The organism is Bradyrhizobium tunisiense (genome assembly GCF_042263385.1).
GTDB lineage: Bacteria > Pseudomonadota > Alphaproteobacteria > Rhizobiales > Xanthobacteraceae > Bradyrhizobium > Bradyrhizobium tunisiense.
Genome location: NZ_JBHLEV010000001.1, coordinates 625,188 through 678,875 on the forward strand (window position 1 = coordinate 625,188; position 53,688 = coordinate 678,875).

Here is a 53,688-nt window from a genome sequence, read left to right on the forward strand (position 1 = left end):
CCCCGGTGTTGCTGTGATGCGCGCCGGTCGCTGCTTCCGGCTGTGTGCTGCTCTTGGGAGAGTTCATTCCGGGTGCGCGCCTTGTCGCCAAGGATACGGCGAGCGCGCGGCACTGCGTAACCTCGACTGCGATTTCGGTGAGCCGAAGTATAGGCAGGGCCGGACCGAAACACAACGGATCCGCACGAATCGGCTTCCGGCTTTGAGCTGCCGATCTTGAGTTCAATCAGCGCCTAAGGCGACGCTCAAGGCCGACACGTGTCGGCGCTCGACCGAACGGCGCCCACCAGCCCATGCGACAGCCCGTCGAAATCAAGGAAGGCATTGCCGCACATGGTAAGGCCAGCTGCCTTCGATCGATCGGAATTCAACCACGTTCCGAGAACTTCGCTTCAGCCACCGCTTGGCCGAGCCTCATCTCGGTTTCGGATCGACGCTGTAGTCCGCGCTCGAGGAGGAATGCCGCCCGCTCCCGGGTGCCAGGGTGAGCCACCGACGTAAAGAAGGCCGATAACGAAGGGGGAAAGACCGCATCCGCCGGCAACGTGACCTCGTCCATCAGGGCCTTCGCACCTACGATGGCGTGCTTCTCGAACGAGGCGAGACGGCGCGCGAAGGATTCAACAAAGGTCGAAAGCTCCTCGTCCGGCAAGGCTCTGTTGACATAACCATAGCGTTCGGCGAGCTCCGCCGAGAAGTCGTCCGCGCCCAAGATCACCTCCAATCCACGCCCCCGGCCCATCAGACCGGCCAACCTCGCCATGGGATTGCCGCCCGGCACCGCACCGAGGCCCACCTCGAATTGTCCGAGAATTGCACGCTCGCGGCTGGCGAAGCGCATGTCGCAGGCCAGCACGAACTCGCTCCCGGCCCCGCGGGCGCGCCCGCGAATCTCCGCGATGGAGGCAACCGGCGCACGTGACAGCCGAACGAGCAGGTCGATCCAGGGATGCATGCCCGTCGGACCCGACGGCATGGCGGCGACTTTCCGCTTGTCCGCGAGCACATCCCAATGCGCCAGGAAGAACTCCGGGTCCGCGCTCCGGAACACCACGACCTTGATCTCTGCATCGCTTTCGAGCTCGGCAAGCAGGTCCTGCAGTTCGCCGATCGTGTCGGGATCAATCAGATTGATGGGCGGGTTATTGAACGTCGCCGTCCAAAGACCGGAAGACAGCTTGTCGATGGTAATCTGTCGAGCCATTGAGTTTCTCCATTCCGGTCAGGAAAGACGATTCAGGACGGGGGGACGTGCGACGAGAAGGTCACGCGGCTGACGCTTCGGAACTCCTTGCCGACAACGCCCCGACGATCTCCTGCGTGGTTACGATCGCGCTGGCGTAGTTCGGCATATTGATCTCCAGCGCGGCCCGCATCATGTCGTCGGAATAATCGGCAACTGCGTCCTTGACGACCGTCACGTCGTAACCAAGCTCGGCAGCAAAGCGCACGGTCGCCTCTATACAGGTGTGAGCGACCAACCCTATGACGATCAGCCGTTGGATGCCGTGCCGCTTGAGTTGTAGATCGAGGTCGGTATTCGCGAAGCCGCTAGAACACCAATGTTCGTCTGCTACGATCTCTCCGGGCGCCGGCACGAATTCTGCGCGAAACTCTCCACCCCAGGTGCCGAATTCGAAGCTCTTGTTGTTCCAGGCTCTCCTTTGAATTGGAGCGATGTATTTCCAGGAGGCATAATCACCGGGCCGGTAGCGGTGATGCATGGCATAAAACACACGAATGCCGGCATCCCGAGCGGTCTGTAGCACCTGGATCATGTGCGGAACGCAGTCGTTTCTTTCGGCCACGGCCTTGATCCGGGGCCAGATCTTGCCTCCCTCCGAGATGAAGTCGTTGTAGGGATCGACCACCAGCAGGGCGGTGATTCCCTTCTCATAGGACAGTTGCGTCATCGAACTCTCCTTTCAGGCTATCAGTTGTTCTGCAGCGCCGCGCGCTCGATGCTGGCGGCAAACAGCGGCGTTTCGCTCTGGTTGTGAGCGATCGAGAAGGGCTGGCGCTGCGCTCGGAACAGCTCGAACGGAATGCCCTGCTTGCCGATGAACGTCATGAACTCGTCCGTGGCATGCGTTTTGACCCTGTTGGTGAACTCGCATTTTCCAGGTTCGATTTCCTTGACGCTCAGCTCCCAGGTCACGTGAATGGTGGTCCGCCCGTTCGGCGTGAAGACGTCGGATGTGGAGTCGAGGATCAGGTGATCTTTGCGGCCAAGCGTTTCCACGTAATGCTGAACCATGAGGCTGCCGCCGATGATCTCGACATTGATCGACATGCGCTTGCCATCGGGCGTGGTCGTGAAGCCCGCAGCGATATGCGCAGGCGAACAGCCCTGATACTCGCGCTCGGACAGATTGAAGCACCAATTGGGGATATCGATCCGATCGATCGGCGCGTTGATGATGGCTGTGAAGCTGGAATCGACGATTTGGTTGTTGTTCATCGCTTGATCTCCCAATGTGTTGCGTCTCATCGACATGTTCGAGCAGAAACCTTCGCGGATCCGCACCGGGCAGACCCTGGCTGTACATTCGGCACTAGATCGCCGTTTGTCCTGCGACCACATTGCTACGGGTGGCCGCGGTTTGCTCGTTATGCGTTGTTATGGTTCGTTAGCTTCTGCGAGCGGCTCGATGTGCCGAGGATTGCCACGGCAAACCCGACGCACGGGTCTCGTCTCGGGAGACACCATGAAGCTCGGCATTTCCTTATGCCGGGCCGAGTTCCGGTGCCTACCGTTCGCGGGTCGCAAGCGAGACGCCAACATCGATCGCCAGCGCGAGCATCAGAGCGGCGCCGCCGAGTCCAAAGAGGACCGAATAGTCGCTTCCGGCCTGTGCGAAGATCCACGAAAAACCGTAAGCAGCAGCCGCCTGGAACAGGGCAAAGCTGGTCGTGGCGTGGCCCCACATCGCTCGCTGTTGCTCAAGCGAGTGCGGCACCAGTTCATGCACCCGTCCAAGGACCAGGGGCACGATACCGGGCGTGAAGGCGCCGACCACCACGCTTGAGACGATCAATGACACCGGCGCCGTGCTGACAGTGGGCAGCAGCACAGCGGCGGTCTCGATCAGGAACGCCGCGCGCAAAGCCGGACCGAATCCAGACCGGTCGCCCAGTTGGCCGGTGACGAGTGGCCCGACGACTGCGCCGAGGCCGTAGAGCACCCAGTAGCGGGACCCCGCGGCGATGCCCTGGCCAAGGCCACGCGCTACGAAATCGACGATGAAGACCATGTGCGGCACCAGGGCTACCGCATTGAGGCCGTATTGGAGCAGGAGCGCGCGGGCAACGAGCGAGCCACGATGGTGCTTCGCTTCATGCAAAGGCGTGGCAACAGGTTTCGCCTCCACAGGCCAATTCCACCAGCTCGCGAGCGTGAGGAGCGCCGAAAGAAGACCGAGACCGTACCAGCTCTGCGACAAGCCCTGCTGCAGCAGCAACGGCACCAGCGTGCCCGATGCGGCCACTCCCAGGCCTACGCCAGCGAAAATCACGCCGCCGACGATGCCGCGCCGGCCGGCCGAAGTGTGCGGCAGGATGACCGAAGCCGTCAGCACCATGATGATGCCGCCGGTCAGGCCGGACAGGAAGCGCCAAGCAAAGAACCACGTAAACGACAGCGGCGTTGCGCTTGCAAAAAACGAGAGCGTTGCAAGCAACATCATCGCCCGCAGCGCGCGGACCGCACCGATTCGGGTCGCGAGAGCCCGCGCCGCGAGCGCGCCGGCAAGATAGCCGCCCAAGTTCGCCGCTCCGAGATAGACGACATCTGACGCGCCGAACCATTTCGCTGCAATGAGCGCCGGAATTAGAGGCGTGTAGGAAAACCGTGCGAGCCCGAGGCCAACCAGCGATGCAGACAGGCCCGCCACGGCGTATCGCCAAGTCGATGGCGAGTCGGATCCCGGCCGCGGGCGCAGCCGGGACTTGATGTGCTGCTTCGTATCTGCGTCGGTCATGTCACACTCCTGCGCGCGAAACGCGAGCGCATCAGTCCGTCGAAGCGGCGCGGCGGCGGCGGAATTCGGGCACGGGCAGGCCGCCCCAGCCCCAATTATCGGTGTCGACCTCCTCGATCACCACGAAAGTGGAGTCGAGCGGCTTGCCGAGCACGTCGCGCAGGAGTTCGCTCGATCCCTTGATCAACGCGGCTTTCTCCTCCGCTGTGAGGGACGCCGCTCCGGGCGTCGTTCCCTCGCGGGTCACTTGAATATTGACGATTGGCATGGTCCCGCTCCGCGTTAGTGGCCTGCGCTCTGGCCGCCGTCGACATGCAGTATCTCGCCGGTGACAAAGGAGGCTCCCTCGAGATAGAGAACCGCATCGACGATATCGGACATCTCGCCCATGTGGCCGACCGGGTGCAGGACCTCTAGCTGCGCATGCGTCGCGACCGGATGCATCGGCGACTTGATGATCCCGGGCGAAACCGCATTCACACGGATGCCGCGCTTGGCATACTCGATCGCAAGCGACCTGGTCGCGGCATTCAGCCCACCCTTGCTCAGCGAAGCCAGCACCGACGGCACGTTCGAATTGGCCTGATCGACCAGTGTCGTGGTGATCTGGACAATGTGACCCGACCCCTGCTTCTCCATCTCCGCGACCGCAAGTTGCGTGACGTTGAAGAAGCCCGCGACGTTCGTTCCCATCACCGCCGCATAATCCTCGGCGGTGTATTGCGTGAACGGCTTTGCCACGAAGATGCCGGCGTTGTTGACCAGCGTGTCGACCCGGCCGAAGCGGGCGATCGCCTGCGAGACGACGCGTTCGGCGGTGGAACGATCGGCGATGTCGCCAGGAACGGCGAGGACGTCATCGTCGCCGGATGGCTTGATGGAGCGCGCCGTCGCGACGACGCGGTAGTTGCGATTGCGAAAACCCTGGACCAGGGCGGCGCCGATGCCCTGCGATGCACCGGTGATGATAGCGACTTTCTGCTCAAGACCCATGAGAGGCTCCTGTTGCTGGTTTAAAGCTCCGCCCGAACCGGCTGGCTTGCCTCCCCAGCTACGCTGCGGCGGCCTGCTTGCGAATATTCGCAGGCCGGCAGACACTCTTTCGCCCGGCGAACGAATGCGGGCCGACGCCTCGCCGTGGTTGTCGCGGCGGCGGCGAACGCCTAGCCTGCCGCCGCAATCTCATGAGTGCGGCAGGAAGGCATGGATCGACTGGACGCGATGAAGGTGTTCGTCCTTGCGGTGGACGAGGGAAGCTTGGCTGCGGCAGGGCGCAAACTCGGCCGCTCTCCGGCCGCGGTGAGCCGCGCAATTGCTTTCCTGGAAGAGCGTGTCGGCGCCGAGCTGCTGCACCGGACCACGCGATCGATCAAGCTGAGCGAGGATGGCGAGCGCTATGTTGAAGTCTGCCGCCGCGTCCTCACCGAGCTTGAGGAGGCCGAGGACATCGCAACCGGAGCGCGCGCGGCGCCGCGCGGCCTCCTCACGATCACGGCTCCCGTCGTGTCGGGCGAGATGGTCTTGCGCCCCATCCTCGATGCGTTTCTGGACGCCTATCCGACCGTGTCGGCAAAGCTCCTGCTGTTCGACCGCGCGGTCAATCTGATCGAGGAGGGCGTCGACGTCGCGCTTCGCATCGGCCCTTTGGCGGATTCGGCGATGATCGCCATGCGGGTCGGCGAGATCAGCCGTGTCGTCGTGGCGGCGCCGCGCTATCTAAAGCAGCATCCGCGCATTGCAGAGCCGGGCGACCTCGCCAAGCACCAGATCGTTGCCATGGCGCATCTGCCCAATTCCTGGACGTTCGCAGCGCAGGCCGGCTCGTCAGCGCCGCGCACCGTCCAATTCACTCCGCGCCTCATCGTCAACAGCACCTATGCGGCAGTCGCCTCCGCGGTCGCCGGGCGCGGCGTGGCGCGGATGTACTCGTACCAGGTGGCGGAACCCCTCGCCCGCGGCGACCTCGAGATCGTGCTGGCTGACCAAGAGGATCCGCAGATGCCAGCGCATCTGATCTGCCCACAGGGTCGACTTTCGGTGCCAAAGGTGCGCGCCTTCGCCGACTTTGCAGTGCCGCGCCTGAAAAAGCAGTTTGCATCGCTGAAGAGGAGCATCAGGGGACACTGATCATTGCAGCAGTTGCTTGGCTAGGCCCATAGATCCGCCCCTTAACATGCCTGAATCGTCAGAATGGGAAAGCTCGGCTAAGATGCGACTTTACCTTATTGGGGCATCTCATGTTCGACATGGCAACCACCGCGCTTTTGCGCGCGGTCTTCGAAGAAGTATGCGAGGGTCTTCCGCACCGCGAGATCGGGGCGCCTACGCATGTGGCATCGACGGTCCTAGAGGCCGCCACCAGTGGCGAGCTCTCTCCCGAGGGCCTCAGGCAGGTCGGCCGCAAGGCCCTGTCACACGCGCCCACCATGTGGCGCTAGTGATGGCCAGGGCGCGGACGTGAACTTCCAGGTCACCGTTTTGAAGATCTTGGCGGCATATCCGGACGGATTTGCCGTGATGGAAGACCTCAAGCGTGACATGGCTATCCTGGCGACGAGTGGCCGCGATTGGGCGGACCGGACCAGGCGGCTCGCGGCCAGGGTGCCCGACCTCGACATCTGGTCCCAAGGACTGGTCGAGCGCCTAAGCGGGGGATGGAAGATCACGGCCAAAGGACGGGCAGTGCTCGACCTGATGGAGGCCCGCCCAGCGGCGTCGGAGGCTGTCCAGGTGCCCGCGGTTGAAGATTCCATTGCGACGTCCACGTCGCCCGTCCTGCCGCTGCAGCAGCCCGCCGATCGTGCCAAGCGGCGGCGCGAGCGCCGAGAACGCCGCCGCGAAGCCCGCGAACGAGCAAGGGCGAACGCGTCCTAGGTTGGTCAAAGAAAAAGCCGCCAGCGGAACTGGGCGGCTTGATAGTCGCGGACCGTCGATTGCCTCCCCAGCCCCAAGCGTACCGCCGTTACCTTGTTTGCGGCCATGCTGCTCCGAACTACCTAACGCGCTTCGATTCGGCTATTGGGCCTCCGATTTATGCACGGGGCATTTTACAGAGCCGGCAAGGGGCTAAATGAGGACGGGAGCCGAACCGAGCGTTATGGCCAATCGCGACCGTCCCCGCCGGGACAAAGCCCAGCACGCCGACTTGAACGGGAGCCCGTTTCCGCCGACGAGAGCACGTGCCGTGTAAGGCCACCTCAGCACCATCGCGGAGGGGCGCAGGTCGTCCAAAAACTGGTCGCGGGACTAGGCGGAGGCCTTCAGAGAATCGAGCCGCTTGCGCAGAAATGCCAGAACAATGATCTCGTCCGACGTGAGCTTGGCGTACTGGCGTTTGAACTTCTGCGCTATCTTGGCTTCGATCATCTTCACGAGATCACCGGACATGTAGGCGTTTAGAACTTCCGGGTGCACGTAGCACTTGCGGCAGATGGCGGGCGTGTTGCCGAGCTGCTTCGCGACGCTCTCGATCGCGGCGACCACGTTGCGCTTCGCCTCGGCCTGGCTATCGTATTTCTTGAATTCGGCGAGAGCCAACGCCCCCAAAACCGTCCCTGCCCAAGTCCGAAAGTCCTTCGCGCTAAAGTCCTCGCCCGTGATCTCCTTGATGTAGGCGTTGACGTCCCCTGAATCGACCGTGCGGGGTTGTCCGTCGTCGTCCAAGTACTTGAAGAGCTCGTGTCCCGGAATTTCCGCGCAACGCTTCACGATCGCGGCTATCCGCTTGTCTTCGACGCGCAGCTTCCACTGTTTGCCCGACTTGCCTGTGAAGTCGAACCGAAGGACGCCGCGGCCCACCGCAACGTGCTTGCGGCGCATCGTGGTGAGCCCGTAGGACTTGTTTTTTTCGGCATACTCGGCGTTGCCGACCCGGATCAGCGTCTTCTCCAGAAGACTGACGATCGTGGCCAGCACCTTCTCGCGAGGTAGTCCGTCCAGCTTCATGTCGGCTTCGACCCGGGCGCGGAGCGCCGGCAGCGCGGCCGCAAACTGGATTATGTGCTCGTACTTGTTCTGGTCACGAAATTCCCGCCACTTCGGGTGATAGCGATACTGCTTGCGGCCCCTCGCATCGAGCCCGGTCGCCTGGATGTGGCCGTTCGCCGAGGGGCAGATCCACACGGATTCGTAAGCCGGCGGGATGCCGATCGACTTGATGCGCCGGATGACGGCCGCATCGGTGATCCGCTTCCCGTCCTTGTCGTAGTAGCTGAAGGTAGTCCCTGTCCGCTTGCGGGTGTAACCGGGCGCGGAATCACTGACGTACCGGAGCCCTTCTTCCGCGATGCTGGCCGCCACTTCGGCAGTGCGGTCCAGAACCTGTTCTTCGTTGCGAGTCTCTCGGAGCATGAGCCTGTCCTTGGGAAGCACCCTGGGAACGAGGCTCCGCTCCTCGTAAAGGGATTAAGATACCGGTTGGTTCCGTTCTGAGATCGGTGGATGCGAGGTGGAGGCCGGACCGGTTCCTTCGACAAGGCGCAGCTCGTCGTTGAGCGGCGTAGATTAGCTTCAGACAATCGCCACAAAGTTCACCGACACGCTCCCCAACAGCCAGTCTCCGCGAAGGCTTCCATGTCCCGATATTCACTCGATGTGCTGCGTCAGCGCTATGTCGTCGAGAAAAGACCGCTCGAGGCCAGCGTCGAGCAGATTCTGCGGGCCGACACCCGCGCTGGAGCCCGTGCCATCCTGGCTTCGATCGATAAGCGGCGTTTCGAAAACAGGTCCGAAGGGCAGCGCCTCCGCAAGATGCTCAGCTTCGAAACCTCTCTCTGGGAGAGCGGCCTTCGTGTCGTAGCGGGCGTGGACGAGGCCGGAATGAGCCCGCTTGCCGGGCCAGTCTCCGCCGGCGCCGTGATCCTGAAGCCCGGCACGCGGATAGTCGGAATCGACGACTCGAAGAAACTGGACGCTGCGGCTCGCGAGGAACTCGCGGTGGAGATCAAGGCGAAGGCAGAGAGTTGGTGTGTGGCGTTCGTCGAAGTCGAGGAGATCGACACGATCAACATCTACTGGGCAGGCATCCAGGCCATGCAACGAGCAGTCCGGGGGCTCGGGTTGACGCCGCAGCACTTGCTCATCGATGCGAAGCGGTTGAAGGAAGTCGACATCCCTCAGCAGGCCATCATCAAGGGCGACGCCAAGTCCGCCAGCATCGCTGCGGCGTCGATCTTGGCGAAAGTCGAGCGCGACACTGTCATGCGGACTCTCGATATTCGTCACCCCGGCTACGGCTTCGCGGATCACAAGGGCTACCCCGTGCCGGCTCACTACGAAGCTCTTGCCAGGCTCGGTGCATGCGCAGCTCACCGTCGGTCGTTCGGCCCTGTACGCAAGGCTCTCGGGTTGCCGCCCCTGCCGCCGTGGCCTTCGGCAGCCGAGCGCGAAGCCGGCTGACCGGGTCGGACGCTCTTCTCGGGTCGGTTATTTTCGCGACCAACTCCTTTCGCGAACGACGTCCTTGGCCTTTTTGTCGGACCGCAGTCCTAGATAGACCGGCTGGCGCAGCTCTCCCTTGCTGGTCCACTCCGCAAACTTCACTTCCGCGACCAACGAAGGCCGCACCCAGGTGGTGATCCCCTCGCCCTTCACCTTGGCAGGAAAGGGCGACTTGGCTGTCTTGAGCCTCATCAGCTTGCCGTGAAGCTCTTCCAGGACCTGGTGGCTGAAGCCGGTGCCGACATGGCCGATGTACCGCCACGTATCGTCCTCCCGTACCGCCAGCACGAGGGTGCCGAAGAACGGCCGGGTTCTCCTCGGCGCCGTGAACCCGGCGATCACGACCTCCTGCCGCTGCGCCGTCTTCACCTTCAGCCAATCGGCGGTCCGGCGTCCGGAGGCGTACGGGCTGTCGGCGCGCTTGGCCATGATGCCTTCGAGATGCCTCCGCTCGGCTTCTGCGAAGAACTTCGTTCCGTTGCCTTTGCGGTGGTTGCTGAACGCGATCAGCTTGTGGCGCGGCAGGATGGACTTGAGCCGCTTCTTGCGCTTGAGGAGCGGCAGGGCGCGCAGGTCCTCGCCGTCCGCGAACATGAGGTCGAACACGCAGTACAAGAGCTTGGCTTCATGGCGCAGGGCGTTCTGTAGCAGCTGAAAATGGGACACGCCGTCCTTGCCGATGGCGACGAGCTCGCCATCGATCACAGCGTCCGACTTCACGCCCTCGAGCGCCTTCGCGACCTCCACATAGGAGTGGCTGATGATCTTCCCGTTGCGGCTATAGAGCGCGACCCGGCCACGCCGGATTTCCGCGACCATGCGGAAACCATCGAATTTGTCCTCGAAGACCCAATCGGGATCGTCAAACGGCGCATCCGTCAGCGTGGCCAGCATGGGCTGCAAGCGATAAGGCAGGGTCGATTTTCGGGCCATGGCAGGGCTCTCTATAAGGCCGGCAGAGGCCGAAACGAGCAAGACGGAAGGCGAACCCACGCGCTATCGCCGGCCGCCACCGGTCCCCCGGCCCGGACCACGCCAAGCACCCCGGATTTGAACGCAGGGCCCGTTTCCGCCGACGAGAGCACCTGCCGCTTGAGGCCGGCCCGGAAGCGGTCGATGAGGACACAGGGCGTCCGGAGACCGGTCAGCTCGACGATTGCCGAGGGACCCAACTCGATGAAGGTGCCGAGCGGCATCCGCTCCAAGTCGAGGCCAGTCGTTGTGATGTTCTCACCCATGTCCCCGGCTGCGACCTCGAAGCCGGTTTCCGAGAGGGACGCAAAGAGCTCGGCCGGGATCAGGTGGACCTGCCGGAGATTGGGTAGGCGCGGCCGGCGGCGGGCGAGATAGCGGTGCCGAACGAAGGGGCCGGCATGGGCGTCGCCTTCGACGCCGTGGCCCTCCACCAGAACGATGCGGTCCTGGACCGGCTTGCTGAAGTGGTGCCCAGGGTCGGCGGCGACCGCCGCCACCTTTCCCTCGAGCGCCAGATCGTGCGCCTGCGACATCAGGCGGCCCGGGCAAGCGAGCGCCGCTTCTGACGGAGATAGCGCGCAATCTCGGCAAGCGTCATCGCATTCAGGACTCGGCCGGCAGGGACGCCGCCCTTGCGGGCCATCAGGACGCCCCAGTGCATGTGGTCGAGTTCGGGAATCGAGTGCGCGTCCGGATTGATGCTGAGCATGCAGCCGAACTCGAGCGCGGCCTGGTGCCAGCGCCAGTCCAGGTCGAGCCGCCATGGATGGGCATTGATCTCGACGACGACGTCATGCTTGGCGCAAGCGCGCAGCACCTTCTCGACGTCGATCTCATAGCCGGGCCGCCGCTGCAGCTGCCGCCCGGTCATGTGACCGATGATGGTGGTGTGAGGATCGGAGATGGCCCGAAGCAGTCTCTGCGTCTGCGCCTTGCGATCCAGCTTGAAACGACCGTGAATGCTCGCGACCACGAAATCGAAACGCTCCAGCACGTCGTCGGGATAGTCCAGCGAGCCGTCCGCCAGGATGTCCGACTCGATGCCTTTGAGAATTCGGAAATCCTTCCCGAAGCGCTTGTTCAGGCGGTCGGCCTCACGGTGCTGCTGCGCGATCTCCTCGACGAAGAGGCCGCCGGCGTAGTGGGCGGACTTGGAATGATCAGCGACGCCGAAATACTCGAAGCCTCGCTGGCGCGTGGCCTTGGCCATGGCCTCCAGAGGCTCGGTGCCGTCGGAGGCATCGGTGTGGCAGTGAAGGATGCCGCGCAGGTCCTGGTCGGTGACGAGCTTCGTGAGCTTGCCTTTGAGAGCCGCCTCGATCTCGCCGCGCCCCTCCCGGAGCTCAGGGTCGATAAAGGGCAGACCGAGGGCGCGGTAGATCTCGGCCTCATCGCCGGCAATCAGGGTGCGCCCCTTGTGCAAGCCGTCGGCTTCCAACCGCATTTCCTTTTCGGCGGCCAGGGTCCCGAGCTGCTCGATGTGGGCGGCGGAGCCGGTCGCGAACAAAAGCGCGGCGCCAAAGTGCTTGCGGTCCGACAGGTGGATCTGCAATCCGTCAGTCGGCGACGGCTTCGCCGCCTTGCCGGCCTTGGCGACCTCAGCAACGATCGAGAGATCGCCGACGAGTTCGCAGCCCCGGCGGAAGTCGCCGGCGATGGTGACGCGCTTCAGCTCGGGCTGGGACTTTCGGATCGAATCCTTGGCATTCGCCAGCAGGGCGGCGGCACGGTGCAGATGGAGGCGGCCTTCTCCACTTTTCGCGATGGCCAGATTTTGCAGGATCTTGGTCTGCAGCGCGGCACCGAAGCCCTTGGCCTTCTTGATGCGGTCATCCTTGGCGGCGGCCTCCAACTCCGAGAGCGAGCCGATGCCTAGGTCCTTGTACAGGCGCAGCACCTTCTCCGGACGAAGGCCAGGCACAGCGAGCATCTCGAGCACGCCCTCAGGGATCTCCTTGCGCAGCTTCTCGAGGCTGGGATGCGTGCCGGTCTTGTGCAACTTGGTGATGATGTCGGCGATCGCCTCACCGACTCCCGGGATGTCCGTAAGCCGGTCCTCGGCGATGAGCACATCGAGCGGATCGGCAAGAGCGGCCAGGGAATCTGCGGCCCGAAGGTAGGCTTTTGCGCGATACGGGTTGCCGCCGCGCAAGGCGCTGCGCTGCGCATATTCTCGAAGGAGGCCTGCTACGGCGCGGGTGTCGAGGGCTGGCACTCAACGAGCCTCCCGCCCCATGTCCTGCGATCCCGGTGAAGCGACACGGCGTCGAGCGGTCGCAGCGACGTCAAGCTCCCGATCGAGAGACCTCTCGAGCTTCTGCGCTGCGCGGAAGTCCTCCAGGTGCTGCATATTCGGAGCGTAAGCAGCCTCCTTTTTGAGGAGGTTATAAATTCGTCCAGCCACAAGCTGCAGGTGCTTCATCTTGCCTTGCGGCATCGAGCGGGCCTTGCAAAGAGCTCGGACGGCATAAGCGCGGAAGTAGTCAAAAGCGTCTGACATGATCTTGGTCAACGCTGGGGCACGCCCATAGTTCGGTAAGGGCCTCGTTTGCCGTCAAATAGGAAAAGTGGAGCGGGCCTCCGCTCACTCTCGGGGCGGCGCGGCGGCCGAGCGGGGCTCCGGAACACATAACAGCCTCCGAAGTTTGAAGAGTCGTTGAGTAAGGTAGGTAGACTGCCCGCCGCCGGCCCCAACCCGGCGGTGGGTTTTTTGTGAGTGGCGTAGCGTGGCGAAGCGTACCAAGGCACCGGCGGCGAAGCGGGGAGCCCCCGAGATGCCGGGGTTCATCGGACCCCAGCTTGCGACTCTGAAGGCGAAGGCGCCTTCGGGCGCGCAGTGGATTCACGAAATCAAATACGACGGCTACCGCGTCCAGCTCCGGATCGACGGGGACGATCGCCGCGCCTTCACGCGCAACGGTTACGACTGGGTCAGCAGGTTCTCAAGGATTGCGGGCGCCTTCGATGTCGAAGGACAGGCCATTGTCGACGGTGAGGTGGTCGTCATCCATGAGGAGCGCACGAACTTCTCCGAGCTGCAGGCGGACCTGGGCAGAGGCGATCAGGATCGCTTGCTCTACTTCGCATTCGATCTGCTGTGGCTCGACGGCAGAGATCTGCGCAAGGAGCCGCAGATCGAGCGGAAGAGGCTGCTCAAGGAGCTGATGGAGGAGCGCGGGCTCAAGGAGCCCGTCCTCTACAGCGAGCACCACGAAGGAGACGGTCAGGCGCTGTTCGCCGCGGCCAGCAGGCTGAATTACGAAGGCATCGTCTCCAAGCGGGTGGATGCACCTTATCGATCGGATCGGGTGGAGGCCTGGCAGAAGATCAAGGTCGTACAGAAGGGCAAATTCCCCGTGGTCGGCTTCATCAAGGACCCGTCCGGCGTGGCCGCTCTCTATCTGGGCAGGAAGGAGGGCAAGGACCTCGTCTACATGGGCAAAGTGGGCACGGGATGGAGCCGGACCACGTCAGCGCAGATCCGCAAGGCGCTCGAAACCGTCGTAAGCCCGAAGCAGAAGCTGACGAAGACCATCCGGAAGCCGAAGGCCACCTGGGTCGAGCCCAAGTTCTTCGCCGACATCGAGTACCGCGACATCACCTCCGAAGGCCTTCTGCGGGCCAGCTCGTTCAAGGGCCTGAGCAAAGGAACGCGCCGTTCATAGGGACGTTTGCTTTGGAGTATCTGGAGTACCGGTCATGGATCCGGACAAGCGAGTGCTGCAGGCCGTGCAAGAGGCTCAGGGTATCTTGGCCCGCCATGTCGAGCCCGGCCCCAGAGATTGCGAGCAAACCATCAACCAGCTGCTGGACGTGCTCGATGACGAAGCCGTTGTGCAGGCGATCGAGGACTCGAGAATGGAAAAGCCTACCCCGGAACAGCTCGCCGAGCTCAAGAGGCTCAGCGCGATCGCGCGCGTGCCCGATGAATCTGAGATCGTGACCTCCAAGGAGGAGGCCGAGATCCGGATACGAGATCTGCAGGAAAAGGCGAGGATGGAATGATGCCTGACAGGCCGATCAACGGTGTCGAGCCCGAACGCTCCCAAGACGATATCCAGCGTGAACAGCTTGGTCCCCGCGGGGTCCCCGGACGGGAAAGTCCAGCGAAGATGACGCCCCAGCGGGAGAATAAGACGCCGAAGGATGTCGACCCCGGACACCCCGCGTGAATCCTATGGAAACGTTCGATCGGGATCGTGCCTGCCAAGTACATGGTGGGCTCAACGACCAGATGATCGAATGGAGACCTCAATGGGCCGCGATGTACCGCGAACACGGCACCAGGTGGGATGAAGGGGTCGTATCCTGGGACGGGCTGCTGCTGGACGGTTGGGCTGCCATCATGCACGGGCATCCCTGCGGCCATTGAGCCAGCCTCTGTCCTTCCGCCTAAATGCGGCCCCGCGACAGCAAGGAACTTCGCGAATCCTTGCAGCGTTGCACCGGCATCATTCGCATGAGAAGGATCCAATGGTGGCGGTTAAAAAGACGACGGCACGCGGTCGCAAACAGGACCGGGCGCGCGTGGCCGGTGGACAGAAGCACGAAGTGGCATACGAGGCCAAGAAGAGTGGCCGCTCGGCATCGGTCGTGAAGAAGGCAGTCAAGAAGGTCGGCAACTCCCGCAAACGCGTCGAGAAGCGTCTCGGCCGCTAGGGCGTGTACTCATAAACTGAGGGAACCGATCGTCCAAGCCGCGCGGTCGGGTCTACCCATAAAAGCTGACGTTCGCCGGGGCGGTCGGCAGGTCAGCTAAGGGCCAATAAGCGACATCGCAGACTTGGCCTGATATGAAGAGGCCGCCAACTGAGGCAGCCTTAATCGGGAGACATGATCAAAATTGAACAGGCAGGATGCCCGAAGCGGTCCATCCTCGGCTTATGGTCTCAGAAACAGAAATGCTGACCGATGAAGAGTTCGCATCGCTGCTTGTGGTTGGCAACGTGCCTGTAAATGGCCCAGCCCCGCTGATCCCTGCCGCTCACAGCAACCGGTTGATCGCGTTAGGCTACATGGTTCACCTAGCGGGCAGGCTGCGAATGACGACGCCGGGACGATACCGGATCTATGGCGGGTTAATCGCCGGCCGAGGCGACCTTACTCTTTGGCCTTAAACTCGCAAATCCTGCGATTGAGTTGCCAGAGCTCTACGTCATGGCTGTCGACTAGCTTTTGGGCTTGTTCTTTTGCGGCCTCATCGTCGTCACAAAGAATGTCAATACGCCGCACAATGTGCCCATCCAAGTCTATGAAGTAGGCGCGGTATCCGATCATTTTAGTGGTGCAAGTCCGGGCGATCTGAGCCAATCGTTCAAGCGTGAGGCCGTTTCAGCTTGGCGCGCCCGGCGCAAAAGCAACTCGCGGGCTTGGCTGCCGGGCAGCTCCTTTTCGGCTGCCTCCTTGAAGCTCCTGGCCTCCTCGGCTAATCGTTCTTCAAAGGTCATTGTGTGTTTGATGCGCCTGCGCACTTGGGTCATGGGAAAAGCCTCTTACACGCTCCGATGACCTTCTTAGTCCGTACATTGGATCCCGTCTGCTCGCTGTGTGACCAAGCAATGAGCATTCGTTTCTTTGGGTGCAAACCAGCGCAAAAAAAATCGCGGAAAAGGTCCCGCTGAGTCGCGTAGCGGGCATAACCGATTCAGCTACCGTGCTAGTGTGCGTTATTGCTGGCCATAGCACTGGGCGTCGGCAACTGAGAGTTCTTGCACTCCCGCCTGAAACTGGGAGTGCCAAGATGATCATGCACGCCAACGCGATACTCGCGTCTCTGTCCGCCAGCGACACGGCCGCCTTGCGACCTCACCTCAAAGCCACTCATCTGCAGCAAAAGACCATATTGTACGAAGCTGGCGACGCGATCAATTCCGTCTACTTCCCACTCGGCGCTGTGGTGTCGCTGGTCGTGACGCTTGCGACCGGTGAAACGACAGAGGCCGCAATGGTCGGCAGGGATGGCGCGATCGGAATGGCGTCGGCATTGGATGGAAAAGTCGGAATGAGCAGAGCGATCGTCCAACTGGGCGGCGATGCGATGGTATGCGATCCGGCTGCATTCAAGGGCGCGGCCCTGCAATCGGAAAGCCTGATTGCAAAGATCATGCGCCACGAGCAAACCCTGTTTGCGCAAGCGCAGCAATCAACGGCTTGCATGGCAAATCATGAAGTTGATGCCCGTCTTTGCCGGTGGTTGTTGCGAGCCCGCGACTTGTCCGGAAACGATCACCTTCCGTTTACGCAGGAGTTTCTAGCTGAGATGCTTGGCGTTCGACGGACGAGCGTGACCACCGTCGCCCGGACTCTCCAGGAAGCTGGAATGATCAAATACGCGCGCGGCAAGATCGAAGTCATCGATGTCGAAGGTCTGCGGGAAGGAGCTTGCGAGTGTTACGAAACCGTCAAAGACCAGCACCGGAACTTGTTAGGCGAACTACCGAGTACGCCTTAGCCGGGTGGCGGGCGCGTGGCAGTCTTGCGCCATGGAAGGATGACGTCTCATGCCACATCGCAGGCTGATCGCGCGTTTGCAGGCGGTTGCTGGGCTATCTGAGCAGGACCAAACGAAGCTCGCACGCATGCCGTACAAGCTCAAGACGTTGAATGACGGCGAATATCTTGTGCGCGAAGGCGACAGCCCCACGAACTCGATTGTTGTGGTCAGTGGGTTTGTGTCTCGCCAGAGGGTGATCTCCGCCCGCAACCAAATCTCATCATTCTATATCGCTGGCGATATGCCGGATCTTCACACGCTACACCTGCCCGTCATGGACCATGAGCTCTGCAGCGTAGGCAGTTCGACCGTAGCTTCTGTGTCTCATGCTCATCTCAGGGAACTGATGAGCGGATCTCCGGGACTTACGCACGCATTCTGGCGCGAGACGCTAATACATGCAGCCATTTATCGCGAATGGATTGAAAACCTGGGCGCGCGGCAAGCCTTGGGAAGAATCGCGCATCTGCTTTGCGAGCTCGCGGTCCGGCTGGAGCTCGTTGGATTACTCGATAACGGCAGCTTCCATCTGCCCTTTACACAACAGGATGTTGCCGATGCATGTGGGCTATCGGTCGTACATGTGAATAGGACAGTTCAGGAACTCAGGCGCGAAGGCCTTATTGAATGGCAGAATCATACCGTAGAGCTACTCGACCGGGCTAGGTTGGAGGACGCGGCCGAGTTCAGCCGCCAGTATCTTCATGCGCTGGAGACGTCCCGTTCGCCTGTCTGCAATGGCAGGGTTGGAGAGCTTGGCAAGAACTTAGGAAATGCCATTTGAATTGTCCGGTTAGGGTCAAAAGCTGAAATGCTCGCTATGAGCCCATCTGGTCCGCTTTGCCCCGGAAAGCGGACCTTGATCCAGCCGATTATGAGTACACGCCCTAGGCCGCTGAGCCTCAGATCCGTCCGGAGAAGCGCGTGAAAGCGGTCAGCCTCTGCACGGTGGGCTCGACATCCTGCATGTAAATTTGGGTCCGCAGGAACGATATCTCGTCGTCCAGGCCGGTCACGTCGACATCGATGAACCAGGACTTGGGCCGGCCGTCGCTGCCATCGTTCCAGCGATAGCCCCTGCGCTTCAATGAGTCCTTGAGCCCGAACGCGGTCTGCTCCGCCCAGACCCGCATCGTCGGCTTACGGGCGGTCTCCAGCAGGAGCGCCAATGCCGGCGAGCCAATCGTCGGCAATTCGAACGCCAGGACCTCCAGCAGGGCGTGGCAGTCGTCGACGGCCCTATGTGCGTGGTGGAAGTAGCCGGCTCCGTTCAGGAGATAGCCGAGTTGCGAGCCCGCGAAGCCGTGCTTGCGCCAGTCGATCTCGCTCATGCTGCAGCCCCAGGCCTTGTGCTCGAACACGGGCCAGTAGCGTTCGGCGAATTTTCTGTCGAAGCCGCTGTTGTGCGCGATCGTGATGACTGCGCTTTCGACGAAGGCGGCGACAGCGTCATCATCGAATTTGTGTCCGGCGATCATTTCGTTCGTGATGCCGGTGAGTGCCGTCACTTCCGCAGAGATCGGCGCACTCGGCTCGTTGAAGGCGGAGAAGGTGTCGCGGACCCCAACGATCCGCCCGTCCTGAGTGTAGTCGAACTTCACCATCCCGAGCTCGATGATCTCGTCCTTGGTGTGGTCAAGGCCGGTCGTCTCGGTGTCGAGCAGGATGCCGGTCCTGACTTCCTGTTCTGCCGTCGGAATAGAGGTCGGTCGGGCAACCAGGCGCCTCAGGATCCGGTAGTCGGGTGACCGGCTCAAAGCCTCAGCCATTGCGGCCAGGTCCATCTGGTCCAGAGTATGCCCCTCTCTCAGGGGCTGGGTCAGCGCGTCCATGGGTCCACGATACCGGGCAAAAGCTCCACGAGGTACCCGAAAAACTAGCGATTCACGGCGTTTTCGGACGTGACCAGGGGCGTTGCGGGCAGATGGCCAATTTTCCTGTTGACGCTCCCGGAGCATGTCGGAACCGGCAGGCTCCGTTCGTCTTGAATCCAGCACCGTCCCTCCGGAGTACCGCGTTCATGGCCCCGCGCGCCAATTGGAAAGGCTTCCTTCGTCTGTCACTCGTGACCTGTCCGGTGGCCCTCTATCCGGCCACGTCAGAAAGCGAAAAGATCTCCTTCAACCAGCTGAACCGGCAGACCGGCCATCGCATCAAGTATCTGAAGGTCGACGCCGACACCGGCGACGAGGTGCCCAACGAGGACATCGTCAAGGGCTACCAGCTCGAAAAGGATCAGTTCATCGAAGTCACGAAGGAGGAGCTCGAGGAGATCGCGCTGGAATCCACGCGCACCATCGAGATCGACGAGTTCGTCGACAAGTCCGATATCGATCCGCGCTACCTGATCCGCCCCTACTACATCCGGCCCGACGGCAAGGTCGGGCACGACGCCTTCGCCGTTATCCGGGAGACCATCCGCGAGATGGACAAGGTCGCTATCGGGCGCGTCGTGCTGACAAATCGTGAACACATCATCGCGCTGGAGCCGATGGACAAGGGCCTCGTGGGCACGCTGCTGCGCTACCCTTACGAAGTGCGAAGCGAGGCCGAATATTTCGACGAGATCCAGGACGTCAAGGTCACCAAGGACATGCTGGACCTCGCCAAGCACATTGTGAACCAGAAGGCGGGGCGGTTCGAACCGGACAAGTTCGAGGACCACTACGAGAGCGCGCTGGTCGAGCTCATCAACCAGAAACGGGCCGGCAAGCCGATCGTACCGAAGGATCGGCCGAAGGGCGAGAACGTCGTCGATCTCATGGACGCACTGCGCAAGAGTGTCGGGGGCGCAGCGGCCGATACCGGTGCTGCAAAAAAGCCTGCCAAGAAGGCGAAAAAAGCGGCCGCGGGTCAGAAGGAGATGCTGATGCCGATAGCCGGCAAGAAGCCTGCGAAGGATGCCGCGAAGAAGCACGCAGCAGGAGCGCGGCGAAAGTCGGCTTGAGGTCCGGAATCCGGTGGCTCCCGGTGACAATTGCGGACTGACACGGGAAGAGGATGCCCGTGTCAAGGCTGTACTTCGGATCGGAACAGCGGGGTGGAATGTTCCTCAAAGCTGCAAGGAAAGGGTTGGTGGCGCAGGTAGCCACCTTGAGCGTTACGCGGCGGTGTTGAATGCGACCGAAATCAACTCATCCTTTCACAGGCCGCACCGGCGCTCAACGTACGAGAAGTGGGCGAACTCGACGCCGGATGACTTCCGATTTTCGGTCAAAGTCCCCAAGTCCGTCACTCATTCTCAGCAGCTTGCGCGGGGTGAGCTCGATCGGTTCATGGAAGAGAGCGCCGGGCTAGGTGCGAAGCTCGCGGTTCTGCTCGTTCAGTTTGCGCCTCGCAAAATGTTCGTTGAATCAGATGCGGAAATCCTGTTCGGCGCGCTGCGGGAAGGGACCCCAGCCGCTCTCGCTTGCGAACCACGTCACGTCAGCTGGTTCACGCCCGAGGTCGGTGCTTGGCTCAGGGAGCGTCGGATCAGCCGCGTCGCTGCGGACCCGGCGCGTGTGCCCGATGCCGACCTGCCGGGCGGGTGGCCGGGACTGCATTATTTTCGGCTGCATGGAGCGCCGCGCATCTACTACTCCGCCTACGACGGGGCATACCTTGGCGCGCTGAAGTCACGGCTCGGTGCTGCATCATCGTCAGGCGAGGCCTGGTGCATCTTCGACAACACCGCCGCCGGCGCCGCGCTCCAGAACGCACTCGACTTGCTTCCTTGAAGGGCCTGCCTTGGACGGCGGGCGGGCACCGGGTTAGTACGGACTTTTAGGGCCACCGGGCGTTTACCTTGGTAGGCTACGACGTTTCCCCATCATGGATAACGACTTCGAGCCCAAGGACCGTGCGGAAGAAGCGGTGAAGGAGGCCCTCTTGGCCGATGGCTCCGAGCGGCAGCGCTGGCTCCAACTCGCGCAGGCTTGGCTCGAACTCGCCCGGATCCGCTGCCATCCGAGCGGTGCGACAGCGCGGCCGAACTAATCTTTGCCTGGGGGACACTCCGGGCACGTATCGCCGATAGAACCCAAAACCACGCGCAATTCCTCGACGGCCTGATCCGGAGACAAGCCCTCCGGCGGCTCCTGCCTGGCGATGTCCAACGCGTGCTCGCGCGCATGAGGGTCGGCCCGATCCCTAGCCCAGCCGTGCTCCTCGCATTCGCGGATGGCGCCCGCCTCCTGCAGCACCTGGATCGCCCAGCCGCGCAGCGTCCGGATCGCCGGTCGCCTTTCCTTCGTCATCAGCATCGACATCGCTCCTGCCAGGACGAATCCTGCCCCCGCCTGCTCGTTCCGGTCGGTTAGCACGGGTCAGGGATTCGCAATTGGTAGGGCTAAGGCTTGTCCCCCTGTTCCGCGTCGTTGTGCATAAACCAGAAGCGCTGGCCGGATGGACCGCCTCAAGTTTGATCGGCGTTGCCTGCCCGAACGCGCAAGGTGTATTTTCTAGCCTTGGTACCTCTGAAGTAGCAGGAGGGGTGCATGGGCAACTGGCTCGTCGTTCCCAAGGGGACAAGCCTGGCGAGGCGGACCCGAGAGCGCCGCGCCGCTCAATACGTCCGGATGTCGAGGGAGCTGCAGCGCTACTCGATCAAGAACCAGATGGCAGCAATCGCCACCTATGCCGAGGCGAACGCTCTTACAATCGTCCGCACCTATTCGGACGAGGGCCGCAGCGGCCTCCGGATCAAGGGACGGCCCGGTCTGATCGAACTGATCGAGGACGTACAGTCGGGGCAGGCTGATTTCGACCACATCCTCGTTTACGACGTCAGTCGTTGGGGCCGCTTCCAGGACGTCGATGAGAGCGCGTACTACGAATTCCTCTGCAAGCGGAGCGGCGTCCAAGTCGAATACTGCGCCGAACTCTTCAAGAACGACGGCACATTCGTCTCGGGAATCGCCAAGAGCCTCAAGCGCGGTATGGCCGCAGAGTGGAGCCGGGAACTCTCGGTCAAGGTGCATGCGGGACACTGCCGGGTCGCGAGCCTCGGATACCGCGTCGGCGCTCCCGTTGGCTACGGCCTCCGACGCTTGATGGTCGACGAGTGCGAGCATCCGAAGGGCTTCCTCGAAAAGGGCCAGTTCAAGGCTTTGCAATCGGACCGCGTTCGACTGCAGCCCGGCTCCGCCGAGGAGGCGGTCGTGGTCCGGATCATTTTCGATCAGTTCGTCAACGGCCGGAAATCGTACAGCGACATCCGGCGTCAACTGAACGATGCCGGCATCGCCAATCACAACGGTCGGCCGTGGACCGACGGCATGATCCCGACCATCCTCGCGAACGAGAACTACATCGGCAAGACCGTCTACAATCGCACCTCGCGACGCTTGGGACAGAAGCTGGTCAAGAATCCGGATCATGCCTGGGTCCGGGGCGCTGCGCAGATCGAGCCGATCGTGGACCCCGGCATCTTCGCACGCGCACAGAAACTGCTGGCCGAACGGCGCGTGGAGATTCCCGAAAATGAGATGTTGTTGCGCCTGCGCCTCACGCTGCGCCGGCGGGGAAAGCTCAACTCGCGCATCATCAATACGACGCTCGGCCTCAATCACGTCTCCTCGTACGTGAAGCACTTCGGTTCGCTGCGGAAGGCCTATGCGTTGATTGGCTACGTGTCGCCGCGCGACTGCGACTGGATCGACACCCGGGAGTTTTGGTCTGCCGAACAGGCGAGGCACGCAACCGAGCTCGCGGAGGTGTTGCGAAACGACCTTGGTCTTCGGCCGGAGCTCGCTCCGGACGGGATCGGCGTCGATGTCGAAGGCAGGCGGGTAGTTTCGTTTCTCGTCGCGCGACGGCTGGCACGACGGGGAGAGGATCACGCTGCGCAATGGAAGGCCTATCGAAGGCAGATTTCATCGGGCCTGCTTGCCGTGATGCGGTTGGATGCGGCAAACCGCGAGATCGAGGATTACGTTCTACTGCCTGCCTCGTTGAGGTCGGGACGCTACGTCTGGCTCGCATCAGGCTCCCTTCGACGCCGTCGCGGGACGCTTTACCGGGAAAGGGGGGCACTCTTCGCGGCCATCAAAGCAGCGCTGGCAAAAACCATCCATGCCGCCCCAACCAGCTCAGCACCGCCGAAAAAGCGATCGAGATCAGGCCAGCCCAAAGCCAAGGGCTTCGGCGGGCGGCGCTCACGGTGCGGAGGTACAAAATCGCACCGATGAAAGTGCCGTAATTCCTTCGGAAGTCACCGTTCAGTTTCGCGATCTTGGACAATTCCGAGGAGGTGTCCACGTCATTCGCCATTGGGCTGGCTCCTTCGTCTCGCTAGGACCAGCGCCTTATGAACCACTGTTTTGCCCGACGGAGCAAGACAAAATTTCGCCTTATCGGAATTTTCTGGGGTCGTCTCCAAGTCGGCCCATTGCTGGAACCGCTAGGCGGCCTCGCCGATATATCTCTCTTCACTCCGCTTCTGGTTGATGAGATTCAACAACTGGGCGGAGGCTCGCGCGTCGCATAGGGCGCGGTGGTGATTGTCGAGTGATATGCCGTAGATCTCGCAGAGCTTCCCTAGTCCGTAGGACTTGTGTCCCGGATAGCGCCGCCGCATCCCGGCACATGTGCAGAGCTTCGGAAATCTGAAGCGACGCCCGATCCGCTCGAATTCGTAAGAGAGGAAACCGTAGTCGAAGCTGACGTTATGGGCGACGAAGATGCCGTCGGCCATGAACTGCATGAAGGAATCCGCGACTTCGGCGAACAAAGGCGCGTCGCGAACCATCTCATTCGTGATGCCGGTCAGCTGGACGATCTTGGCTGGAATGGAACGCTGCGGGTTGAGGAGAGAGTGCCACTCGTCCACGACCTGGTGGTTGCGGACCTTCACCGCGCCGATCTCGGTGATGCAGTCGCCGTTCGACCATGAGCCGGTGGTCTCGATGTCGACCACCACGTAATCCTGCTCGGGGTCGAAGCGGTAGTCGACCCGACCGATCTCGGCCACAATGCCGGCGTCGCCGAGTTGGCGGAGGCGGGTCAGTTGGTTGCGGCGGATCACGTCCCCTTCGGCCTTGACCTCCATGAAGGACGCCTTGCCGTCCTGGACCAACATGAGGTCGGGGAAGCCGTCGCGCATGCCCCGGAAGTCGTCGCACATGCTGCCGAGGACGCTGGCGACGCCAGCCGGATCGGACCCTTCCAGCAGCGCGCGCAGCGCCTCCACTTGCACGTGATCCCAGCTGAAGATCCCGTTCGGGCGGCCCCATCTCGCTGCGACGGTGCGGAGGATCAGCGGGAGGGCGGATCCGGACGCGATGGCTGCCAGCTTCTCGTCGATCGTCGCGGCGAAGAGCCGGCGGAAGCTGCGATCCTTCAGGCAGTGAGGTAGCCAATCGAACCCGCTGGGCATCCGGGTGCTCTCGAAGAGCTCGTCCCAGAAGAGCAGGCCGAACAGGCTGTGCCACAGCACATTCTCGGTGAAGAAAACCTGGGTGCCCTCGCGCCGCAGCACGCCGGCGACGCCCGCCTCGGGATTGCCGCGATGAGTGTCGTCTACGGTGATCGTGCGGCCGGACCGCAAAAGTTCGGTGTGGAGACCCGTGCGCCGTCCGCCGAACTTGCGGGCATAGAAGTCGGTAGCGAAAAGGTGTTCTTCGTCGCTGGCGGGATCATCGATCATGCGCTGCAGCAGCGCTTCGGCCTCTGTCTTGTCGCCGTCATTGTAGAGCAGTCGGACCAGTCGCTCGTTGCAGTCCGGCGAAGACCCCGCCCGGTAAAGCGTAAGGGCGAGATCCCTTTCGCCTGCTTTCTCGAAGAAAAGCCCAGTTTGATGCGCGGCTCGGCTGCGGAGATCGGCGGCGAACTGGGTCATGCAGGCGGGTCCGCCGAGCACGTCGACGGCCGCCCGTCTGTGGGCAGGCTCCGATCCGTCCTCCAGACTGTCCAGAACCTTGCTGTAATGGAACGAGGCGAGCGCCTCCTCGGCATCGGTGAAGCGCGCGCTGAACGAGGTCTCTTGGTTGGTGCGGAGGATCCCCAGGTCACGCAGCGCGAAGTTCTTCAGGCTCACCTCGGTCTTACCGAAGTAGAGGTAGAGCAGGAACTCGATCGGTCGCATCCCGTCGAGCGCGATGAAGTTCCGGGCCCCGCAGTGCTGCGCTGCGACCGAAAAGGGGATGCTCTGTAGATAATAGTCGACGAACTTCGGCTTCGACCAGGATTTGCGGACGTCTCCTCGCCCGGCCGCCTGCGCTCCGGTGACGAGGACGTCCTTCGGCAGGGACGAGACGAAGGCCGCATAGTCCGCCTCGCCGAGCGCTCGGGCCTGACCGACCGCGGTCAGATCGGCCGCCGCCCGCTCGACGTCATCGATCTCTGGGTAGTTGAACAGAGATCGGTTGAATATGGCACCGCGCCGGTTGATCATGCGGACCAACAGGCATCGCGCATCTCTCGGAAGGCCCTCGAAGCGCGCTACGAAGGCGTGATGCTCCGGACCAAGCACGGAGGCGTACGTCCGCTGCACGAACCCCAGCATTTCGGCGAAGTGGTCGAGATAATAGTAGACGGGCAGTTGGGGCAGTTTGGCCAAGCGGACCTTCGGGGCAGAATCGTTCGTTCTATTTTTGTTCGAGGGTGGTTCTCTAAGTCAAGCGCCTCGGGACTACAGGGAACCTGAGGCACGGACTTCGGCGGTCGCCGGCGCGGGGTCTTCCTTCGTGCCGCGGGCGACGATGCGCAGTGTCCCGTCCGGAAGCGGCCGCTGGAGCTGGAGCGCTTCCTCCGCCGGCGCGGTCATCCAGGTCTCGACCTCGACGGGCGTCGTCAGGATCACCGGCATCGCCTTCGGGTGGATGGCACCGACCTCGCCGTTCGGCTCCGTTGTAAGGAACGCGTACAGGTCGTTGGTCGTCTCGCCTTCCTTGACCTTCCTGACCGACGTCCAGTTGGTCCAGATGCCGGCGAAGCAGAGCAGCGGGCGGGTCTCGTCGAGCGCGAACCAGATGTCGCCGCCCTCGGCCTTGTTGAACTCGCTGAACGAATTGAACGGCACCACGCAGCGGTTCTCGACACCGAGCCAGCGCGTCCAGTGCTTGCTCTTGACGTTGCGGATGTTGGTGGTTCCGGAATCCGGCTCCATCCGGAGCAGCTCCTTGAAATCGACGGTCTTGCCCTTGGCCTGCAGCTTCTCGGCGCGCTTCTTGGTCGCGTCCATCAGCGCCTTCGATGACGACGGCATGCCCCAGCGTGCGATAGCGAGCTCCCGGCCCTCGGCGCCGTTCCGGACGATCGGTGCCTTGTAGTCCGGAAACACGCCGGGCATCGGCGCGAGGTTACCGACGTAGCGGTTGACGACGCGAAACAGCGCGGTGATGGCGGCCTGGTTGGTTGTGATGGAATAGAGGTTGCACATCGTCAGGTCTCCGGAGCGGCCTGGCGAGGGCGCTGCGCCAGTTGTAGCAGCGTCGCAGGCGGCCTGCGATTGGCCGCGGCGCACTTGCTGCAGCGGAGCCGGCTCGCGAGGTCGTGGACGAACGTGGTCGACGGATGGCGCAGCGCCGCCAAATCGACGTCCCGCCGGGTCCGGCAGCGGGAGCACTCGATCTCGAGCCAAGGATACCCGCCGTTGATGGCCTGGTCGATCGTCGGGGACGGATCGACGGGGCCTCCGTCTGCCCACCAGCGTTCGTTGACAGCCTCACACAGGAGCTTGTCGGCTTGGCGGATCAGGGCCTCGCCTTTGGCGCGGGCCTCGGCGGCTTGGGCGGCGAGGATCGTCGTCATCGCGCGGGCCCTCCCCAACTCCTTGCTGAGCGCCTTTCGGTCGCCTCCGGAGAGCGGAGTCGGATGGTGCTTGGGCGCCATGGCCGGTCCAGTGGTTACGGCGCGTCGTACGACGGCCAGCAGCCGTCTTCCTCGTGCCGCCCGGTACGCTGCGTGCAAGTGTTGTCGAGCAGGCGCTGGCCGACGTCCCGCCAGACAGCGTCCCGACCGTAGAGCCGGATGGCATCGACCACGCGCCACGGTCGCGTTAACTGACGGCGGTGTGTTCGAGAATCTGGGAGTTTCGGTTCTCGAGCCCGGAAGATCGCAAGACATCACCGTTGCTTACCCGACCACCCACATCATCAGCTTGAACGCCGGCGCAGGACAGATGGAAAGCGAAGGCACCCACTTCTGGTGGATCGGTCGCGTGGCGCGATCCTTCTCTGCAGTCCATCGCAAGGTGCAGGACGCCACTTACCAGCGATTGCATCAATACGTGGAATGCGGCGAACTGGAAGCATTTGGCATGGTCTATCTCGGCCAGCAGGACAATCGGCTTCCGTGCTGTCCTCCAGACCTAGTGCGGCGAGAGGAAGTGAACAATTATCCCACCGATTTCGCACCCATCTCCCACGACAACCTTGAGTTGCTCACCAAGAGAGGAGAGCAGCTCACTCGGATCATAGTCGACCGGTATCTCTCGGAGCTCGGCGATTGAACCTCATGTTCCAAGCCAAACGGTTCATTGTCGGAGCAGATGATGCCCGCTACCACTTCAACACGGCATCGGCGTGCGGGATGCCTCTGGATTCGCCGCTTACTTCCGCAAGGGACTTCCTCTCGGTCACAGGGACCAAACGCCCCTTGATGGCGGTCCTGACCTTCAGAGGCGGCCTTTTGAATGCCACGTAGTCGTCGCGGTCTACCGTGAGAAACGGCATCGCTGCAGGAGCATACGAAATCAAGCTCTTGTTGAAGTTCCTTTCGGCGCCGTGATGCGGCAGCATCATATGGCCGGCGAGGCTTGCGACCGGTTCGAATGATCCCTTCCATTGGTCGAACGTGTCTCGATTATTCAGCGGTGCATCTCCCGTGAGCAACCAGCCTGGCGCACTCGTCGTTGCCACGTAGCCCGTAGAGCGGCTTTTCTTCCTGTATACGACCCGGTTGGATGCTGAAGTTCTTGGTCCCGCGTAGAGGGACATCGAAGTCCCGTTCGAATTCGTGCCGCAGTAGAGCTTCTTGACGTCATTCAGACCGACCCGAGTCCTCAGCTTTTCGATAAGCGCTTGATTGAAGCCGGGCGCATCGGGATCGAGCTTGAGTATTCGGCGGCACTCGTCGGCGATCTTCGCGCGGTTAAGCCGCCATTCGTGGGCATGGGGGAGAAAGATCCAGTCCAGCGCTTGGCCGTACGACGTCATTTCGAAGAACGACCCCGGATCTGCGACGATCACGTGGATCTTTCCTTTTTCAGGAGGATCCAAACTGATGGATTTTCCATCCGGGTTGAAAAATGCAAGGCCCAACCGATCACCGTCAGGCGGATGCGGCGTGGGCAAGGTCGGCACCCGGCCCGGGCCCTCCGACGACGAAGGCGGCGGACCGTCAGGCCGAACCAACACCAACGTCTCCACCCCCTTGTCACCAAAGTATCCGGCCGGATCGGCGACGGCACGGATGAGATCAGCGCTATGCCTGCCGGCCTCAGCAGCCCTGCCGATCGTGGCGACGACGTCGCGCGGCGAGAGGTAGGGCGCGACGACCATTTTTACTGAAGTTGGGGAGCCGGCAAATCCTTCAAATAACTCCTCCAGCCCGTTCACGTGATCGGCGTCAAAATGGGACAGGAACAGAATATTGACGTCGGGTGAACATAGATCCGACCGTGATCTGGTTAGAAAGGCCTGAATGCGGTTCGACAAGGCGCTTTTCTTGCGCCAGGCGCCGCAGTCATAGATCCACCGAAACTGCGGCTTCCAGAAACCCAACGCGCCGGTATGAAAGCCGCCGTGTCCGACCGCTTCCTGGCGCACGCAAGCGAACGGGATCAAGTATTTGGTCTCATCTCTGGCTTGACGTCTGATCTCGTCGGACAACTCTTTTCGTGCCAATGAACTGCTCACCTCCTCGTCAAAGATCGAGTCGGCCGAACGGGGAGCTAACCACTTCAGACGTTTGTAGTTTGCAGATAAGGCGTCCATGAACGCGCCGTTCTGGATGGTTCGCGTCACCTTGTTCTCGATCATACGGCGCGGATTCGGTTTGCTGCTCCCCGACCTCGATTGCAGGAGATCGAGGATTTTTCCGAGGTTGTATCGGATCAAGTCGATCTCGTTCTCCATTCGCAGCCTCCCTAGGTGTCTCATCTCTTCTTTGCAATTTCAGATTAAGGCCACAGGAGACCCGGCGCCACCGCCGATAGGCCTAGAGCGATGGCCGCATCCCGATGGGTCGGGCTTGGACCAGACGACAGTTTTTGGGAGGATTCGGCTTTCGCGAGCCGCGCAATGGTGGCAGATTGCGACAAGTTGAACGATCCGCGGTTCTCCACCGCGGTTCTCCCCCACCGAATCCGGGGGCTCTTGGCGCCCCTTGTTTTATAGGGGTTTTCGCACGTCGCGGGCAGATGGCGGAGAGGGAGGGATTCTCACCCCTGTTTCAGCTTCACGCACGAGCGTTAATCGAATCGCGCTAACTTGACTTCCTGTCACGAGCCACTCGTTAACACTGATGAGCAAACTCTCAAAAGCTTATCAGTTCTCGCTCGGGGCGGTGTTGGCAAGGTCAAGGACCGGGATCTTAGAAATTTCCCTAAAGAGCGCCGCCACGGGAAATTCCCCGTACGAGTCAGCTACTGATTTCGACCCGTGGCCTGTAATCGCGTTCAGAATGTCTTGCGCGAGCCCATGCCTTCGTCCAAGCGTCTTAATGCGATGCCGCCAGGAGTGACTCGGCGATAGCCTTGGGTCTTTCAACCCAAGTTGACGCACAAAACGTCCGATCATCTTGGTGCCGTTCCCGCCACGCTTGCCGAATTTGTCTGGAGAAAGCTCGGCAAACAGAGCGCCGGATTTGACCTGAGCAACGTAGTCGAGAAATCCACTTTCAATCAGCGCAGGGTGGACAGGCACAATTCGTTCCGACCCAGACGTCTTGAGCGAACCGGCTTCCGGCGCAAACTTCATGCACCAGATATCCTCAACCTTCAGGATGTCCTCGCGGCGCAACTGGCAAATCTCGGATAGTCGAGCTCCAGTGTAAGCACCAATCCACGGCACCCACCTTTTGACTGGATCATTCTCCGAGCGCGCTGCTCGAAGGATGGTTTTGGCCTCCTCATCGGTGAAGCTTCGTTTACGCTCTCCTTGTTTCGCTTTGACGTCGAGCGAAACGCCTTCGGCGGCATTTGAGCTGATGAGCTTATTCTGAACACCCCATTGCAGGATGGCCCGAACAGGCGAGAGCTTCGAACCTTGGATGGTTTTCGCCCGTAATCCGGCATCCACCATCGCTCGCTTCCAATCGACGATGTTCTCAGCAGTCAGGCGATGGGCATCGGTATGTCCAAGATACTTCTCGAGCTGCCGGATGACACGCGACCATTCGTAAACAGTCTTCGCAACTGGCCGTCGCTCGGCTTTCCAACCATCGAGAAGATCCTGGAAGGAGACTGCGCGTTGCGACCCGCGCAAGGTTGCCGATCCAGGCAATACAGAGAAGTTCGGAAAAGGAAATTCCGGAAGGGTTTCTCCTTTGGCCAGCTTGGCGAGCACGAGGCTTGCTCGCTGTATGGCGGCCCCAATTGCGCGCGCCATGGTCTGTCGATTTTGCCAATCGTCGGATAGCCCGCGAGCGCTAAGATAGCCATCTGCGGCCTCCAGACAGGCCTGCTCCATTCTTGCGATCTTGTACAAGTCTGGCTCGGGAGCCGAGAAATCTAACGACTGCGCAAGAGCGGCGTCATTCTCTTCCCTGGTCGGCGAATGGCCAAAGAGCCGATCGCCAACTCCGATATCCCAACTGGTCTGTTGACTCGGATTGTCCCTGTATTGCTCCAACCAGCGATTATACGAGATGACAGCCAGTTGATGAGCTTCACGCTCAGTCAGAAATTTTGGCCCAGCGCGCAGATTGGCCCATCGAGCCTCGAGCTCGGCGAGCGCCTTGGCATGGCGCACCTTTGCTTCGGAAGGATCGCGGGTTTGAAGGCTGACTTTCTCTTCGCGCTTACCGACAAGCTGGCGGAGATCATCCGGTACAGCTTTTCGGAGCTGATATATCCCGGTTTTCGGGTGCTTCCATGGACGTGACATCGCAAGCGGCATTGTACCACCGTTCTGTACCAAACGCGTAGCGCTAAGCCGTTGAATTTGCTGAATTGCTTTGGATATCAGGCTCTTACAGGAGCCGTGGTGCCCAGGGGCGGAATCGAACCACCGACACTGCGATTTTCAGTCGCATGCTCTACCAACTGAGCTACCTGGGCGTGCTCCAAGAGAGGGGCCAAAGCCCATCGAGCGGGCGGTTTATAGTGGGCTCGGGGCGGCCTGTCCACCCGGCTTCGCCAAGTGGCTTCGCCGGGCGCGGCCCGGCTGTGCACAAGCTGGGACTGGCCTGCCGCGGCTGGCGCGCGGCGCGCTGGTCAGCCAAGCAATCCATTGATATTATTTGTTTATTCTACGTCATCCACTTCGTCGTCGCGGCCGGGGATGACGTAGGAGCCTTTCAGCCAGCGGTTCAAATCGACGTCGCGGCAGCGCGAGGAGCAGAATGGGCGGGCGGCCTCCGACTGCGGCTTGCCGCAGATCGGGCAGGTTTTGAGTGGGCTGGCGGGCTTTTTGATCTGATGGTCCATGATGTCGGCAGCTTGCGTGGGCTGAAGGGGCTCAAGAGCCTGTCGGCCAACGGGATCCTCGGGCGGCGACGCATGCGCCACGCTCGGCCATTCTACTTTGCATGGGGTTGTTTTCGCGATTTTTGTTGGCCGCGGCCTGTCGGCTCACACCGCGGTGGTGGCGTTGAGCCAGCCGAAGCGGATAGGAAAGCCTTCGCCGCCGAGCAGCGTGGTGGCCTCGTAGAGCGGCAGGCCGACCACGTTGGTGTAGGACCCCACCATCTTGACCACGAAGGAGCCGGCGATGCCCTGCACGGCGTAGCCGCCGGCTTTGCCCCGCCATTCGCCGGAGCCGATATAGGCCTGGATGTCGTCTTCCGAGAGGCGCTTGAAGCGGACGCGGGTCTCGACCAGGCGCTGGCGGAAGGCCTCGCGCGGCGTGACGAGGCAGATCGCGGTGTAGACGCGGTGGTTGCGGCCCGACAGCAGGCGCAGGCACTGCGCGGCTTCGTCGACCAGATTGGCCTTGGGCAGGATGCGGCGGCCGACCGCCACCACGGTGTCGGCGGCGAGGATGAAGGCGCCGCGCACCTCGTCATCGAGCTGCACCGACTTCAGCGCCGCATCGGCCTTGGCCCGGGCGAGCCGATTGGCGCAGGCGCGCGGCAGCTCGCCCCGCCTCGGCGTCTCGTCGACATCGGCCGGCCGGAGCGCGTCCGGCTCGATGCCGGCCTGGTTGAGCAGCGACAGCCGACGCGGCGAACCGGAGGCAAGTACGAATTTGGGGCGGCCAAGCATCAGGTGATTTGGGGATGAAGCAGGGGTGAATTGCGCGCGGAACCTATCGGAAGGGGGCCGGTTTCACAACCCGGGAACTCCCGGTTTGCTGATTCGAGGTTTCCGACATGGCTGTGCCCTGCGTCTGTGACGCGGATGTTACGGACGCCGCCTGCTACCCGCTCGCCGCGCCTACCTTCGCGAAGCGCCGGCGGATGCGCATCAATAGCTGATCGCAAACGTCACGGTACGCGGCAAGCTTCTGGTCGCGGCTGCCTTCGATGGTGGTGGGATCCTGCGTCGGCCAGTATTCGACGTCGGCCGCGAGTGTTCGCGTCAGCTCGAGCGCCTTGTGGTGCGCCTCCGGCGAGAGCGTGATGATGAGGTCGAAATTCAACCCCTCCCAGTCCTCCAGCTCCTCGAAGGTCTGCGGTTTGTGGGCGGAGATGTCCTGGCCGAGCTCGGCCATCACGGACACCGCGAACGGATCGAGCTCGCCTTTTCGCGTGCCCGCAGACTTCACATAGAGCCCTTGCGGAAACATGTGCTGCAACAGGCTCTCGGCCATCGGCGAGCGCACGCTGTTCATCGCGCAGGCGAACAGCACCGATTGCGGATCGCGTGCGCGTGGCGGCGCCGCCATCGCGCTTAGCCCTTCCAGTGCAGGACGGTTATGAGCGTGAACAGCCGGCGCGAGGTCTCGAAGTCGACCCGCACCTTGCCCTTCAGCCGCTCCTGCAACGTGCGCGATCCCTCGTCATGGATGCCGCGACGGCCCATGTCGATGGCCTCGATCTTGTCGGGGGTCGCGGTGCGGATCGCCTGGTAGTAGCTGTCGCAGATCATGAAATAGTCCTTCACGATCCGCCGGAACGGCGTCAGCGACAGCAGATGCGCGACGACGGGCGTTCCGTCCTCGCGCCGGATGTCGAACATCAGCCGGCTGCCGGTGATGCCGATATGCAGCGTGAACGGGCCCTTCCCCTCGGCGCCCGCGGGCGCGAACAGGTTCTGCTCGATCAGGTCGTAGATCGCGATCGCGCGCTCGTGCTCGATATCGGGCCCGGAACGGCCGATCGAATCTTCGTCGAGCGTGACGCCGACGATGCGGTTCTGCGAGTCGTCCTGTTCGGGCGGCTTTGTCATGACAGATTGAGGCGCAATCCAATCGAACGCGAATGGGCGTCCAGCCCCTCCGCTTGTCCGAGCGTCATCGCGGCCGGACCCAGCGCGCGGAGCTGGTCCGGGCCGCATTTCAGGATGGAGGTGCGCTTCATGAAGTCGTGCACCGAAAGCCCCGAGGAGAATCGCGCCGAGCGCGCCGTCGGCAGCACGTGGTTGGAGCCGCCGACGTAATCGCCGATTGCCTCCGGCGTGTGGGGCCCGAGGAACACCGCGCCGGCGTTGCGAATCTTGGCTGCGAGCGCGTCGGGATCACCAGTCATGATCTCGAGATGCTCGGCGGCGATGGCGTCCGCGAGCGGGATGGCCTCGCCCAAATTCTTCACGATGATGACGGCGCCGAAATCGGCCCAGGAGCTGCTTGCAATCGCGGCGCGCGGCAGCGTCTTCAACTGCGCCTCCACCGCTTTCTCGACGTCGGCGGCAAGCCGTGCCGAGTCGGTGATCAGGATCGACTGCGCGCTGGCATCGTGCTCGGCCTGCGCCAGCAGATCGGCGGCGATCCAGTCGGCATTGCCGGTGTCGTCGGCGATCACCAACACCTCGGATGGGCCGGCGATCATGTCGATGCCGACCTTGCCGAACACCAGCCGCTTCGCGGCGGCGACATAGGCGTTGCCGGGACCGACGATCTTGGCCACGGGCGCGATGGTCGCGGTGCCGTGCGCCAGCGCCGCCACCGCCTGCGCGCCGCCGACGCGGTAGATCTCGCTGACGCCGCCGAGATGCGCGGCCGCCAGCACCAGCGGATTGAGCTTGCCGTCGGGCGAGGGCACCACCATCACGAGACGCGCGACGCCGGCGACCTTGGCGGGCACCGCGTTCATCAGCACCGAGGACGGATAGGCCGCGGTGCCGCCGGGCACGTAGAGGCCGGCGGATTCGATCGCGGTGTAGCGCCAGCCGAGCTCGACGCCGAGCGAGTCGGTGAAGCGCTCGTCCACCGGCAACTGGCGGCGATGATAGGTCTCGATGCGGTCGCGCGCCAGCTTGAGCGCGTCCAGCGTCGCGGCATCGCAGGCCTTGGTCGCGGCTTCGATCTCGGCGGCGGTGACGCGAAGGTTGGAAGCATCCAGCCTCAGCCGGTCGAACTTTGCCGTGGCCTCGAGCAGGGCCGCATCGCCCCGCCTGGCGACGTCGTCGACGATCGCGCGCGCGGCGGCCTCGACGTCGGCCGAAACCTCGCGCTTGGCGGCGAGGAAGGCCGCGAATCGCTGGTCAAAATCGGCGCTGCTGCGGTCGAGGCGAACGGGCATGTCTGGCTTGGCTTCTGGCTGGTCTTTGGGGCGGATTGGCGCACCAGGTCCCCTGCTCAATGGCGCGGCGGGGAAGCGGCGTCAACCCTCGCAAGGCGCCGTTCTGGCGCGGGGGGCGAGGCGATGCGGCTGGTATACGGTCAACTTCACAGCTCCCCCTCGGTCTCCAACCCCGTTCCCAGCGCGTCCGCCCCAAGGTCAGTCAGCTCGCATTCCAGGCATTCGACGTCGAGCCGGATGGCGCCACCTTCCGCGAACAACAGCAGGGCACTGCCGGCGGGCTCCTCGTCGCGCCCGTCCCTCGGGTGAAATTCGATGCCGACGAGGTCCAGGACCTTGTCGGAAGCAGCCAAGTCGATGTTGCGCGACTTGCAGGCGAGCACGCGGTCGAAGCGGAGCGCGGCGACCAGGCGACGCGGCTCGGCCTCGCCCTCCAGCGTCTGCTCCCAGTCCAGCCGGCTCATCCCGACCACGAGCCGCTTCTCGCTTTGTCGCCAGATGATGTCGGACGCCTGGACACGCGCGTCCTGGACATGGGTCGAGATCACGGCGAGATCGTCGGCATCGAGTGCGATCAGTTTGAGCTGGGGCGGCATCGCCGACGCTTCTCCTTCGGAGTGGACCGGGCTCAACGCGCACAGGCCCCGAAATTTCCGTCCAAACTAACGGGTCGGCGGGTCAGAGGCTATTGATATCCTCCATCTCCAGCACCTTCCGCGGATACCCCTCGCGGGCGACGTGGATCATGGCGCGGCCGATCTGCTCGGTCGAGGTGACGAGCCGCGGAGAGAGCCGGCGCAGCACCGACCAGAGGGGCCAGGTTGCGGTATAGACCGCCTGCACCCAAGGCGTCTTGGAACGGGCGCCGTGCAAGGGCTGGATCGCGCCGGGCCGGAACATATAGGCGGCTCTGAACGGCAGCTTGAGCAGATCGTTCTCGGTCTTGCCTTTGATCCGCGCCCACATCCGCGAACCCTGCTCCGTGGAATCGGTGCCGGCCCCGGTGACGTAGGTGAAAATCATCTGCGGGTTGAGCCGTGCCAGCGTCGTCGCTGCGGCGAGCGTGAGGTCATGGGTGAGATGCCGGTAGCGCTCCTCGTTCATGCCGATCGAGGAGACGCCGAGGCAGAAAAAGCAGGCATCGTAGCCGGTCAGCTGCGTTTCGATCGCCGAATAGTCCATAAAATCGTCGTGGATGATCTCGACGAGCTTGACGTTGCGCACGCCGGTCGAGCTGCGGCCCACCACGAGCACACGATCGATGCCGGGATCGATCAGGCATTCGCGCAAAACGCCCTGCCCGACCATGCCGGTCGCGCCGAAGATGATGACTTGCATCGAGCCGTCCCCAATAGGCGCGCGGCTCATGCGGCGGCCGCGATGTCGTCGAAGGATACACCGGTCAATGTCGCCGAGGCATCCCACAGCATGGCCGCCGCAGCGAAATCCTTCGCGTGAGGCATGATCTTCGCCGCCGCGGGCGCCCCCTTCATTTCCAAAAATCCGTTCGGACCGTAGTACCCGCCGGGCTCAGCTGTGGACGAAGTCGCGGCGAACAGCGTTGGCAGCGCGCCCTCGGCGGCGGATTGGCTGAACAGCGGCTGGAGGAGCCGGCCCACCCGCCACTGGAACGTGTTGGCGCCCGGGCCGTTTGCGATCAGATCGGTCCGCGCGAAGCCTGGATGCGCCGCAATGCTCCTCACACCCCAGCCGGCCGCGTCGCTGCGGCGCTGAAATTCGAGCGAGAACATCAGCATCGCCAGCTTCGACTGGCAATAGGCGCGCCACGCGCGATAGGAGTTCTTGGCTTGCAGATCGTCGAAATTGATCGCGCCGGAGCGGTGCGCAAGGCTGGAGAGATTGACGACACGAGGCGCTTCCGCGCGGCGAAGCTGCGGCAACAGGTGCGCCGTGAGGGCATAGTGACCGAAATAGTTGGTGCCGAGCTGCATCTCGAAACCATCCTCGGTCTGCTGTCGTTTCGGCAGCGCCATCACGCCGGCATTGTTGACGAGGACGTCGAGTTGCTCGTTGCCGGCAGCAAAGCGCCTGGCGAAATCGGCGACCGAGGCGAGGCTGGCGAGATCGAGATGTTCAAAGGCGATCAGCGCATTGGGAAACCGCTCGCAAATGCCTTCGATCGCCCGCAGGCCCTTTGCGTCGCTGCGCCCAGTGAGTATGACAATGGCACCGGCGCCCGCCAGCGCCATCGCCGTCTCGTAACCGAGGCCGCCCGTCGCTCCGGTCACGACCACCGTCTTGCCGCTGAGAGAGGGGATGTCTGCCGTGGTCCAGTCGGTCATGCCATGTCTCCCGGAGCTTTCACGGTGGAAAAGGGCCCGCGGCTCATCTAAATGTGCACTGAGTGCAACTTTGCAAGAGGTGAACAATTTGAAGGCTTCGAAGGTTGCCCGGAAATTGCCTGCGGGCGGAAAAACTCCTGATGGCACCGGCCTGCGCCAGCGCAAGCAGCAGGAGACCCGCGCGCGGCTGACCCGGGCGGCGATGACGCTGTTCCTGGAGCGCGGCTTCGAAGCCACGACGATCGACGACATCGCAGCAGCGGCGGAGGTGTCGCGCCGCAGCTTCTTCCATTATTTCGCGTCCAAGGAGGACGTGGTCGCCGCCTGGCAGGAAGGCGCAGCAAGCGCATTGGTCGCCGAGATCGTTGCCCGGCCTGCGGATGAACCCATGCTGACGGCCGCGGAGAATGCAATCGCCGCCGCGATCAAGCGGATCGATCCGGCGGAAGCCGCGGCGATGTCGCGGCTCAAGCGCGACAATCCGGCGCTTCAGGCCCGCGACCAGCTCAAATACGAGAAGCTCGAACGCGCGCTGGCCGACGGGCTCGCCCGGCGGGCCAGAACCAAATCGGACCAGTTGAAGGCGCGGCTCGTCGCCATGATCGCCACCGGCGCGATGCGCGTCGGCGGCGAGAGCTGGATCGGCGACGGCGCGCGGGAGAAGCCGGAGATTTTCGTCAAGCGCACCTTCGATGCGATCAGGGCGATCTTGAAGTGAGGCGCGCGTTTACCCATCAGTATCGTAGGGTGGCAAAGCGACTTGTCCGCCGTAGCTCGCAGAGCGCAGGCGGAAGCGTGCCCACGTTCTGAGTGTGATCGGAGAATGATCGTGGGCACGGCGCAAGTGCGCCTTTGCCCACCCTGCGATTCGAGACTCGCGGCGAGCCCTCACTCCCTGAAAAACGCCAACAGGTCCGCGTTGATGGTCTCGGCGTGCGTGGTCGGCATGCCGTGCGGGAAACCCTTGTAGGTCTTCAGCGTGCCCTTCTTGAGCAGCTTGGCCGACAGCGGGGCGGAATCGGCGTAAGGCACGATCTGGTCGTCGTCGCCGTGCATGACCAGCACGGGCACGTTGATCTTCTTGAGGTCTTCGGTGAAGTCGGTCTGCGAGAAGGCGACAATGCCGTCGTAATGCGCCTTGGCGCCGCCCATCATGCCCTGGCGCCACCAGTTCTGGATCACCGCTTCCGACGGTTTTGCGCCGGGGCGGTTGTAGCCATAGAACGGGCCGGCGGGGAGGTCGCGATAGAATTGCGTACGGCTGGCGGCGAGCTGCTTCTGGAGATCATCGAACACGCTCTTCGGCAGGCCGCCGGGATTGGCGGGGGTCTGCACCATCAACGGCGGCACCGCCGAGAGGATCGCGGCCTTCGCGACCCGGCTCTCGCCGTGGCGCGCGATGTAATGCACGACCTCGCCGCCGCCGGTGGAATGTCCGACATGAATGGCGTTCTCGAGGTTGAGATGCGCTGTGAGGGAAGCGAGGTCGTCGGCATAGTGATCCATGTCGTGCCCGCCGGCGACCTGCGACGAACGGCCATGGCCGCGGCGGTCATGGGCGATGACGCGGTAGCCGTTGTTGACGAAGAAGATCATCTGCGCGTCCCAGTCGTCGGACGACAGCGGCCACCCGTGGCTGAACACGATCGGCTGGCCGCTTCCCCAGTCCTTGTAGAAGATCTCGACGCCGTCCTTTGTGGTGATGGTGGGCATTGTGGGGGCTCCTGTAATGAGAGAGTCATTCTGGACCACGCGAAGCGTGGATCCGGAAATCCCGAGAGTGTGACGAGCGATCCCGGGTTCATCGCTGCGCGATGCCCCGGAATGACGGCCGGCAGTGATCAGGCAAACGTCATCGGCTTGAAGCGGCGCCAGGCGCCGATGGTGATCACGACGAAGAACACCAGCACGATGCCCTGCACCACCGCGAACACGGGGCCCGACGGCGGCGCGGGCGCCACGGCGGGCGCGAGCGCGGCGAGCGCCGGCACCTTGAGGAACGACTGGATCACCAGCACGAAGACGTTGAAATAGAGCGAGATCATCGCGGTCACGATGTAGACCGGACGCCAGACGCCGGCGAGCTTCATGGCGTACAGCGCGACGCAGGCGATGGCGAGCAGCACCAGCGATATGATGCCTATGATGTGCGAGGGCAGCAGCGTTTCGAATGGAAACAGGAAGCCGGTGGCGCTGGTCAGGATCGTGAAAGCCAGGAAGATCGCGGTGAGACCCGGCATCGACTTCGAGCCGAGCAGGCCGAACATCACGACGAGGCCGGCGGCAATGGCGATCAGGCTGATGACGACATGGATCAGAGTCAGGGCGGACAGGCTCAAGCCAAGGATCATGACATCTCTCTCCTATTCTCCGCGTTGAGATCGAAGAGTAGTATTACGGTGCTCACGCAATTGCCACATGCGTTGTCGCCGCATGCATGTTCGCAGCCATGCGTCATCGTGCGAATCGACGAACGCATGACTGAATTTTTTGCATCGCCGTCACAAACGACAGCAGCTGGTGGCTCGTCGCTTTCGACGAAAGTTGAATCGTTTCCTCACACTTCCTTGGTGTCGAAGATCAGGAGGTCGGCGCCGCCGCTGGCGAATTTCGGCACGTCGGCCCCGGTCGCCTTGCCTTCCTCGCTGCCGAATGCCGCCTGAATATCGGCCACGCTGTCGAAGGTGAGGATGGCGACGAGATGGATTCCGGAAGGTCCGGCGGGGGATGCGACCGGCCCCTTGCTGATGGCGTATTTCTTCAGGCCGGGAAGTTTCTTGGCGAGCGGAATATGCGTCTCGGCATAGTACTTGTCGAAGGCGGCAGCATCCTTGGGTGTCTTGTAGAGCACGACGATTTCAGCCATTTAGTCCTCCCGTTAAGCGTTTTGTTTGTAGACCCTCATGGTGAAGGGCGTGCGAAGCACGCTTGCGGACGATGCTTGCGCATCGCCGCGCGAACCGTGAAAGGCCCAGATGCATCCGGACCTTCATCCTTCGAGACGCGCTCCGCGCTTCTCAGGACGAGGGGAGATAGTCACGCATGACGCGGCGCAATGGCAAGCCGGATTCGTCTTGCCACCCGCCCGTCTTCTCCCTGCCTAAAGCGCCGGTTTTGCGGCGTCGCCGAGATAGCCATGCAGGGAGGCCACGACCTGGGCGCCCTCGCCGATGGCACCGCCGACACGCTTGACCGAACCGGAACGGACGTCGCCGACGGCATAGACGCCGGGCACGGAGGTCTCCAGCGGCGCCACCAGCCGGCCCTGGTTCTGCTCGGACTGCGCGCCCGTCACGACGAAGCCGCCGCGATCGAGCGTCACGCCGCAACCGTCGAGCCAGGCGGTGGCGGGATCGGCACCGACGAACAGGAAGAGATTGCGGATGTCGGCGGAATCCTCGTCGTCGGACAAGCGGCTCTTCCAGCGGATGCGACGCAGCAGCGAGGCGTCGTCGCCCTCCAGCGCCGTGATCTCGGTGTTGAACATCAATTCGATGTTCGGGGTGGCTTCGATGCGCTCAATGAGATAGCGCGACATGCTGGCGCCCAGGCCACCGCCGCGGATGATCATCAGGACTTTCTTGGCGTGGCCCGACAGGAACACCGCCGCCTGCCCTGCCGAATTGCCGGCGCCGACCAGAGCCACCTCCTCGCCGGCACAAAGCCGCGCCTCGACCGGCGAGGCCCAGTACCAGACGCCGCGGCCCTCGAACTTGTCGAGGTTTGCGATCTCCGGCCGGCGATAGCGCGCGCCGCTCGCGACCACGACGGCGCGCGAGCGCAAGGGATCGCAGCCGTCGAGCGATACCGCGAATGCGCCGTCCTTGCGCGTGCAGTCGAGCGACGTCGCAGTGACCGGAATCATGATATCGGCGCCGAATTTCTGGGCCTGGGTGAAGGCGCGCGCGGTCAGTGCCTGGCCCGAGATGCCGGTCGGAAAGCCCAGATAGTTCTCAATGCGCGCACTGGCGCCGGCCTGGCCGCCGAAGGCCCGGATGTCGAGCACGGCGACGGACAATCCTTCGGACGCCGCATACACGGCGGTGGCGAGCCCGGCCGGTCCGCAGCCGACGACCGCGACGTCGTAGATGCGGCCATCCTTGGCGCCGCCGATCATGCCGATGGCGCGCGCGAGCTCGGTCTCACTGGGATTGCGTAGCACCGCACCGCTGGCGGCGACGACCAGCGGCCAATCTTCCAGCTTCGGCGAATAGCGCGCGATCAACTCGGCGGCGTCGCGATCGCGGTCTGGATCGAGCAGATGATGCGGCTGACCGTTGCGGGTGAGGAAGCCCTGCAACCGCACCACGCCGGCGGAGTTCGACGGTCCGATCAGCACCGGACCGCCGATGCCGTCCTGAAGCAGGTTGACCCGGCGCAGGATCAGTGCGCGCATGATGCGCTCGCCGAGCTCGGCCTCGGCGACGAGAAGCGCGCGCAGCCGGTGCGGCGGCAGCAGCAGCGTCTCGACATCGCCCTCGGCGCGGCCGTCGACCAGCGCCGGCTGGCCCGAGAGCTGGCTGAGCTCGGCCAGGAATTGCCCCGGCCCCTGGTCGATCACGGGCGTGACGTGACCGAGGCCGTCGCGCTGGGTGATGGCGACATGGCCTTTCAGCACGACGAACATGCCGGGCCCGGGCTTGCCGGTCTCGAACAGGAACTCGCCGTCCTTGTAATTGCGGACCTCGCCGAAATGCCTGACACGCTCGATCTCGGCCGGGGTCAGCGTCGGGAAGGTCTGCTCTGGGCGCGTGAAGCGCGACATCCGCGCGTCACCTTCATCTCGTTGCTGTCCGTCCTGCGCCATCGTCATTCTCACTCATTCCAAATTCTAGGTGCCGGCTTTGCCGGCGGTCCCCTCATTTAGGGAACCATCCTCGTTCTGCGAGGGCTCGGAGCTTGCCGCGCGTTCGCGCGCCTGCAGCTTCCGCCGCTTCAGGTTTTCGCGCAGCGCCGATTTCAGCCGGTCGTCCCGGGACGTCTTCGCCTGTCTCGTGCTCTTCTCGGTCTCGTCAGCCATCACACGGGTCCACTCGATGTCGTCGGCGCTACCATGCCCGAGGAATACGGCAGCTCAAGAGGCCCGTGCGACGGGATCGTGCGAAACGCGAATGGATCCAGTGCGAGCTTCCAGGCAACTGGCCGTTTGGGTGGGGGATATCGGACCAGATCGACGGAAAGCCGGTGATTTCGAGCCCAAATGGGCACTTTGGCCCTGATATCGGCTCGATTTTCTCGTTTTGACCGGCCGAGCAAGCTTGCACAGGAGGGGGGCTTGTGGCAGATATCGGCCCGCTTGGTAGGCCCCTCGGGCGCCCGATTCTTCACCAGCACATGCTGCCGTAGCTCAGTGGTAGAGCACTCCATTGGTAATGGAGAGGTCGACAGTTCAATCCTGTCTGGCAGCACCAGCCTTTCCCTCCTGAAGCGAGCCCTCCAGAGAGTCCGCAACGTCCACGGATGCCATCGTGATCAAACGTTCCCTGCCCTATGAAGGGCTGCTCCACGAGATCGTCGAGCACAACGGCGTGCTCTACCTCGGCGGCATCGTCCCTGAGGATGCGGGGCTCGACATGGCGGGCCAGGCCGACGATGTGCTTCGACAGTTGAAGACCCTCCTTGAAGGGGCTGGCTCCGATCTCTCCTGTGTTCTGCAGGTGACCATCTTCATGGCCGACCTCGCCGACAAGGCGGCGTTCAACGACGTGTGGAAGCGCTATTTCACCGCGGACCATCTGCCGGCGCGCGCCGCCATCGGCGTTGCGGATCTCGGCAAGGGCGTCAGGCTGGAGCTGACCGCGACCGCCGCCCGTCGGTGACTCGAGCGAGGCGAGAAGGCGAGACGCCTCAGTCATTCCTGTGTTCACACATGAAGCTGCGTTCTCGCGGCTTGAAACGCCCGAGTTTTGCTCGTTTCCTTGACCCTCTTCCTTGAAGAGGGCGCAGGGAAGACCGGGTGCCGACAGGCACCCGCGGTCCGCTGCGCGAAATGCACACGCAGAAAGAACCGCACAGCAGCATACAGGTGGTGCCGATCACTCGGCCTTCCCTGCGCGATGGTCGGACGGCTTATGCCGTGCTCTCCCGGGAGCCGAACTTTCCTCTGGCCTCCCTCGCCCCGCGAATTGGATGATGCAGCCCGCCCGGTTGGGCTCGCTCGCACCTCCGAAGGGCTTGACCGTAGCAACGACGGCCAGGACCACACGGTTTTGCCGTACGCAGCAACATCGTTCGTCACACGGAGAAGGACCTCACGAGGTTCACCCGCCCTGGTCCCGCCTTCCCGTGCCCGACGCAGCCGCGTCCACCGCAGCCCGGCCCACGTTCGTTGCGACGTACGATCGCCCCTCTCCTCGGGCCGGGATGCCGGGACTATGCCGCAATTCCGAATTTCGGTAAAGTGGAATATTTTTGCAGGAGGGGATTGACGGGGTTTGGGTGTTTTGCCCGACGCGCCCAAATCGCTGCATGATGTCGGTTTCCGATGTCGAAAAGATGCAGCCATACTGTCCTTTTGACCGCTAAATTCGTGGTGATAGTGTCATATCGCGCAGTTTGTCCGGGAGGACACGATGGAATGGCTTGACCGGCTGTTTGGAAGGACGTCGGCGCCTCCGACCCGATTCTTTGCGAGATTTAGGCGGAGGGGACCGACCGATCCCGACCTTCTGAAAATTGCCAAGGACCGAAAAGGGCATGTTTCACGAAGGGCGGTAAGGGATGAATATAACCGGCTGGTCTTGGAGAAGTACGCGCACGACAAGTCGTGACGTCCAAGACCCGTCGAGACCTTGCTCAGTGGCGAGACATGATGGTTTCGCAGCCGCTCTAGCGGTGCTGCGCACCATCAATTGTCGTTCTCCGCCCGGAGGCCGGTGAAGCGGTTATCCGCCCGGCGCAAGCGCCGGCAAAGCTCGCGATTGATGTTCTGCAGGACGACCACATAGGCGTGGATGTCGGCCTTGTAGCAGGCGTAGAGATTCCGGGCCGTCAACTCGTACAGCACCGTCGGCACCTCCGCGACGACCGTCGCCGAGCGGTTCTGCATTTCGATCAGCGTCATCTCGCCGAAGAAATCGCCACGCTCCAGAACGGAAATCGGGATGGTGCTTCCCGCATTCGCCCGCTTGCTCACCGCCAGGCGGCCGGTTTCGACGATGAACATCGAACGTCCCGGCTCGCCCTCCGCCACGACGGTCGCCCCGGCATCGAAGCGGCGCTCGACCAGCATCGACATCAGGAGATCGAGGCCTCCGTCCGAGAGACCGCCGAAGAACGGCGTCGCGAGCAGGAACGCTTTCAGATCGGGGGCGGTGACGGTCATGGCGCGAGGGTACGCCTCGGCGCTATTTGCGGCAAGCGGAGCGGCGTGCTCCATCATCGCGAGCGGAAGCGAGGCGATCCGGAATCTTTCCGCAGAGATGACGCGTGGAGAGGCCTTCGCTTCTTGAACCCCAAGATCTACTGCCGCGCGACACTTTCCCCGCGCAACGTCCTTCGCTTTCGCCAGACCTGCAGATCAACCATTATCTTGATGCTCGCCGCGAGAATCAGCACGCAAAGCACCACCTTCGAAACCGTCTCCATCGTTCCCTCGATCAGCAGGCAATGGACCACGCTGCCTGCGACGATGACGATTGCGAGCGGAAGATGGACGATACGCCAGGTACGCAGGCGCAGTCCCAATCGCCGGCGCAGTGCAGCCAGAACGGCAACGATGAAGATGGCCCACATGGCGGTCACGCCAAAGGGTGAGAACGGCGTCGGCGATGCGTAGGTCAGCGCGTCGATCATATCGGGCGGGCTGGTGATCCAGAGACCGGCGACGTGGATTACCACGGCCAGTACCAACGCGCCGCCGATCCAGTGATGGACGCGCCGGCCACGATAGGTCGACAGGCCCGGCAGATAGCCGCCGATCAGCAGGGGCTGCACGAGCACGAGACCGAGGGCAATGATCCCTGCAAAGCCGGCGAGGATGTAGACCGGACCGCGCCATGCGAGCTGCTCGCTTGTCGCCGCCAGCGCGACCGGCACGCCAATGGCCAAGGCAAGAGCGACCCAGATCAGGATCACCCGCGCCGATCTCCACTCCGTCATTCGCTGGCCCGGTCAGGCCGGCTGCAGGACGAAGTGCGCCTCGAGGCTGGTCTCCTTTGCGCTCCGCATCACCGGCCGCAGGAAGACGGTCTTGAACTCGCCGCTGTCATAGGCGAGGTGGCCGTGCGGCTGGCCGAAGATCGGAATGATCTGCGGCATCTCCAGCCGGAACTTGCCGTCCTTGTCGGTGAGCGTGGCGCCATGGCTCTGCGGCTCGTGCTCCTGGCCTTCGACCGTGTGCGCCCAGATCTGGATGCGCTGCCCGGCCAGCGGCGTGCCGTCGCCGGCGCGACGGACGGTGCCGCTCATCCAGAAGCCGCCCTTGCCGATGCGATCCACGATCTGCGCGCCCTTGCGATAATTGTTCGCGCCGCCCGACATCGTTTCGGTCGGCGCGAGGCCTGCCGCACGGGCGGGGAGCAGGAGACCGGAAACGCCTGATGCCAGGACGCCTGTTGCGAGGACGGTGCCGCCCGCGGCGAGCAGGCTTCGGCGGTTGAATACGACCGTGGTCATGTCGGTTCCTCCTGGCAACCCTGCGGCTGCTCCCGCAAGCTACAACAACAGGCCCAAAACGCCCAGTTGCGACGAAGGGCGCCATAGGCCGCAATAACAGTGTTGTGAACGGGCGGGCGTGGGCCACTCAGGGCAGGCAGGACGGAAGCCATCCTGCGCGCTTACTCGATCACTTCATCCGTCAGCACGAGGATGGTGGGCGGAACAGTCAATCCGAGTGCACGCGCCGTCTTGAGATTGACAGCCAGCTCGAATTTGGTTGGGAGTTGAATCGGCATGTCCGCCGGCTTTTGTCCCTTCAGAATCAAATCGACATAACCCGCGGCGCGACGAAAGAGGTCGCCTATGTCGGCACCATAGCTGAACAGCGCGCCAGCGCGCGCAAATTCGCTCTGCTGACCGATGACGGCGATCTTCCTTTCGATGCCGATCTGACAGATCTCATTCTGCATTGCAGCGGTCATGTAATCGCGAATGACGATCACGGCGCTGCCACCGGCGGCCGCCAGCACATCAAACTGCTCGGCGACCGCTGCCGGCGACGCAGTGGTGAGACCAAGTCGCACCGGTTCGACGCCCGCTCGTCGTGCTTCCAGCACGGTTTGCGCGCCCCAGGCACTAAACGTCGGGTCCGTTGCGTTATTCAAAACGCCGATTCTCCTGAGCGTTGGCAAAATCTCGCGGATCATCTCGATGCGTTTGGCCGACATCTCTTCGCCAAATGCAGCAAAACCGGTGAGGCTGCCGCCGGGACGAGCGAGGCTCTCAAACAACTCGCGGTCGCTCTGCACGGCAGGCAGCGCGACGGCAACAACGGGGATATTGGTCCTCTTCACGATCGCGCGGGCCGCGGCCGGTCCCGGCGCAAGCAGCACATCGACGCGTTTTGCCACAAGCTCATCAATCAGCGTCAGGCCGCGCGAGACATCCCCTCCGGTCGAGCGTGCGTCGATGATGATGTTGCGACCCTCGACGTAACCGAGCCCAGCCATCGCCTTGCGAAAGGGAGCAAGCGTGGCGTTGTCCACCTCAGTTGTGGCAAACCCGACGAAGCCCACGACCGGAACGCGCTGTTGGGTAAACGCCACACGTGGCGACATGGCAGCAAGTCCCAAGGAAGCTAGAAAATTCCGCCGTCTCATTTGACCGTCTCGATAGACCTGAACGGTCGGATCATAGCTTGTCGGAGGGGTGGGGCGAAGCGAAACCGGCCAAGGTCTTGTACGATGGCGGTGCCTGCGGATCTCGCCAGTGCTCTACCGATCCGATGCACCGACACTACATGTGTGCAGACCCACACACGCGCTCAGTTCAGGTACCCCCCATGATCCCCTTCTCCGTGCTCGACCTCGCACCGATCTGCCAGGGCAGCGATGCCGCGCAGGCGTTTCGCAATTCGCTCGATCTGGCGCAGCATGCGGAAAGCTGGGGCTACAAACGGTTCTGGCTCGCCGAGCATCACAACATGACGGGGATCGCGAGCGCCGCGACATCGGTGGTGATCGGGCACATCGCGGGTGGGACCAGGACGATCCGCGTCGGCTCCGGCGGGATCATGCTGCCGAACCATTCGCCGCTGGTCATCGCCGAGCAGTTCGGCACGCTGGAATCGCTCTATCCCGGACGGATCGATCTCGGGCTCGGTCGGGCGCCGGGCACCGACCAGTTCACCGCACGGGCGCTGCGGCGCGACCTTGCGACGACATCCGAGAACTTTCCGCATGACGTGCTGGAATTGCAGGCCCTGCTCGGCGATTTGCAGCCGAACCAAGCGATCCGCGCCGTGCCCGGCATGGGGACGAAGGTGCCGCTGTGGATCCTGGGATCGAGCACCTTCGGCGCACAGCTGGCTGCGATGCTCGGGCTGCCGTTCGCATTCGCCTCGCATTTCGCGCCGCAGATGATGATGCCGGCGCTGCGCGAATATCGCGCGCGCTTCGAGCCGTCGGCGCAGCTCGACAAGCCCTACGCGATGATCGGCGTCAACGTCTTCGCCGCCGACAGCGATGACGAGGCGCAACGAATGTTCTCCTCGCTGCAGCAGCAGTTCATCAACCTGCGCCGCGGCACGCCGGGGCCGCTGCCGCCGCCGGTGGACGACATGGATGCGCTGTGGTCGCCGGCGGAGAAAGCCATGGTCGACCAGTCGCTGTCCTGCTCCGCGGTCGGCTCGCCTGATGTGGTGGAAGAGAAGCTGAAGGCGCTGATCACGGATACCGGCGCGGACGAATTGATGACGACGGGGCAGATCTACGATCACGCCGCCCGGCTGCGCTCGTTCGAGATCGCGGCCGAGGTGCGGGACCGGGTGGGGAGGCAGCCGCTGTGAGCGGTAGGACCGCACGTCATTGCGAGCGCAGCCAAGCAATCCAGACTACCACCGCAGCAGGACTCTGGATTGCTTCGTCGCAAGAGCTCCTCGCAATGACGACCGAGGGAGTTCGCTCTAATCCGCAAACCCGAACAGCTTTGCCGGATTGCGCACCAGGATCTTCTCCAGCTCCGTCTGATCCGCGACGTAGCGGTACATCAGCTCGAGCAGGTCGGCGTCGTTGGGCGGCTGCTTCACCGAGACGGGATGCGGCCAGTCGCTGGCCCAGACGCAGCGGTCGGGGGCGGCCTCGATATAGGCGCGCGCGATCGGGATGACGTCGTCATAGGGCGCACCGAGTTTCGAGGTCTTCTCGCCGAGCGACAGCATCACCCAGAAATTGCCCTTCTCGAGCAGCTCGAGCATCTTGCGCAGGTTCGGATCGGCCTTGCCGGCCTCGGGGGCGGGGCGCGCCATGTGATCGATCAGCACGGGCACGTCGAGGTTCTCGTATTTGGCGACGCTCGACATGATGCCGTCCTTCTCGGGCTGGATCTTGACGTACCAGCCGAGCTCGCGAATGCGCGCAATCGCACGTGCGAAGTCGGCGTCAGACAGCACGGCGCCGAGCTCCTGGCGGAAGCTGAAGCGTGCGCCGCGCACGCCGGCCTCGTGCAGCTTGGAGAGGTACGAGTCGCTCGCCTCGGCGAACACCAGCGCGTTGGCGCAGCCACGATAGTTCGGGCCCATCGCAGCTAAGCCATCGAGCACGACCGCATGGTCGGCGCCGTAGGTCGTGGTCTGCACGATGATGCCGCGCTCGATGCCGAGCGTCTTGTGCATGCGCAGCGCCGCTTCCCAGGTCGCGGTCGGCATCCGATAGGCCGCGCCGGGGCGCTCCGGATATTTTTCGATGGGACCCAGCACGTGGAACTGGCTGTCGACGGTCTTCGGCGGCGGCGCCTTGCTGGGGCGGCGCGGGTTGGGATCGAACGGCAGATAGGTCGGCATGCGCAAAACTCCTTCAGTCGATCACGGCGGTGAAGTCGCACTGCACCAGCGCGCCGCCGTCCATGTTGTCCATCGGCAGCGCGTGGCGCGCCGGGCGCGAATGCTCGTCCGGAAACATCTTGAGCCATTCGACATTGACGGGCCCGCGGTTGCCGCGGTCCTTCAGCCACACCGTCATCTTGATGATGTCGTCGGTGGTGCCGCCGGCGGCCTCCACCGTCGCCTTCATGTGCGCGAACATGTTGGCGCATTGGGCGTCGAGACTCTCAGGCATCGCGTTGGTCGCGGGATCGCGGCCGAGGATGACGCCGGACATCACGAGATTGCCGATGCGGCAGGCGTTCGGAATCGGATTGACGTGCTTGAAGCCGCCGATGTGGATGCTCTTGCGGCGCGATTGACCACTCATGATGCGATCCCTCTTTGTTGTTGGTTCAGGCGAACTGGCACGACACCGAGCCGAACGCGCCGTAGTCGGCATGGAACGTGTCGCCGCGGCGGATGTCGACGGGCCGCGTGAACGATCCCGCCAGCACCACCTCGCCCGCCCTCAGATGCTCGTCATGCGGCGCGAGGCGGTTGGCGAGCCAGGCGATGCCGTTCGCGGGATGATTGAGCACGCCGGCGGCAAGGCCGGTTTCCTCGACCTCGCCGTTGCGGAACAGCAGCGCGCCGATCCAGCGCAAATCGGCATCAAGGGGGCGGAACGGCCGGCCGCCCAGCACCAGCGCGGCATTCGCCGCGTTGTCCGAGATCGTATCCATCACCTTGCGTGTCTTGCCGGTCTCGGGATCGACGCGGTGCATGCGCGTCTCCAGGATTTCCAGTGCCGGCGTGACGTAATCGGTGGCGTTGAGGACGTCGAAGATGGTGCAATCGGGCCCGCGCAGCGGCGCCTTCAGCACGAAGGCGAGCTCGACCTCGATGCGCGGCGCGTGGAAGCGGTCGAACGGAATCGGCGTCGCGTCGGCATAGAACATGTCGGCGAACAGCACGCCGTAATCCGGCTCGGAGATGCCGACCGCGTTCTGCATCGCCTTCGAGGTCAGGCCGATCTTGTGGCCCTTGATGATCCGGCCGCGGCCGAGCTGGAGTTTCGTCCAGGCGCGCTGGACCGCATAGGCGTCCTCGATGCTGAAATCCGGATACTCCTTCGAGAACATCGGGATCAGCGACTTGGTGCGCTCGGCCTCGTCGAGGCGCGCGGCGAGACGTTCGATCGTGGCGCTATCCAGCATGATCTAGCTCTCCGCGGCCACGGTGTTGCGCAGCACGCCGATGCGACTCGACTCGACCTCGACGACGTCGCCCACCTTCAGCCAGCGCGGCGGATCGAAGCGGGCGCCCGCACCGGTCGGCGTGCCCGTCACGATCATGTCGCCGGGCTTGAGGGTCGCGAAGGTGGAGAGATAGGAGATGATGAAGTCGAACGGAAACATCAGCCGCTCGGTCGTGTCCTGCTGCCGCACCTCGCCGTTGACGCGCGTCACGATGTCGTGGGGACCGCGCGGATCGAGCTCGTCCGACGTGACGATCCACGGGCCGATGCTGCCGGAGCGGTCGAAGTTCTTGCCCTGAGTCACGTTGAACTTGCCGTGACGCAGCCAGTCGCGGATCGTGCCCTCGTTGCACAGCGTCATGCCGAAGATGTGCGACCACGCCTTGTCCCGCGGGATGTGACGGCCGCCCTGTCCGATGACGATGACGAGCTCGCCCTCGTAGTCGAGCTGGTCCGAAACCTTCGGCTTCTCCAGCGGTTGGCCGGAGCCGGTCATCGAGGACATGCTGCGCACGAACAGGCTCGGATATTTGGGCAGGTCCGAACTGTCCTTGTATTCGGCGTTGCGCTCGGCATAGTTGACGCCGATGCACCAGAGCTTTTCCGGCGCCAGCACCGGCGGAAGCAGGACCAGCTCTTCCAGAGCGTAGTCCGGCGCGGCGCCGGCAACTGCTTCCTGCGCGTCGTGCAGCGCGTTGGCCGCGATCAGCGCGCGCACATCCGAGAAGTCGTGGCCGATCCGCATGCTCAGATCGATCACGCCGCCTTCGACGGCCGCGCCGTAGCGCGGCTCTCCGTCCACGAGATAGCTTACGAGGCGCATGGTCTTTCTCCAATGATGTTCGGGCAGAGCGGCGGGCGGCGGCGCTCAGTCTTTCGATTTCGGGGTCTGGAACACGGTCTTGAGCGTGACGATCTCGCCGAGCCGGGCGTAACGGGGACCTCCGATGCGGGCGATCGGGTCGAGGGCGGCAGTCTCGACCTTGCCGTCGTTCACGAGTCCGTCGCGGATATGGAACATCACGACCTCGCCGACGATGAGCCGGCTCCTGGCCTCGCCGAATTCGAGGCACTGCCGGAAACGGCATTCCATCGCGACCGGCGCTGCCGCCAGCCGCCGCACCTTGATGAGATCGCAGGGCAGCGTTTCGAGCCCGAGATGTTCGACCTCGCTGATCTCAGGCGGATGCTCGACCGATGAATCGTGCACCGCCGACATCAGTGGGGTATCGGCGATGTGGATGACATACTCCTCGGTATCAAGGATGTTGTGCGCGGTGTCCTTGTAATCGGCGCCCTTGCGGCCGACGCTGATGGCGAGCATCGGCGGCTTCTGCGAGACGAAGGTGAAGGCGCTGAACGGGGCGAGATTGAGCACGCCGCTGCGCGACAGGCTCGTCACCCAGGCGATCGGACGCGGCACCACGATGCCGGTCATCAGCCGGTAGATGCGCTCGGCGCCGAACTCGGTGGGATCGATCCGCATGGCTCAGTTGGCCGTGATGTTGGCCTTGCGCACCACCGGAATCCACTTGGCGTCCTCGCGCTCCAGATAAGCCCTGAATTCGGCCGGCGTCATCGGCGTGGCTTCGCCGCCGAGCTTCTCGAATTTGTCGATCACGCTGGGGTCCTTCAGGATCGCGACGAGCGTCTCGTGCAATTTCTCCACGACCGGCGCCGGCGTGCCGGCAGGAGCGAACAAACCGGTGAAGGTCTGGCCGTCGAAATCCTTGTAGCCGAGCTCGGCGAAGGTCGGCACGTCGGGCAGCGACTTCAGGCGGTGCGGGCTGGTGACTGCCAGCGCGCGGAACAGGCCGGCCTTGATGTGCTGGAGACTGACCGTGAGCTGGTCGAAGGCGAACTGCACCTGCCCGCCGAGCAGGTCGTTGATCGCCGGCGCGTTGCCGCGGTAATGCGCGGTGACCCATTGCACATCGAGGCTGGATTGCATCAACTCGCTGAGCAAATGGTTGGTGGTGCCGGGACCGGGCGAAGCCATCGTCAGCTTGCCGGGCTCGCGCTTGGCAAGGTCGAGAAACTCCTTCAGCGTCGTCGCCTGCACCGACGGATGAACTTCGAGCACCAGCGGCGTCATCGAGATCGTCGAGATCGGCAGAAAGTCCTTCTTCCAGTTATAGGCGTCGCGCTTGTTGATCTCGGTCGCGAACAGCACCGGGCCGTTGGCGCCGACGAACAGCGTGTAGCCGTCGGGCGCCGATTTCGCGAAAGCCTCGCCCGCGATCATGCCGCCGGCGCCGGCCTTGTTCTCGATGACGAAGGGCTGGCCGAGCTTTTCCTGCAGCTTGTCGGCGACGATGCGCGCGGCGCTGTCGACATTGCCGCCGGCGGGATAGGGCACGATCAGCTTGACGTTGCGTGCCGGCCATTGCTGGCCCGATGCGGGCCCGGCCAGCATCGCAGTCGCGGCTGCTATGGCGATCCAGATTAATCTCATGTTAACCTCCCGGCGGCGCTTTTCAATTTCACGTCGAATGCCTGACGTCGCACTGAGGGCAACTCGATAGGCAGCTCGATCGGAGCGCAATCTCCAGATGATTGCGCTTTACCTGTCGAGTGAATTGTGGCGTTCTTGTCCATATTATGGACAAAACCAGAGTACCCCGCAACGCCATGGCACCGCGGCAGGGCGCGCAGGCGATCCGGCGCGCGCTCGCGGTGCTGCGCATTCTGGCCGCAGGCCGCGAGGCCGGTGTGCCATTGGCCGAGGTCGTGCGCGGGACCGGCCTCACCCGCCCGACCGTGCATCGCATCGTCCACGTGCTGATCGAGGAAGGCATCGTCGAGCGGAACGAGCGGAGCGGCTGCTACGCGATCGGCAACCAGGTGCCGGAGCTGGCGCTGGCGCGGCCGCGGCCGTCGCGACTGCTGATTGCCGCCAATCCGTCGCTGCAACGCGCCTCCGCCGAGATCGGGGACACGCTGTTCCTGACGGTGCGCACCGGCAACGACACGCTGTGTGTCGACCGCAGGATCGGCGTCTATCCGATCCAGGTGCTGTCGATCGAGATCGGCGCGCGCCGGCCGCTCGGCGTCTCCAGTGCGGGCGTCGCCATCCTCGCCGCGATGCCGGCGCAGGATGCGCGAAAGATCGTCGCAGCCAACGAGAAGAGATTCGAGGCCTACCGGACCGATGTGGCGACGGTAATGGGCGAAGTAATGGCGGCCAGACGCTTGGGCTACGGCAAGCGGGAGATTGGCCTCGTGCAGGGCACCAAATCGATCTCGACCTGGATCAAGACGCCGGACGGCCAGCCGGCTGCCGCGATGACGGTCTCCGCCGTGCGGACCCGGCTCGGCCCCCGCCGCGAGCAAGAGGTCGCGGAGATATTGCTGCGGGAGGCCCGGATCATCGAACAGGCGATCGGGGGTTAAACCCTGCAAGGCACTGTGCGACGCTTCAATGGGCTGACTTGCCCCGCCGTTCTGTGGCACAAGAGCGGCCTCCGCCGATTGACCAACGAGGCCACGCATGCCCGCACCGAAACCGCCTGCCT

The 53,688-nt window shown here is 63.1% G+C and carries 62 protein-coding genes and 2 tRNA genes (2 of these 64 running past the window's edge); 20 read left to right on the forward strand and 44 right to left on the reverse strand.

What is annotated here, in order from left to right; all coding sequences use genetic code 11:
• The 7 genes from ACFDR6_RS02880 to ACFDR6_RS02910 all read right to left on the reverse strand — a co-directional run.
• On the reverse strand, nt 1-67 hold the 5' end (the start) of the coding sequence (locus tag ACFDR6_RS02880; RefSeq protein WP_375857306.1) for an ATP-binding protein. It extends 2,831 nt beyond the left edge of the window; the window shows 67 of its 2,898 coding nt (coding positions 1-67); its start codon is at nt 65-67; its stop codon lies beyond the left edge, outside the window.
• A gap of 300 nt (nt 68-367) precedes the next feature.
• Nucleotides 368-1,204: an enoyl-CoA hydratase/isomerase family protein gene (locus ACFDR6_RS02885; RefSeq protein ID WP_375857307.1), complete on the reverse strand. Its 837-nt coding sequence runs from the start codon at nt 1,202-1,204 to the stop codon at nt 368-370.
• Nucleotides 1,205-1,265: 61 nt separating this feature from the next.
• Nucleotides 1,266-1,913, reverse strand: a complete 648-nt coding sequence (locus ACFDR6_RS02890; RefSeq protein ID WP_375857308.1) for a cysteine hydrolase family protein — start codon at nt 1,911-1,913, stop codon at nt 1,266-1,268.
• A 20-nt stretch (nt 1,914-1,933) separates the two neighbouring features.
• Nucleotides 1,934-2,461: a hypothetical protein gene (locus ACFDR6_RS02895; RefSeq protein WP_375857906.1), complete on the reverse strand. Its 528-nt coding sequence runs from the start codon at nt 2,459-2,461 to the stop codon at nt 1,934-1,936.
• A 289-nt stretch (nt 2,462-2,750) separates the two neighbouring features.
• Nucleotides 2,751-3,980: a YbfB/YjiJ family MFS transporter gene (locus ACFDR6_RS02900; protein ID WP_375857309.1), complete on the reverse strand. Its 1,230-nt coding sequence runs from the start codon at nt 3,978-3,980 to the stop codon at nt 2,751-2,753.
• Between the two features lie 31 nt (nt 3,981-4,011).
• Nucleotides 4,012-4,248, reverse strand: coding sequence for a tautomerase family protein (locus ACFDR6_RS02905; protein WP_375857310.1), 237 nt, complete (start codon nt 4,246-4,248; stop codon nt 4,012-4,014).
• Nucleotides 4,249-4,262: 14 nt separating this feature from the next.
• Complete coding sequence (locus ACFDR6_RS02910; RefSeq protein ID WP_375857311.1) at nt 4,263-4,973, reverse strand: SDR family NAD(P)-dependent oxidoreductase; 711 nt, start codon at nt 4,971-4,973, stop codon at nt 4,263-4,265.
• Nucleotides 4,974-5,183: 210 nt separating this feature from the next.
• On the opposite strand from ACFDR6_RS02910, the gene ACFDR6_RS02915 reads away from it, so the two are divergent.
• The 3 genes from ACFDR6_RS02915 to ACFDR6_RS02925 all read left to right on the forward strand — a co-directional run bounded on the left by ACFDR6_RS02915 (nt 5,184) and on the right by ACFDR6_RS02925 (nt 6,854).
• Complete coding sequence (locus ACFDR6_RS02915) at nt 5,184-6,107, forward strand: LysR family transcriptional regulator (RefSeq protein ID WP_375857312.1); 924 nt, start codon at nt 5,184-5,186, stop codon at nt 6,105-6,107.
• A 110-nt stretch (nt 6,108-6,217) separates the two neighbouring features.
• Complete coding sequence (locus ACFDR6_RS02920; RefSeq protein ID WP_375857313.1) at nt 6,218-6,418, forward strand: hypothetical protein; 201 nt, start codon at nt 6,218-6,220, stop codon at nt 6,416-6,418.
• A 19-nt stretch (nt 6,419-6,437) separates the two neighbouring features.
• Nucleotides 6,438-6,854 carry a hypothetical protein gene (locus tag ACFDR6_RS02925; protein ID WP_375857314.1) on the forward strand — a complete coding sequence of 139 codons (417 nt, stop codon included), beginning with the start codon at nt 6,438-6,440 and terminating at the stop codon, nt 6,852-6,854.
• Between the two features lie 372 nt (nt 6,855-7,226).
• Here the strand turns inward: ACFDR6_RS02925 and ACFDR6_RS02930 are convergent, their stop codons facing one another.
• On the reverse strand, nt 7,227-8,330 hold the full coding sequence (locus tag ACFDR6_RS02930) for a DNA topoisomerase IB (protein WP_375857907.1): 1,104 nt from the start codon (nt 8,328-8,330) through the stop codon (nt 7,227-7,229).
• Between the two features lie 222 nt (nt 8,331-8,552).
• Between ACFDR6_RS02930 and rnhB the strand changes: the two genes are divergently transcribed.
• Nucleotides 8,553-9,377, forward strand: coding sequence for a ribonuclease HII (gene rnhB / locus ACFDR6_RS02935; protein WP_375857315.1), 825 nt, complete (start codon nt 8,553-8,555; stop codon nt 9,375-9,377).
• 27 nt (nt 9,378-9,404) lie between these two features.
• Here the strand turns inward: rnhB and ligD (ACFDR6_RS02940) are convergent, their stop codons facing one another.
• The 4 genes from ligD (ACFDR6_RS02940) to ACFDR6_RS02955 are packed head-to-tail and all read right to left on the reverse strand — an operon-like array spanning nt 9,405 to nt 12,906.
• Nucleotides 9,405-10,352 (reverse strand): non-homologous end-joining DNA ligase, encoded by a 948-nt coding sequence (gene ligD / locus ACFDR6_RS02940; RefSeq protein ID WP_375857316.1) that lies wholly within the window; start codon nt 10,350-10,352, stop codon nt 9,405-9,407.
• Between the two features lie 11 nt (nt 10,353-10,363).
• Complete coding sequence (locus ACFDR6_RS02945; RefSeq protein ID WP_375857317.1) at nt 10,364-10,927, reverse strand: MOSC domain-containing protein; 564 nt, start codon at nt 10,925-10,927, stop codon at nt 10,364-10,366.
• Nucleotides 10,927-12,609, reverse strand: coding sequence for a helix-hairpin-helix domain-containing protein (locus tag ACFDR6_RS02950; protein ID WP_375857318.1), 1,683 nt, complete (start codon nt 12,607-12,609; stop codon nt 10,927-10,929). Before ACFDR6_RS02950 ends, ACFDR6_RS02945 begins: the two co-directional genes overlap by 1 nt.
• Nucleotides 12,610-12,906 carry a hypothetical protein gene (locus ACFDR6_RS02955; protein ID WP_375857319.1) on the reverse strand — a complete coding sequence of 99 codons (297 nt, stop codon included), beginning with the start codon at nt 12,904-12,906 and terminating at the stop codon, nt 12,610-12,612. It lies immediately after the preceding gene.
• A 262-nt stretch (nt 12,907-13,168) separates the two neighbouring features.
• Between ACFDR6_RS02955 and ligD (ACFDR6_RS02960) the strand changes: the two genes are divergently transcribed.
• The 3 genes from ligD (ACFDR6_RS02960) to ACFDR6_RS02970 all read left to right on the forward strand — a co-directional run bounded on the left by ligD (ACFDR6_RS02960) (nt 13,169) and on the right by ACFDR6_RS02970 (nt 15,053).
• Nucleotides 13,169-14,059: a non-homologous end-joining DNA ligase gene (gene ligD, locus ACFDR6_RS02960; RefSeq protein ID WP_375857320.1), complete on the forward strand. Its 891-nt coding sequence runs from the start codon at nt 13,169-13,171 to the stop codon at nt 14,057-14,059.
• A gap of 34 nt (nt 14,060-14,093) precedes the next feature.
• Entirely contained in the window at nt 14,094-14,399 is a 306-nt protein-coding gene (locus tag ACFDR6_RS02965) for a hypothetical protein (protein WP_375857321.1), read from the forward strand.
• A 468-nt stretch (nt 14,400-14,867) separates the two neighbouring features.
• Nucleotides 14,868-15,053, forward strand: a complete 186-nt coding sequence (locus ACFDR6_RS02970) for a DUF3606 domain-containing protein (RefSeq protein ID WP_375857322.1) — start codon at nt 14,868-14,870, stop codon at nt 15,051-15,053.
• A gap of 614 nt (nt 15,054-15,667) precedes the next feature.
• Here ACFDR6_RS02970 and ACFDR6_RS02975 read toward each other — a convergent pair.
• Nucleotides 15,668-15,874: a hypothetical protein gene (locus ACFDR6_RS02975; protein ID WP_375857323.1), complete on the reverse strand. Its 207-nt coding sequence runs from the start codon at nt 15,872-15,874 to the stop codon at nt 15,668-15,670.
• A gap of 260 nt (nt 15,875-16,134) precedes the next feature.
• Between ACFDR6_RS02975 and ACFDR6_RS02980 the strand changes: the two genes are divergently transcribed.
• Both ACFDR6_RS02980 and ACFDR6_RS02985 read left to right on the forward strand, forming a co-directional pair.
• Complete coding sequence (locus tag ACFDR6_RS02980; RefSeq protein ID WP_375857324.1) at nt 16,135-16,845, forward strand: Crp/Fnr family transcriptional regulator; 711 nt, start codon at nt 16,135-16,137, stop codon at nt 16,843-16,845.
• A 49-nt stretch (nt 16,846-16,894) separates the two neighbouring features.
• Nucleotides 16,895-17,671 carry a Crp/Fnr family transcriptional regulator gene (locus ACFDR6_RS02985; protein ID WP_375857325.1) on the forward strand — a complete coding sequence of 259 codons (777 nt, stop codon included), beginning with the start codon at nt 16,895-16,897 and terminating at the stop codon, nt 17,669-17,671.
• Between the two features lie 118 nt (nt 17,672-17,789).
• Here ACFDR6_RS02985 and ACFDR6_RS02990 read toward each other — a convergent pair whose 3' ends face one another.
• A complete protein-coding gene (locus ACFDR6_RS02990; protein WP_375857326.1) occupies nt 17,790-18,719 on the reverse strand; it encodes a 3'-5' exonuclease in 930 nt (309 codons plus the stop codon).
• Nucleotides 18,720-18,907: 188 nt separating this feature from the next.
• Between ACFDR6_RS02990 and ku the strand changes: the two genes are divergently transcribed.
• From ku to ACFDR6_RS03005, 3 genes are all read left to right on the forward strand, one after another.
• Nucleotides 18,908-19,834, forward strand: coding sequence for a non-homologous end joining protein Ku (gene ku / locus ACFDR6_RS02995; RefSeq protein WP_375857327.1), 927 nt, complete (start codon nt 18,908-18,910; stop codon nt 19,832-19,834).
• A gap of 13 nt (nt 19,835-19,847) precedes the next feature.
• Nucleotides 19,848-20,606: a DUF72 domain-containing protein gene (locus tag ACFDR6_RS03000; RefSeq protein WP_375857328.1), complete on the forward strand. Its 759-nt coding sequence runs from the start codon at nt 19,848-19,850 to the stop codon at nt 20,604-20,606.
• 94 nt (nt 20,607-20,700) lie between these two features.
• On the forward strand, nt 20,701-20,865 hold the full coding sequence (locus ACFDR6_RS03005) for a hypothetical protein (RefSeq protein WP_375857329.1): 165 nt from the start codon (nt 20,701-20,703) through the stop codon (nt 20,863-20,865).
• Here ACFDR6_RS03005 and ACFDR6_RS03010 read toward each other — a convergent pair.
• Entirely contained in the window at nt 20,862-21,131 is a 270-nt protein-coding gene (locus ACFDR6_RS03010; RefSeq protein WP_375857330.1) for a hypothetical protein, read from the reverse strand. The genes ACFDR6_RS03005 and ACFDR6_RS03010 overlap by 4 nt on opposite strands.
• Nucleotides 21,132-21,365: 234 nt before the next feature.
• On the opposite strand from ACFDR6_RS03010, the gene ACFDR6_RS03015 reads away from it, so the two are divergent.
• Nucleotides 21,366-23,057 (forward strand): recombinase family protein, encoded by a 1,692-nt coding sequence (locus ACFDR6_RS03015; protein WP_375857331.1) that lies wholly within the window; start codon nt 21,366-21,368, stop codon nt 23,055-23,057.
• 212 nt (nt 23,058-23,269) lie between these two features.
• On the opposite strand, the gene ACFDR6_RS03020 is transcribed toward ACFDR6_RS03015, so the two are convergent.
• The 3 genes from ACFDR6_RS03020 to ACFDR6_RS03030 form a co-directional block, all read right to left on the reverse strand.
• Entirely contained in the window at nt 23,270-25,426 is a 2,157-nt protein-coding gene (locus tag ACFDR6_RS03020) for an exonuclease domain-containing protein (protein WP_375857332.1), read from the reverse strand.
• A 72-nt stretch (nt 25,427-25,498) separates the two neighbouring features.
• Nucleotides 25,499-26,248, reverse strand: coding sequence for an SOS response-associated peptidase (locus ACFDR6_RS03025; RefSeq protein ID WP_375857333.1), 750 nt, complete (start codon nt 26,246-26,248; stop codon nt 25,499-25,501).
• A 2-nt stretch (nt 26,249-26,250) separates the two neighbouring features.
• Nucleotides 26,251-26,700: a hypothetical protein gene (locus tag ACFDR6_RS03030; RefSeq protein ID WP_375857334.1), complete on the reverse strand. Its 450-nt coding sequence runs from the start codon at nt 26,698-26,700 to the stop codon at nt 26,251-26,253.
• A gap of 181 nt (nt 26,701-26,881) precedes the next feature.
• Here ACFDR6_RS03030 and ACFDR6_RS03035 point away from each other — a divergent pair, with 181 nt between their 5' ends.
• Nucleotides 26,882-27,319, forward strand: coding sequence for a hypothetical protein (locus ACFDR6_RS03035; RefSeq protein ID WP_375857335.1), 438 nt, complete (start codon nt 26,882-26,884; stop codon nt 27,317-27,319).
• Nucleotides 27,320-27,368: 49 nt separating this feature from the next.
• On the opposite strand, the gene ACFDR6_RS03040 is transcribed toward ACFDR6_RS03035, so the two are convergent.
• The 11 genes from ACFDR6_RS03040 to ACFDR6_RS03090 form a co-directional block, all read right to left on the reverse strand.
• Complete coding sequence (locus tag ACFDR6_RS03040; RefSeq protein ID WP_375857336.1) at nt 27,369-28,946, reverse strand: hypothetical protein; 1,578 nt, start codon at nt 28,944-28,946, stop codon at nt 27,369-27,371.
• Nucleotides 28,947-29,357: 411 nt separating this feature from the next.
• Nucleotides 29,358-30,929: a DUF6538 domain-containing protein gene (locus ACFDR6_RS03045; protein WP_375857337.1), complete on the reverse strand. Its 1,572-nt coding sequence runs from the start codon at nt 30,927-30,929 to the stop codon at nt 29,358-29,360.
• Between the two features lie 85 nt (nt 30,930-31,014).
• Nucleotides 31,015-31,090 (reverse strand) — tRNA-Phe (locus ACFDR6_RS03050).
• 186 nt (nt 31,091-31,276) lie between these two features.
• Nucleotides 31,277-31,459, reverse strand: a complete 183-nt coding sequence (gene yacG, locus ACFDR6_RS03055; protein WP_375857338.1) for a DNA gyrase inhibitor YacG — start codon at nt 31,457-31,459, stop codon at nt 31,277-31,279.
• A 144-nt stretch (nt 31,460-31,603) separates the two neighbouring features.
• Nucleotides 31,604-32,236 (reverse strand): Maf-like protein, encoded by a 633-nt coding sequence (locus ACFDR6_RS03060; RefSeq protein ID WP_375857339.1) that lies wholly within the window; start codon nt 32,234-32,236, stop codon nt 31,604-31,606.
• Nucleotides 32,237-32,390: 154 nt separating this feature from the next.
• Nucleotides 32,391-32,858, reverse strand: a complete 468-nt coding sequence (locus ACFDR6_RS03065; RefSeq protein ID WP_212087425.1) for an arsenate-mycothiol transferase ArsC — start codon at nt 32,856-32,858, stop codon at nt 32,391-32,393.
• Nucleotides 32,859-32,863: 5 nt separating this feature from the next.
• Nucleotides 32,864-33,361, reverse strand: a complete 498-nt coding sequence (locus ACFDR6_RS03070) for a UPF0262 family protein (RefSeq protein ID WP_212087423.1) — start codon at nt 33,359-33,361, stop codon at nt 32,864-32,866.
• Nucleotides 33,358-34,653 (reverse strand): histidinol dehydrogenase, encoded by a 1,296-nt coding sequence (gene hisD, locus ACFDR6_RS03075; protein WP_375857340.1) that lies wholly within the window; start codon nt 34,651-34,653, stop codon nt 33,358-33,360. The genes ACFDR6_RS03070 and hisD overlap by 4 nt, the downstream gene beginning before the upstream one ends.
• A gap of 146 nt (nt 34,654-34,799) precedes the next feature.
• Entirely contained in the window at nt 34,800-35,249 is a 450-nt protein-coding gene (locus tag ACFDR6_RS03080) for a DUF2948 family protein (RefSeq protein WP_212087418.1), read from the reverse strand.
• 82 nt (nt 35,250-35,331) lie between these two features.
• Nucleotides 35,332-35,991: a Rossmann-fold NAD(P)-binding domain-containing protein gene (locus ACFDR6_RS03085; protein WP_212087415.1), complete on the reverse strand. Its 660-nt coding sequence runs from the start codon at nt 35,989-35,991 to the stop codon at nt 35,332-35,334.
• Between the two features lie 26 nt (nt 35,992-36,017).
• On the reverse strand, nt 36,018-36,956 hold the full coding sequence (locus tag ACFDR6_RS03090; RefSeq protein ID WP_375857341.1) for an SDR family oxidoreductase: 939 nt from the start codon (nt 36,954-36,956) through the stop codon (nt 36,018-36,020).
• A gap of 88 nt (nt 36,957-37,044) precedes the next feature.
• Here ACFDR6_RS03090 and ACFDR6_RS03095 point away from each other — a divergent pair, with 88 nt between their 5' ends.
• Nucleotides 37,045-37,674 carry a TetR/AcrR family transcriptional regulator gene (locus tag ACFDR6_RS03095; RefSeq protein WP_212087409.1) on the forward strand — a complete coding sequence of 210 codons (630 nt, stop codon included), beginning with the start codon at nt 37,045-37,047 and terminating at the stop codon, nt 37,672-37,674.
• Between the two features lie 170 nt (nt 37,675-37,844).
• On the opposite strand, the gene ACFDR6_RS03100 is transcribed toward ACFDR6_RS03095, so the two are convergent.
• From ACFDR6_RS03100 to ACFDR6_RS03120, 5 genes are all read right to left on the reverse strand, one after another.
• Complete coding sequence (locus ACFDR6_RS03100; protein ID WP_375857342.1) at nt 37,845-38,669, reverse strand: alpha/beta fold hydrolase; 825 nt, start codon at nt 38,667-38,669, stop codon at nt 37,845-37,847.
• 128 nt (nt 38,670-38,797) lie between these two features.
• On the reverse strand, nt 38,798-39,307 hold the full coding sequence (locus ACFDR6_RS03105; protein ID WP_212087403.1) for a hypothetical protein: 510 nt from the start codon (nt 39,305-39,307) through the stop codon (nt 38,798-38,800).
• Between the two features lie 206 nt (nt 39,308-39,513).
• The gene (locus ACFDR6_RS03110; RefSeq protein ID WP_212087400.1) at nt 39,514-39,822 is read right to left on the reverse strand and encodes an EthD family reductase; all 309 of its coding nucleotides are present in this window, start codon (nt 39,820-39,822) and stop codon (nt 39,514-39,516) included.
• Between the two features lie 234 nt (nt 39,823-40,056).
• On the reverse strand, nt 40,057-41,763 hold the full coding sequence (locus tag ACFDR6_RS03115; RefSeq protein ID WP_375857908.1) for an FAD-dependent oxidoreductase: 1,707 nt from the start codon (nt 41,761-41,763) through the stop codon (nt 40,057-40,059).
• A 24-nt stretch (nt 41,764-41,787) separates the two neighbouring features.
• Nucleotides 41,788-41,976, reverse strand: a complete 189-nt coding sequence (locus tag ACFDR6_RS03120; protein ID WP_317241313.1) for a hypothetical protein — start codon at nt 41,974-41,976, stop codon at nt 41,788-41,790.
• A gap of 316 nt (nt 41,977-42,292) precedes the next feature.
• Here ACFDR6_RS03120 and ACFDR6_RS03125 point away from each other — a divergent pair.
• Together ACFDR6_RS03125 and ACFDR6_RS03130 are read left to right on the forward strand one after the other, a co-directional pair.
• Nucleotides 42,293-42,367 (forward strand) — tRNA-Thr (locus ACFDR6_RS03125).
• Nucleotides 42,368-42,424: 57 nt separating this feature from the next.
• Complete coding sequence (locus ACFDR6_RS03130; RefSeq protein ID WP_212087394.1) at nt 42,425-42,775, forward strand: RidA family protein; 351 nt, start codon at nt 42,425-42,427, stop codon at nt 42,773-42,775.
• Nucleotides 42,776-43,803: 1,028 nt separating this feature from the next.
• Here the strand turns inward: ACFDR6_RS03130 and ACFDR6_RS03135 are convergent.
• The 4 genes from ACFDR6_RS03135 to ACFDR6_RS03150 form a co-directional block, all read right to left on the reverse strand.
• Nucleotides 43,804-44,280 (reverse strand): Crp/Fnr family transcriptional regulator, encoded by a 477-nt coding sequence (locus tag ACFDR6_RS03135; RefSeq protein WP_375857343.1) that lies wholly within the window; start codon nt 44,278-44,280, stop codon nt 43,804-43,806.
• A gap of 137 nt (nt 44,281-44,417) precedes the next feature.
• Nucleotides 44,418-45,056, reverse strand: coding sequence for a ferric reductase-like transmembrane domain-containing protein (locus ACFDR6_RS03140; RefSeq protein ID WP_375857344.1), 639 nt, complete (start codon nt 45,054-45,056; stop codon nt 44,418-44,420).
• Between the two features lie 12 nt (nt 45,057-45,068).
• Nucleotides 45,069-45,572, reverse strand: a complete 504-nt coding sequence (locus ACFDR6_RS03145) for a peptidase associated/transthyretin-like domain-containing protein (RefSeq protein ID WP_317241330.1) — start codon at nt 45,570-45,572, stop codon at nt 45,069-45,071.
• Between the two features lie 161 nt (nt 45,573-45,733).
• Nucleotides 45,734-46,672, reverse strand: a complete 939-nt coding sequence (locus tag ACFDR6_RS03150) for an ABC transporter substrate-binding protein (RefSeq protein WP_375857345.1) — start codon at nt 46,670-46,672, stop codon at nt 45,734-45,736.
• Between the two features lie 224 nt (nt 46,673-46,896).
• On the opposite strand from ACFDR6_RS03150, the gene ACFDR6_RS03155 reads away from it, so the two are divergent.
• The gene (locus ACFDR6_RS03155) at nt 46,897-47,901 is read left to right on the forward strand and encodes an LLM class flavin-dependent oxidoreductase (protein WP_375857346.1); all 1,005 of its coding nucleotides are present in this window, start codon (nt 46,897-46,899) and stop codon (nt 47,899-47,901) included.
• A gap of 117 nt (nt 47,902-48,018) precedes the next feature.
• Here ACFDR6_RS03155 and ACFDR6_RS03160 read toward each other — a convergent pair whose 3' ends face one another.
• Genes ACFDR6_RS03160 through ACFDR6_RS03185 form a run of 6 tightly spaced genes read right to left on the reverse strand, consistent with a single transcriptional unit; the run spans nt 48,019 to nt 52,628 of the window.
• Nucleotides 48,019-48,894, reverse strand: coding sequence for an amidohydrolase family protein (locus tag ACFDR6_RS03160; RefSeq protein ID WP_375857347.1), 876 nt, complete (start codon nt 48,892-48,894; stop codon nt 48,019-48,021).
• Nucleotides 48,895-48,907: 13 nt separating this feature from the next.
• On the reverse strand, nt 48,908-49,303 hold the full coding sequence (locus ACFDR6_RS03165) for a RidA family protein (RefSeq protein WP_375857348.1): 396 nt from the start codon (nt 49,301-49,303) through the stop codon (nt 48,908-48,910).
• A 25-nt stretch (nt 49,304-49,328) separates the two neighbouring features.
• Nucleotides 49,329-50,132 carry a 2-oxo-hept-4-ene-1,7-dioate hydratase gene (gene hpaH / locus ACFDR6_RS03170; protein ID WP_375857349.1) on the reverse strand — a complete coding sequence of 268 codons (804 nt, stop codon included), beginning with the start codon at nt 50,130-50,132 and terminating at the stop codon, nt 49,329-49,331.
• 3 nt (nt 50,133-50,135) lie between these two features.
• Nucleotides 50,136-50,996 (reverse strand): fumarylacetoacetate hydrolase family protein, encoded by an 861-nt coding sequence (locus ACFDR6_RS03175; RefSeq protein ID WP_375857350.1) that lies wholly within the window; start codon nt 50,994-50,996, stop codon nt 50,136-50,138.
• 45 nt (nt 50,997-51,041) lie between these two features.
• The gene (locus ACFDR6_RS03180; protein ID WP_375857351.1) at nt 51,042-51,659 is read right to left on the reverse strand and encodes a flavin reductase family protein; all 618 of its coding nucleotides are present in this window, start codon (nt 51,657-51,659) and stop codon (nt 51,042-51,044) included.
• A 3-nt stretch (nt 51,660-51,662) separates the two neighbouring features.
• On the reverse strand, nt 51,663-52,628 hold the full coding sequence (locus ACFDR6_RS03185; RefSeq protein ID WP_375857352.1) for a Bug family tripartite tricarboxylate transporter substrate binding protein: 966 nt from the start codon (nt 52,626-52,628) through the stop codon (nt 51,663-51,665).
• 146 nt (nt 52,629-52,774) lie between these two features.
• On the opposite strand from ACFDR6_RS03185, the gene ACFDR6_RS03190 reads away from it, so the two are divergent.
• Both ACFDR6_RS03190 and ACFDR6_RS03195 read left to right on the forward strand, forming a co-directional pair.
• Complete coding sequence (locus tag ACFDR6_RS03190; protein WP_317241338.1) at nt 52,775-53,566, forward strand: IclR family transcriptional regulator; 792 nt, start codon at nt 52,775-52,777, stop codon at nt 53,564-53,566.
• 97 nt (nt 53,567-53,663) lie between these two features.
• Nucleotides 53,664-53,688, forward strand: partial view of an O-acetylhomoserine aminocarboxypropyltransferase gene (locus ACFDR6_RS03195; RefSeq protein WP_317241339.1) — the 5' end (the start) only. 1,271 nt of this gene lie beyond the right edge of the window; 25 of the gene's 1,296 nt are visible here — the first part of the coding sequence; its start codon is at nt 53,664-53,666; the stop codon falls past the right edge of the window.

Coding starts and splice junctions, on each gene's coding strand:
- ACFDR6_RS02885 (WP_375857307.1), bottom strand. CDS start 1,204: ATGGCTCGACAGATTACCATCGACAAGCTGTCTTCCGGTCTTTGGACG.
- ACFDR6_RS02890 (WP_375857308.1), bottom strand. CDS start 1,913: ATGACGCAACTGTCCTATGAGAAGGGAATCACCGCCCTGCTGGTGGTC.
- ACFDR6_RS02895 (WP_375857906.1), bottom strand. CDS start 2,461: ATGAACAACAACCAAATCGTCGATTCCAGCTTCACAGCCATCATCAAC.
- ACFDR6_RS02900 (WP_375857309.1), bottom strand. CDS start 3,980: ATGACCGACGCAGATACGAAGCAGCACATCAAGTCCCGGCTGCGCCCG.
- ACFDR6_RS02905 (WP_375857310.1), bottom strand. CDS start 4,248: ATGCCAATCGTCAATATTCAAGTGACCCGCGAGGGAACGACGCCCGGA.
- ACFDR6_RS02910 (WP_375857311.1), bottom strand. CDS start 4,973: ATGGGTCTTGAGCAGAAAGTCGCTATCATCACCGGTGCATCGCAGGGC.
- ACFDR6_RS02915 (WP_375857312.1), top strand. CDS start 5,184: ATGGATCGACTGGACGCGATGAAGGTGTTCGTCCTTGCGGTGGACGAG.
- ACFDR6_RS02920 (WP_375857313.1), top strand. CDS start 6,218: ATGTTCGACATGGCAACCACCGCGCTTTTGCGCGCGGTCTTCGAAGAA.
- ACFDR6_RS02930 (WP_375857907.1), bottom strand. CDS start 8,330: ATGCTCCGAGAGACTCGCAACGAAGAACAGGTTCTGGACCGCACTGCC.
- rnhB (WP_375857315.1), top strand. CDS start 8,553: ATGTCCCGATATTCACTCGATGTGCTGCGTCAGCGCTATGTCGTCGAG.
- ligD (WP_375857316.1), bottom strand. CDS start 10,352: ATGGCCCGAAAATCGACCCTGCCTTATCGCTTGCAGCCCATGCTGGCC.
- ACFDR6_RS02945 (WP_375857317.1), bottom strand. CDS start 10,927: ATGTCGCAGGCGCACGATCTGGCGCTCGAGGGAAAGGTGGCGGCGGTC.
- ligD (WP_375857320.1), top strand. CDS start 13,169: ATGCCGGGGTTCATCGGACCCCAGCTTGCGACTCTGAAGGCGAAGGCG.
- ACFDR6_RS02965 (WP_375857321.1), top strand. CDS start 14,094: ATGGATCCGGACAAGCGAGTGCTGCAGGCCGTGCAAGAGGCTCAGGGT.
- ACFDR6_RS02970 (WP_375857322.1), top strand. CDS start 14,868: ATGGTGGCGGTTAAAAAGACGACGGCACGCGGTCGCAAACAGGACCGG.
- ACFDR6_RS02975 (WP_375857323.1), bottom strand. CDS start 15,874: ATGACCCAAGTGCGCAGGCGCATCAAACACACAATGACCTTTGAAGAA.
- ACFDR6_RS02980 (WP_375857324.1), top strand. CDS start 16,135: ATGATCATGCACGCCAACGCGATACTCGCGTCTCTGTCCGCCAGCGAC.
- ACFDR6_RS02985 (WP_375857325.1), top strand. CDS start 16,895: ATGCCACATCGCAGGCTGATCGCGCGTTTGCAGGCGGTTGCTGGGCTA.
- ACFDR6_RS02990 (WP_375857326.1), bottom strand. CDS start 18,719: ATGGACGCGCTGACCCAGCCCCTGAGAGAGGGGCATACTCTGGACCAG.
- ku (WP_375857327.1), top strand. CDS start 18,908: ATGGCCCCGCGCGCCAATTGGAAAGGCTTCCTTCGTCTGTCACTCGTG.
- ACFDR6_RS03005 (WP_375857329.1), top strand. CDS start 20,701: ATGGATAACGACTTCGAGCCCAAGGACCGTGCGGAAGAAGCGGTGAAG.
- ACFDR6_RS03010 (WP_375857330.1), bottom strand. CDS start 21,131: ATGCTGATGACGAAGGAAAGGCGACCGGCGATCCGGACGCTGCGCGGC.
- ACFDR6_RS03015 (WP_375857331.1), top strand. CDS start 21,366: ATGGGCAACTGGCTCGTCGTTCCCAAGGGGACAAGCCTGGCGAGGCGG.
- ACFDR6_RS03025 (WP_375857333.1), bottom strand. CDS start 26,248: ATGTGCAACCTCTATTCCATCACAACCAACCAGGCCGCCATCACCGCG.
- ACFDR6_RS03030 (WP_375857334.1), bottom strand. CDS start 26,700: ATGGCGCCCAAGCACCATCCGACTCCGCTCTCCGGAGGCGACCGAAAG.
- ACFDR6_RS03040 (WP_375857336.1), bottom strand. CDS start 28,946: ATGGAGAACGAGATCGACTTGATCCGATACAACCTCGGAAAAATCCTC.
- ACFDR6_RS03045 (WP_375857337.1), bottom strand. CDS start 30,929: ATGCCGCTTGCGATGTCACGTCCATGGAAGCACCCGAAAACCGGGATA.
- yacG (WP_375857338.1), bottom strand. CDS start 31,459: ATGGACCATCAGATCAAAAAGCCCGCCAGCCCACTCAAAACCTGCCCG.
- ACFDR6_RS03060 (WP_375857339.1), bottom strand. CDS start 32,236: ATGCTTGGCCGCCCCAAATTCGTACTTGCCTCCGGTTCGCCGCGTCGG.
- ACFDR6_RS03065 (WP_212087425.1), bottom strand. CDS start 32,858: ATGGCGGCGCCGCCACGCGCACGCGATCCGCAATCGGTGCTGTTCGCC.
- ACFDR6_RS03070 (WP_212087423.1), bottom strand. CDS start 33,361: ATGACAAAGCCGCCCGAACAGGACGACTCGCAGAACCGCATCGTCGGC.
- hisD (WP_375857340.1), bottom strand. CDS start 34,653: ATGCCCGTTCGCCTCGACCGCAGCAGCGCCGATTTTGACCAGCGATTC.
- ACFDR6_RS03080 (WP_212087418.1), bottom strand. CDS start 35,249: ATGCCGCCCCAGCTCAAACTGATCGCACTCGATGCCGACGATCTCGCC.
- ACFDR6_RS03085 (WP_212087415.1), bottom strand. CDS start 35,991: ATGCAAGTCATCATCTTCGGCGCGACCGGCATGGTCGGGCAGGGCGTT.
- ACFDR6_RS03090 (WP_375857341.1), bottom strand. CDS start 36,956: ATGACCGACTGGACCACGGCAGACATCCCCTCTCTCAGCGGCAAGACG.
- ACFDR6_RS03100 (WP_375857342.1), bottom strand. CDS start 38,669: ATGCCCACCATCACCACAAAGGACGGCGTCGAGATCTTCTACAAGGAC.
- ACFDR6_RS03105 (WP_212087403.1), bottom strand. CDS start 39,307: ATGATCCTTGGCTTGAGCCTGTCCGCCCTGACTCTGATCCATGTCGTC.
- ACFDR6_RS03110 (WP_212087400.1), bottom strand. CDS start 39,822: ATGGCTGAAATCGTCGTGCTCTACAAGACACCCAAGGATGCTGCCGCC.
- ACFDR6_RS03115 (WP_375857908.1), bottom strand. CDS start 41,763: ATGGCGCAGGACGGACAGCAACGAGATGAAGGTGACGCGCGGATGTCG.
- ACFDR6_RS03120 (WP_317241313.1), bottom strand. CDS start 41,976: ATGGCTGACGAGACCGAGAAGAGCACGAGACAGGCGAAGACGTCCCGG.
- ACFDR6_RS03135 (WP_375857343.1), bottom strand. CDS start 44,280: ATGACCGTCACCGCCCCCGATCTGAAAGCGTTCCTGCTCGCGACGCCG.
- ACFDR6_RS03140 (WP_375857344.1), bottom strand. CDS start 45,056: ATGACGGAGTGGAGATCGGCGCGGGTGATCCTGATCTGGGTCGCTCTT.
- ACFDR6_RS03145 (WP_317241330.1), bottom strand. CDS start 45,572: ATGACCACGGTCGTATTCAACCGCCGAAGCCTGCTCGCCGCGGGCGGC.
- ACFDR6_RS03150 (WP_375857345.1), bottom strand. CDS start 46,672: ATGTCGCCACGTGTGGCGTTTACCCAACAGCGCGTTCCGGTCGTGGGC.
- ACFDR6_RS03155 (WP_375857346.1), top strand. CDS start 46,897: ATGATCCCCTTCTCCGTGCTCGACCTCGCACCGATCTGCCAGGGCAGC.
- ACFDR6_RS03160 (WP_375857347.1), bottom strand. CDS start 48,894: ATGCCGACCTATCTGCCGTTCGATCCCAACCCGCGCCGCCCCAGCAAG.
- ACFDR6_RS03165 (WP_375857348.1), bottom strand. CDS start 49,303: ATGAGTGGTCAATCGCGCCGCAAGAGCATCCACATCGGCGGCTTCAAG.
- hpaH (WP_375857349.1), bottom strand. CDS start 50,132: ATGCTGGATAGCGCCACGATCGAACGTCTCGCCGCGCGCCTCGACGAG.
- ACFDR6_RS03175 (WP_375857350.1), bottom strand. CDS start 50,996: ATGCGCCTCGTAAGCTATCTCGTGGACGGAGAGCCGCGCTACGGCGCG.
- ACFDR6_RS03180 (WP_375857351.1), bottom strand. CDS start 51,659: ATGCGGATCGATCCCACCGAGTTCGGCGCCGAGCGCATCTACCGGCTG.
- ACFDR6_RS03185 (WP_375857352.1), bottom strand. CDS start 52,628: ATGAGATTAATCTGGATCGCCATAGCAGCCGCGACTGCGATGCTGGCC.
- ACFDR6_RS03190 (WP_317241338.1), top strand. CDS start 52,775: ATGGACAAAACCAGAGTACCCCGCAACGCCATGGCACCGCGGCAGGGC.